We start from the raw sequence: 56,586 nt of genomic DNA, 5'->3' as shown, positions 1-56,586 counted from the left end.
CTGTACTGACGTACAGGGCTTTTTGCTGTCTGCAGTTTATGGAAATTCAGTTCCCTGTCCCCGTGATAATCCACTGCAAAACCCACTGTTTGCCCGCGTAATCCACTGCATCAGGAAGTCGTTCTTAAGTGAAACATTTTCAACTAACTTATGAATACTCGACATTTGACAAGCGTCGAGTTATCTTCAGCTATCTGGATGTCTAAACGTTTAAACGTGTGCTGTGAGGATATAAGGTTATGCCAATTCGGGTCCTGGATGAGTTACCGGCAGTCAATTTCCTGCGTGATGAGAACGTTTTTGTCATGACAACATCGCGCGCAAGTAATCAGGAAATCCGTCCGCTAAAGGTACTCATACTTAATCTGATGCCGAAAAAGATTGAGACGGAGAACCAGTTTTTACGTCTACTTTCTAACTCTCCTCTGCAGGTCGATGTCCAACTGCTACGCATTGATTCACGTGAATCCCGTAATACACCGGCTGAGCACCTCAATAATTTCTACTGTAATTTCGAAGATATTCAGGATGAAAATTTTGATGGGTTAATCGTTACTGGCGCACCATTGGGTCTGGTGGAATTTAACGATGTTGCTTACTGGCCGCAGATTGAGCAAGTGATCCATTGGGCAAAAGATCACGTTACCTCAACGCTATTTGTCTGTTGGGCTGTGCAGGCAGCTCTCAATATTCTCTACGGCATCCCGAAGCAAACACGCAAAGAGAAACTGTCTGGTGTGTACGAGCATAACCTCACTTACCCGCATGCTCTGTTAACTCGGGGTTTTGATGACACCTTCCTGGCCCCACACTCTCGGTATGCGGATTTTCCAGCCTCTTTGATACGTGACTATACCGATCTCGAAATTCTGGCCGAGTCAGAAGAAGGGGATGCGTACTTATTTGGTAGCAAAGATAAGCGCATCGCCTTTGTTACAGGGCACCCGGAATATGACGCGCACACGCTTTCAGGTGAGTATTTCCGTGATGTAGAGGCGGGTCTGAATCCAGATGTTCCATATAATTATTTCCCAAGTAACGATCCGCAGAAGAAGCCACATGCAACCTGGCGTAGTCATGGGAATTTGCTCTTCACCAATTGGCTGAACTACTACGTTTACCAGATCACTCCATTCGATTTACGCCATATGAATCCGACGCTCGATTAAGCGTTTCAGCACCCCGTCTACTTTACGATCAAGGCACCTTAAGGTGCCTTTTTTGTTTTATAAAAACAAATTCCCTCCATGAATAAATTTTAAATTTATATATATCAATGTGATGAATGATTTTTATTATAAAAATGGAAATTGTTTTTGATTTTAATAAATCATGAAGTAGTCTTAAGTCTGCTGAGTGAAAACCACACACTGGACGTACCAGATAAGTTTGGCTTTATCGACGGGATGAGACGAGGGGAGTAATCCAATGACACAACAGACAGTTAGCGCAGAGTTGGCCTTTAGCCAGCCGTTTGGTGAACAAGAGCGGCAGATCCTGACGCCTGATGCAGTAGAGTTTATGAGTGAACTCGTCATCCGCTTTACACCACAACGCAATAAACTGCTGGCGGCACGCACCGTTCAGCAGGCAGAAATAGACGCAGGAAAGCTTCCGGATTTTAATTCGGAAACACATTCCATTCGTGAATCAAAGTGGACTATTCGCGGAATCCCAGCCGATTTACTCGACCGACGTGTTGAAATAACCGGGCCGGTTGAACGCAAGATGGTGATTAACGCGCTCAATGCTAACGTCAAAGTATTCATGGCCGACTTTGAAGATTCCCTGGCACCAAGCTGGAACAAAGTTATCGACGGGCAAATCAACTTACGCGATGCCATTAATGGCACGATCAGCTGGACGAACGAAGCCGGAAAGATTTACCAGCTTAAGCCAGATCCAGCGGTATTGGTTTGCCGTGTGCGCGGCCTGCACTTGCCGGAAAAACACGTCACCTGGCGAAATGAACCGATTCCTGGAAGCCTGTTTGATTTTGCACTCTACTTCTTCCACAACGTAGACACTCTGTTGGCAAAAGGAAGCGGCCCGTATTTCTACCTGCCAAAAACACAATCCTGGCAGGAAGCTGCCTGGTGGAGCGAAGTCTTCAGTTTTACCGAAGATCATTTTTCTCTGCCACGCGGCACGATTAAAGCGACATTGCTGATTGAAACACTGCCAGCAGTATTCCAGATGGATGAGATCCTGCACGCACTGCGCGATCACATTGTCGGACTGAACTGTGGTCGATGGGATTACATTTTCAGCTATATCAAAACCCTGAAAAATCATCCAGATCGCATTTTGCCCGATCGTCAGTCTGTCACCATGGACAAACCGTTCCTGAATGCCTATTCGCGTTTACTGATCAAAACCTGTCACCGCCGCGGGGCGTTTGCGATGGGCGGTATGGCAGCCTTTATCCCGAGTAAAGACAGCCAACGCAATGACTGGGTGCTCAACAAAGTTAAAGCAGACAAACAAATGGAAGCCACCAACGGTCACGACGGTACATGGATTGCGCATCCAGGTCTTGCTGACACGGTGATGGAAGTCTTTAGCAAAGCGTTAGGTGACGATAAAAACCAGCTTCATGTTTTGCGCACAGAAGATGCACCTATTACCGCTGAACAGCTGCTGGAACCTTGCCCTGGCGAACGCACTGAAGCGGGGATGCGCGCCAACATCCGCGTCGCGGTGCAATACATCGAAGCATGGATTTCAGGTAATGGTTGCGTGCCAATCTATGGGTTGATGGAAGATGCCGCGACTGCGGAAATCTCACGAACCTCAATCTGGCAGTGGATTCATCATGAAAAAGCGTTGAGTAACGGTGAAACGGTCACCAAGGCGTTGTTCTGCCAAATGTTGGCCGAAGAGATGTTCATTATTCAGGAAGAGTTAGGCGACAAGCGTTTCAGCCAAGGGCGCTTTGATGAAGCGGCTCGGTTGATGGAGCAAATCACGACTTCCGACACGTTAATCGACTTCCTGACGCTGCCAGGTTACCGCCTGCTCGCTTGAACCTAACTTAAATAAAAATATATGGAGCATCTGCAATGAAAACCTCACGCACCCAACAGATCCAACAATTACAACAGGATTGGACGCAACCACGCTGGGAAGGAATCAAGCGTCCCTACACGGCAGAAGACGTCGTTAAACTGCGAGGTTCGGTGAACCCTGAATGTACGCTGGCACAAAATGGTGCAGCGAGAATGTGGCGTTTGCTGCATGGCGAATCGAAAAAAGGGTACATCAACAGTCTCGGTGCATTAACCGGTGGGCAGGCATTGCAGCAGGCAAAAGCGGGTATCGAAGCCATTTATCTTTCAGGTTGGCAGGTGGCGGCAGATGCAAACCTGGCTTCCAGCATGTATCCGGATCAATCACTGTACCCGGCAAACTCCGTGCCAGCGGTGGTCGATCGGATCAACAACACATTCCGTCGCGCCGATCAGATCCAATGGGCATCGAACATCGAGCCGGGTGATCCGCGTTATGTCGATTACTACCTGCCGATTGTCGCCGATGCAGAAGCCGGTTTTGGCGGTGTGCTAAACGCGTTTGAGTTGATGAAATCGATGATTCAGGCCGGTGCGGCAGCGGTTCACTTTGAGGATCAGCTCGCGTCAGTGAAGAAATGTGGTCACATGGGCGGCAAGGTGTTGGTTCCGACTCAGGAGGCGATTCAAAAATTAGTCGCCGCCCGTCTGGCGGCTGACGTGATGGGCGTTCCGACACTTGTGATTGCCCGTACTGATGCTGATGCGGCGGATTTGATAACGTCCGATTGCGATGAATACGACCGTGAATTTGTTACGGGTGAGCGAACTCAGGAAGGGTTCTATCGTACTCGTGCGGGCATTGAGCAAGCGATCAGCCGTGGGTTGGCTTACGCGCCTTACGCCGATTTGGTGTGGTGTGAAACATCGAAACCAGACCTCGAGCAAGCTCGCCGCTTTGCTGATGCCATTCACGCTCGCTTCCCAGGAAAACTCTTGGCTTATAACTGCTCACCATCGTTTAACTGGAAGAAAAACCTGGATGACAAAACCATTGCTTCGTTCCAGGAAGAGCTGTCAGCAATGGGCTACAAATACCAGTTTATTACTTTGGCAGGCATTCATAGCATGTGGTTCAACATGTTCGACCTGGCTCACGCTTACGCTCAGGGCGAAGGGATGAGGCATTACGTTGAGAAAGTGCAGCAGCCAGAATTTGCCGCCGCACCTGAAGGCTACACGTTCGTTTCCCATCAGCAGGAAGTAGGGACCGGCTATTTTGACCGCGTAACGACGATTATTCAGGGCGGTGCTTCTTCGGTTACCGCGTTAACAGGGTCAACGGAAGAAGAGCAGTTCTGAGTTCAATAGCCCTCACTTCAAGGCGAGGGCGAAATACCGCGGAGAAACCGATGACACACAGGCTGGAACTGTTAATTGCACACACCATCCTGCAAGGTTTTGACGCGCAGTATGGTCGCTTTCTTGAGATAACCGCTGGAGCACAGCAGCGCTTCGAGCAAGCAGACTGGCACGCTGTTCAGCAGGCGATGAAAAGTCGTATTCATCTCTATGATCATCATGTCGGTCTGGTCGTTGAGCAATTGCGCTGCATCACCGGCGGCCACAATACTGACGATGAATTTTTATTGCGAGTCAAAGCGCAGTACACCCAGTTGTTGCCCGATTACCCTCGTTTTGAAATCGCCGAAAGCTTTTTCAATTCCGTTTATTGTCGGCTTTTCGAACACCGCTCGTTATCTCCCGAGCGGCTTTTTATCTTTAGTTCTCAGGAAGAAAAACGCTTTCGAACTATTCCTCGCCCGCTGTCAAAATCGTTCTTTCCGGAACAAAGCTGGCATGCGCTTCTGACATCATTATTCAATGATCTTCCGCTACGCATGGCCTGGCAAAATCTGTCACGTGATGTGAATTACATCATCGCGCATCTGAGTGAAACCTTTGGTTATGAGGCCATGGAACAGAGCTATGTGGAAATCGCCAACGAATTGTTTTATCGCAATAAAGCCGCCTGGCTTGTTGGAAAATTGGTTTTGCCTACCGGTAAAGTACCGTTCTTGCTGCCGATTCATCGCACCGATGACGGAAATCTAGTGATTGATACCTGCTTAACGAGCACTTCCGAAGCGAGCATTGTCTTTGGTTTCGCGCGTTCATACTTCATGGTTTATGCCCCGCAACCCGCAGCGCTGGTTGAATGGCTGCGTGAACTACTGCCTGGCAAAACGACTGCCGAACTGTATATGGCGATTGGCTGCCAGAAACATGGAAAAACAGAAAGTTATCGTGAATACCTGACCTATATCTCGAACACGGACGAGAAGTTTATTGAAGCGCCTGGCATCCGTGGCATGGTGATGTTGGTATTTACGCTCCCCGGTTTTGATCGCGTGTTCAAGGTGATTAAAGACAAGTTTGCACCGCAAAAAGAGGTAACTGCCGAACGTGTGCGCGAATGCTATCAGCTAGTCAAAGAACACGATCGTGTCGGGCGTATGGCCGATACTCAAGAGTTTGAAAACTTTGTGCTCTCGAAGCATCAAATTAGCCAGCCATTGCTGGAACTGTTGCACCAGGAAGTCCCCGGAAAATTGACCGATCTCGGTGACCGCATCGCCATCAGTCATCTTTATATTGAACGCAGAATGGTGCCGCTGAATTTGTGGCTCGAACAAGTGGAAGGCCAGCAATTACGTGATGCAGTAGAAGAATACGGCAACGCTATTCGCCAACTTGCTGCGGCGAATATTTTCCCCGGCGACATGCTATTTAAAAACTTTGGCGTCACACGCCATGGTCGCGTCGTATTCTATGATTACGATGAAATTTGCTATATGACAGAGGTGAATTTCCGCAACGTACCACTGCCGCGTTATCCGGAAGATGAACTCTCTGCCGAACCCTGGTACAGCGTGGCTCCGGGCGATGTATTTCCGGAAGAGTTTCGTCATTACCTCTGCGCTGATCCGCGTATTCGTGAATTGTTTGATGAAATGCACAGCGAGTTGTTTTGTGCTGACTTTTGGCGCGCATTGCAGGAACGTATCCGCAACGGCCATGTAGAAGATGTTTTTGCGTATCGTAGACGCCAGCGCTTTTGCCAGCGTTTCGGAGATTTAAAACAGGCGGGCTAGCGCCCGCCGCCGTACGCCTGAGTAATCTCTTTCGCCGCTTTAATCACTAATGCGCCCAACTCGGTTACGCGGTCGTCCGTGATACGTGAAATTGGACCGGAAATGGAAATGGCAGCAAACGGTTCATGATGTTCATCATAGATACAAGATGCCACGCAGCGCAGTCCCAGCGCATGTTCTTCATCATCAAACGAATAACCCCGTTTGCGGGTTTGCGCTAAATCTTCTTTCAGATGCAACGGCGAAGTGAGCGTTGCAGGCGTGTAGCTATGCAACCCTTTGCGGTGCAGCAAAGATGTCACCTGATCGTCGCTTAGATTTGCAAGAAACACTTTCCCGGCGCCAGATGCGTGCATAGGTAATTTGCCACCAATCGGCGCTGACATGCGCATCAACTGGGCGCATTGTACCTGGTCGATGATAATCGCCTGATGATCGCTATGGTCGAGTACCGCAAGGTTCACGGTTTCACCTGAGTCTTCCATCAGCTTACGCAGTATCGGGTGAACAATTGCCAGCAGATTACGGCTTTGCAAAAAACTACTGCCGACGACAAACGCATGTGCGCCAATCGTCCAATGCCCGAGATCGCCAATCTGGCGTACAAAGCCGAGTTGCTGCATGGTGGAGAGTAGACGATGCGTTGTGGAATTAGGTAAGCCAGCCTGTTGAGCAAGCTCAGTGAGCGCAACGCTACCATGTGATTCTGCAATCCATTCAAGCAGTTTCAGGCCGCGCGTAAGCGACTGAACTTGTCCGGTGGGTTGAGGTGCGGCCACTGTGGTAGCGCGCGGTTTTTTTCCACGTTTGGCGGGAACGGCAGCGACCATAACTGACTCCTGTTTTCGTATCGTGGAAATCATTTTCGTTTTATTTGGCGATAATGCAACCAGCATCGGACTCATCGGATCAGTCAGGTGAACATGTCTCATGTTCCATTGCTTTGCGACTATTACAAGTTATGACAGTATGACTTGTTGGGCTGACAGGCTTGGGTAAACAGGTGGGAGTTAGAGTGAGCAATAAATTAGAAAAACTGCATCAGCAGTTGAAAGAACGCATTTTGGTGCTGGATGGTGGTATGGGAACCATGATCCAAAGCTACCGTCTTGATGAGAGTGATTTCCGAGGTGAGCGCTTTGCAGACTGGCCGTGTGACCTGAAAGGGAACAACGACTTGCTGGTGCTGAGCAAACCGGAAATTATTGCCGCTATTCACTATGACTACTTTGAAGCCGGTGCCGACATCGTCGAAACCAATACCTTCAACTCCACCACCATCGCGATGGCGGATTACCAAATGGAATCCCTATCGGCAGAAATTAACTATGAAGCGGCAAAGCTTGCCCGCGCCTGTGCCGATGAATGGACAGCACGTACGCCAGAAAAACCACGCTACGTGGCGGGTGTGTTAGGCCCAACCAACCGTACTGCGTCAATCTCACCGGACGTTAATGACCCTGCGTTCCGTAACGTCACTTTTGACTTGCTGGTGGAAGCCTATCGCGAATCTACCCGTGCGCTGGTGGAAGGTGGTGCTGATCTCATCATGATCGAAACGGTGTTTGATACATTGAATGCCAAAGCGGCTATTTTCGCCGTTAAAACTGAATTTGAAGCGTTGGGCGTGGATCTGCCAATCATGATCTCCGGCACCATTACTGATGCATCAGGCCGTACTCTTTCCGGGCAAACTACCGAAGCTTTCTACAACTCACTACGCCATGCGGATGCGCTGACCTTTGGTCTGAACTGTGCGCTGGGGCCAGATGAATTGCGCCAGTACGTGGCAGAACTTTCGCGTATTGCCGAATGCTATGTCACTGCGCACCCGAATGCTGGCCTGCCGAATGCCTTTGGTGAATACGATCTCGACGCAGTTGAGATGGCTCGCCAAATTGGCGAATGGGCGCAGGCAGGTTTCCTTAATATCATCGGCGGTTGCTGTGGCACAACGCCTGCTCACATCGCAGCCATGAGCAAAGCGGTTGAAGGTGTTGCGCCGCGTAAACTGCCTGAGTTGCCAGTGGCGTGTCGTTTAGCAGGCCTTGAGCCGCTGAATATCACCGCAGAAAGCCTGTTTGTGAACGTTGGTGAACGTACTAACGTGACCGGTTCAGCCAAATTTAAGCGTCTAATCAAAGAAGATAAATACAACGAAGCGCTGGAAGTGGCGCTTCAGCAGGTAGAAAGCGGCGCGCAAATCATCGACATCAACATGGATGAAGGGATGCTCGACGCCGAAGCGGCAATGGTGCGTTTCCTCAATCTGATTGCGGGTGAACCGGACATCGCCCGCGTGCCAATCATGATTGACTCCTCAAAATGGGACGTCATTGAAAAAGGCCTGAAATGTATTCAGGGCAAAGGCATCGTTAACTCCATCTCCATGAAAGAGGGGGTTGAGCTGTTTATCCACCATGCAAAACTGGTGCGCCGCTACGGTGCCGCGATGGTGGTGATGGCGTTTGACGAAGTCGGGCAGGCAGATACCCGTGAGCGCAAAATTGAAATTTGCCGCCGTGCCTACAAAATTCTGACTGAAGAAGTCGGCTTCCCACCTGAAGATATTATTTTCGACCCGAACATCTTTGCGGTTGCAACCGGTATTGAAGAGCACAACAACTACGCCCAGGACTTTATCGGCGCGTGTGAGGACATCAAGCGCGAACTGCCTCATGCAATGATTTCTGGTGGCGTGTCGAACGTGTCGTTCTCGTTCCGTGGCAACGACCCAGTACGCGAGGCAATTCACGCCGTATTCCTGTATTACGCCATCCGCAAAGGCATGGATATGGGCATCGTCAACGCCGGGCAACTGGCAATTTATGACGATCTTTCTGATGAATTGCGTAATGCCGTCGAAGACGTGATTCTTAACCGTCGTGATGACAGCACCGAACGATTGCTGGACCTGGCAGAAAAATATCGCGGCAGTAAAAGTGATGATGGCGCAAATGCTCAGCAGGCTGAATGGCGTAGCTGGGATGTGGTAAAACGTCTGGAATACTCGCTGGTTAAAGGCATCACCGAATTTATCGAATCTGATACCGAAGAAGCACGCCAACAAGTCGCACGGCCAATCGAAGTGATCGAAGGGCCGTTGATGTCAGGCATGAACGTGGTCGGTGACCTGTTTGGCGAAGGGAAAATGTTCCTGCCTCAGGTGGTGAAATCGGCACGTGTGATGAAACAAGCGGTGGCGTATCTCGAACCGTACATTGAAGCCAGCAAAGAAAAAGGCTCCACCAACGGCAAAATCGTGCTCGCCACGGTGAAAGGCGATGTTCACGACATCGGCAAAAACATCGTTGGTGTGGTGCTGCAATGTAACAACTACGAAATCATCGACCTTGGCGTAATGGTGCCAACTGAGAAAATTTTGAAAACTGCGCGTGAAGTAGGCGCGGATATTATCGGTCTTTCTGGGCTGATCACTCCGTCACTGGATGAAATGGTTAACGTCGCCAAAGAAATGGAGCGCCAGGGCTTTACGCTGCCGCTGCTGATTGGCGGGGCGACAACCTCCAAAGCGCACACCGCGGTGAAAATCGAACAGAACTACAGCGGCCCGACGGTTTATGTGCAGAACGCTTCGCGTACCGTAGGCGTGGTTTCAGCGCTGCTTTCTGCTACTCAGCACGACGAATTTGTGGAACGCACGCGCAAAGAATACGTTACCGTGCGTACCCAGCACGCTCGCAAAAAACCACGCACTCCGCCAGTCACATTGCAGGCCGCGCGTGAGAACGACCTGGCGTTTGACTGGGCGAGCTACACGCCACCGGTTCCACATCGCCCGGGCGTGCAGGAAGTGACCGCCAGCATTGAAACGCTGCGGAATTACATCGACTGGACACCATTCTTTATGACGTGGTCGCTGGCGGGGAAATATCCGCGCATCCTCGAAGACGAAGTGGTGGGTGAAGAAGCGCAGCGCGTGTTTAAAGACGCGAACGAGATGCTCGATAAGCTGCATGCGGAAAAATTACTGACACCGCGTGGTGTGGTGGGGTTGTTCCCGGCGAACCGCGTGGATGACGATATCGAAATCTATCGCGATGAATCTCGTACTCGCGTGCAAACCGTCGCGCACCATCTGCGCCAGCAAACCGAGAAAACCGGTTTTGCCAACTACTGCCTGGCCGATTTTGTGGCACCGAAACACAGCGGTAAAGCTGACTATATCGGGGCATTTGCGGTAACTGGTGGCATGGAAGAAGATGCGTTAGCCGAAGCTTTCGAAGCACAGCACGATGATTACAACAAAATTATGGTGAAAGCGCTTTCCGATCGCCTGGCGGAAGCCTTTGCCGAATATCTGCATGAGCGTGTTCGCAAGGTTTACTGGGGCTACGCGCCAACGGAAAACCTCAGCAACGAGGAGCTCATCCGCGAAAACTATCAAGGGATTCGTCCTGCTCCGGGTTATCCGGCCTGCCCGGAACACACCGAAAAAGCGACCATCTGGGAATTGCTGGACGTAGAAAATGTAGTGGGTATGAAACTCACTGAATCCTACGCGATGTGGCCTGGTGCCTCGGTTTCCGGCTGGTACTTCAGCCATCCTGACAGCAAGTACTACGCCGTGGCGCAAATTCAACGCGACCAGGTGCAAGACTATGCGCGTCGTAAAGGGATGTCGGTCACCGAGGTTGAACGCTGGTTAGCACCGAATTTGGGCTACGACGCGGACTGATTGCCGATCTGCACCCTCTCTCGTATGGGAGAGGGTGGTTTACAACCCAAAACGTTTAAATATCGCCAACCGTTATATACTGGAAAGAGAAGGAATTTCTTCGCTTAAACTAACCAGGAGAAAGAGTGCTGACTTTACTGCATTTACTTTCTGCGGTGGCGCTGCTGGTATGGGGCACACACATTGTGCGTACCGGCATCATGCGAGTCTATGGTGCAAATCTCCGTAGTGTACTCAGCCGCAGTGTTGAAAAAAAACCGTTCGCCTTCTGTGCGGGTATTGGTGTAACCGCACTGGTGCAAAGCAGCAACGCAACCACCATGCTGGTGACATCTTTTGTTGCCCAGGACCTGGTGGCGCTGACTCCCGCGCTAGTGATTGTTCTGGGGGCTGATGTTGGTACCGCGCTGATGGCACGAATACTGACTTTTGATTTATCCTGGCTTTCGCCGTTACTCATCTTCCTTGGCGTCATTTTCTTCCTCAGTCGTAAGCAAACTCGTGCAGGGCAACTCGGGCGTGTAGGTATTGGCCTTGGGCTAATTTTGCTGGCGTTAGAGCTTATCGTTAGTGCGGTCACGCCGATGATGCAAGGTTCGGGTGTGAAGGTTATCTTCGCCTCGTTGACCGGCGATATCATGCTTGATGCATTGATTGGTGCGATGTTTGCCATCATCAGTTATTCCAGCCTTGCCGCCGTACTGCTGACTGCCACGCTGACCTCCACAGGCGTTATCTCGTTTGATGTCGCACTGTGTCTGGTGATTGGTGCCAACCTCGGCTCTGGCTTGCTGGCGATGATCAACAACAGCACTGCAAATGCTGCGGCTCGCCGTGTTGCGCTCGGAAGCTTGCTGTTCAAGCTGGTGGGTGGTGTGATTGTTCTGCCGTTTATTCATATCCTGGCGGATACGATGCACAAACTGCCGCAGCCTGAGTCTGAACTGGTTATCTATTTCCACGTTTTCTACAACCTGATTCGCTGCCTGGCGATGGTGCCTTTTGCTGGCGTAATGGCTCGTTTCTGCCGTAGCGTGATTAGCGAAGCGCCTGAAGTTGATGCGCGTATGAAACCGAAACATCTTGATGTTACCGCGCTCGATACCCCGGCTCTTGGGTTGTCAAACGCGGCGCGTGAAACCTTACGCATGGGCGATGTGCTTGAGCAAATGTTGGATACCTGGAGCAAAGTCATGCACGGCGAACCGCGCCAGGAAAAGGAACTGCGCAAGCTTGCCGATGATGTCGATGTGCTTTATACCGCTATCAAACTGTATATGGCGCAAATGCAGAAAGAGGAATTAGCAGAGGTTGAATCTCGCCGCTGGGCTGAAATCATTGAGATGTCGCTAAACCTTGAACAGGCCGCTGATATTCTTGAGCGAATGGGCAGTGAAGTGGCGGATAAATCGCTGGCTGCACGTCGGGCGTTTTCACCTGATGGCTTAAAAGAGCTGGATATCCTGCTCCAGCAATTAACCAGCAATCTGAAGCTCAGCCTGTCGGTATTTTTCTCCGCAGACGTTAACAGCGCTCGCCGTTTGCGCCGTAACAAACATCGCTTTCGGATTCTGAATCGGCGTTACTCCCACGCACACGTTGATCGCTTGCATCAGCAAAACGTGCAAAGCATCGAAACCAGCTCGCTACATTTAGGCTTACTCGGCGATATGAAGCGCCTGAACTCACTATTTTGTGCGGTCGCGTATAGCGTGCTTGAACAGCCTGACGATGACGATCGGGACGAGTATTAGCCTCAAGGGCACTTTCATCATTGAAGGTGCCATATTCTGAATTGTCTATTTCTTCTTCTGCCTGATATCCATGCCGCTTATAATCTTGTCGCTTAACTTATTAAAACAAAAGGAATTCGACAATGAGATTGAAACAGTGGCTGGCAGGGGGACTTTGTATTGTGGCATTGGCAGGATGTGCTGCGCTCGAAAGGACTGAACCCGTCCGGACGCCGCAGACGATAATTACCCAACATGTGACGACGGAACAGGTTAAAGACGCAATTATTAATGCCGGGCAAGGCCGCGACTGGATAATGTCAGTAGCGGGTCCAGGCGTGATTAACGCGACGCAAAACATACGCAAACACAGTGTTACTGTGCGCATAAACTACAGCGATAGATCCTACTCAATTAACTATGTCAGCAGCGTAAACTTGCTGGCGTCTGATGGCGAAATTCACCGCTCATATAATCATTGGGTGAATAATCTGGATAAAGATATCCAGAAGAAAATAGCTGTGATTGCCGCAACAACTAAGTAACTCATCTACAGGTGGCAAAGAAGTTCGTGTCACCTGGATTTTCCCTGTTCGCATCGACTCTCAGGTAAGGTATATTCCAGGTTTTACGGAGGAACCATGCTGACCAACTCATCTATACGTCTGAACAAATACATTAGCGAGAGCGGTATCTGCTCCCGTCGTGATGCCGATCGTTACATCGAACAGGGAAATGTTTTTATTAACGGCAAACGTGCCGCGATTGGGGATCAGGTATTTGCCGGAGATGTGGTGAAGGTCAACGGTCAGTTAATCGAACCCCGTGACGAAGATGATTTGGTGCTTATCGCATTGAACAAGCCTGTGGGTATCGTGAGTACGACCGAAGACGGCGAGAAAGACAACATTGTCGATTTTGTTAACCACAGCAAACGCGTTTTCCCTATTGGGCGCTTAGACAAAGATTCGCAGGGGCTGATTTTACTCACCAATCATGGCGATCTGGTGAACAAGATCCTTCGCGCCGGGAACGACCACGAAAAAGAGTACGTCGTGACGGTTAATAAACCGGTCACAGATGATTTCATTCGTGGCATGGGTGCAGGTGTCCCGATGCTGGGCACAGTAACCAAAAAATGCAAAGTGAAGAAAGAAGCTCCATTTGTATTTCGAATCACGCTGGTGCAAGGCCTTAACCGCCAGATTCGCCGAATGTGCGAACACTTTGGTTATGAAGTGACGAAGCTTGAACGTACCCGCATTATGAACGTCAGCATGAAAGGTTTGCCGCTGGGCGAATGGCGTGATTTAACCGAGGATGAGTTGGTCGAGTTGTTTAAGCTGATTGAGAATTCTTCTTCCGAAGCGAAGCCCGCGAAAAAACCCAAGGCAAAACCTGCGGCTGTCGCGAAGAAACCGGCCAGTACTGGGCCAAAAAGTTCTGCAAAAACCCCGGCAGAGCTTGCTTCGCGCAAACGCTTTGCCCAGCCAGGGCGCAAGAAGAAAGGGCGCTAAATTAGCGTTTCCCGCGTGAGTGGCTGTTTGCAGACCAGGAATAGGTTGCAGATGTATCCGGTTTTAAGGCTTTTTGTTTTTTAATCTGGCGGACTTTTTTAGCCGCTTGCTCACGTGCTTCCATAAGTTGGTCGATATAGGTTTTTTTAACGTGGTTGATTTCTGAGTTTGTCAGGGGGCGACCATGGGCGATGCGTGCGCGGTCTAGCCGCGTTTTTAATTCGCGCTGCTCGGCTTCGGTCATATCTTGTTGTGTCAGTCTTGATGTGGACATCATTGCGGCCTCTTAAGAAGTGGCCTCCAGTGTAAAGCAAAGCGCACGTCAGCTCAGTAAAAATCAGCATCTGGCAGCAAACTTCCCCATAATAGCCCGGTTTCCCGGGCATTTTGCTGAATCAAAGCAGAGTCAGGCGCGGCGTTTTTTCAATCGCGGATCCTTTTTCTCATCAACAGGTTTACCCGACCAGTAACCTGCCAGGATTGAACCGGAAAGGTTGTGCCATACCGAGAACAGTGCGCCAGGTAGGGCAGCCAGCGGCGAGAAGTAAATTTTGCCGAGAGTGGCAGCCAAACCTGAGTTCTGCATACCGACCTCTATCGCCAGTGTGCGGCAGGTGGATTCGTCGAAACCGAAAAGACGTCCTCCCCAGTAACCGCTCAGTAAGCCAATTCCGTTATGCAAAATCACTGCGACAATCACCATCAAACCCACAGATGCGATATGGCTCGCACTGCCTGCTACCACGGCACTGATAATCGCCAGAATGCACAGCATCGAAAACGCAGGTAGATAAGTCTCTGCGCGCTTTACAAGGCGTGGGAATAAGTGATGAACAATCAGCCCCAGACCAATCGGAATGACCACGATTTTCAGGATGCTGACCAGCATACCCATTACGTCTACTTTGATATCCGCATCAACGTACAGTCGCGTCAGCAGCGGTGTGGCGAAAACTCCAACCAGTGTGGAAACCGATGAAATGGTGACAGAAAGCGCCACATCTCCTTTTGCCAGGTAAATCATCACGTTTGACGCAGTACCGCTAGCAACGCTGCCGACCAGAACCATTCCGGCAGAAAGGTCTGGCGGCATATGGAACAGCTTTGCTAAAACCCAGGCCGCCAGCGGCATAATCAAATAGTGCAGAAAAGTACCAGCAGCTACAGGCGCGGGGCGTGACAGCACGCGTTTAAAATCGTCGATGCGCAGATGCACACCCATGCCAAACATAATCAGCATTAAAAGCGTGCTGACCCATGGGCCAATAGGAGTGAACGTGCCGGGCGTGTAATAGGCGAGTACAGACAGCAGCACCGCCCAAAGCGGAAACAGCCGGGTGAATAAAGCGAGCATATTGAGATCCTTGCAAGTGTTGTGTTGTTTTATGGTTATAAAAATGCCGGGATCGAGCCCGGCATTTGGTATTAATTACTTAAGTAGAAATTTTATTCAAATAGATTGTGATGAAGTTTTTGCACTACTTGTTCAGCGTCGTCGCCAGGCACCAGGAAGCACAGGTTATAGCTGGATGCACCGTAGCAAATCATACGGATATTGAACGGCTCAAGTACGCCAAACACCTCTTTGCCCACGCCACAGGCCTTGGACAGTTTGTTGCCAATGATGGCAACCAGCGCGAGGTTTTCTTCCACTTCCACACGGCACAGCGAAGAGAGCTCTGTCAGTAACGATGTGGTCAACAGGCTGTCATCGGTAGACGTTGAGCCGGTTGTGTCTAACGTCAGTGCAATGCTCACTTCTGATGTGGTTATTAAATCTACCGAGATATTGTGGTGCGCCAAAATGTTAAAGACTTCCGCCAGGAACCCGTGCGAATGAAGCATATTCAGGCTGTGCAGCGTCACCAGGGTTTGTTTGCGACGTACGGCCAGGGCGCGGAACAGCGGAGGATTATCCGTTTCGTTGCAAACCAGTGTACCGCCTGCTTTGGGGTCTTTGCTGGAGCCGACAAACACCGGAATGTCGCTACGAACCGCAGGCAGTAGTGTCGCTGGGTGTAGCACTTTTGCCCCGAATGTCGCCATTTCGGCGGCTTCTTCAAAGGCAATTTTGTCGATGCGTTTTGCCGACGGCACCATGCGTGGATCGGTTGTGTAAATGCCCGGCACATCAGTCCAGATATCAACACGGCTGGCGTGGAGAGCTTCGCCCAACAATGCTGCGGTATAGTCGCTGCCACCACGGCCTAGTGTAGTCGTGCGGCCTTTCGCTTCACTGCCGATAAAGCCTTGCGTGATGACCAGGGATTGTAAAATGCGTGGCTGAAGCTGTTGGCTTGCCAACTCTGCTAATGCGGTTATATCAGGTTCTGCACGGCCAAAACGGTCGTTAGTGCGCATGATTTTGCGGATATCAAACCATTGGGCATCGACTTTGCGTTCACGCAGAATTTCGACAAACAGCAGCGTAGACATGAGTTCGCCGTGGCTCACCAGTTCGTCAGTTAGCGCGGTGGATGTGGCGAGAGATGCTGCTTCAGCAAGGGTGGTGATGTTTTCAAGCAGGCGCTCAACCTCTTCGCGGATAATCTGCGGATTTGCCAAGCGTTCGACGATGTCATATTGAATTTTGCGAATCGCATCGAGCTTAGTAAAGCGCTCTGTTGCTTCCAGGCCTTGCGCCAGCGCAACCAGCAAATTGGTTACACCCGCAGACGCGGAAAGCACGACTACACGGACGTTTTCATCGGCAAGCACGACATCGGCGCTGCGGTTCATCGCGTCGTAATTTGCAACGCTGGTCCCGCCAAATTTGGCGATAACGGTTTGTGGGGAAGACATAACAACCTCGTGTCAGGGAGCCATTCTTAATGGCGTAAAATTTTCAGCCTTGGCACAAGGGAAGAGCGAGAAAAGGGGCAGACGTAGAAAAGTAGACCTGAACTACGGATACACCCAGAAGCGCCCCACCTTGCAAAACGTCCGACTGCCGAACGTTTCTGGTGACAACCCAAGGGATTCAGCCCCTGTAGCCGACAATGTGCACTGCCATATGCACATTACCTCGGCGTCGCTCCCCCTCTTGTGTTATCTGCGGATTGGCTCCTCAAACACAATACCTGGGCGACGCGCCTCTTCTGGCTTGCTCACAAGTGAGCAAGTAGCCGTATACAAATAAAATGTTACGCGCCCGATGTCAACGTCTGGAAGATGCGGATTTATCATTCTGTACCAGTGCAATCAACGTGCAGGGCAGTGCCGGAGTAGTTTTTCCATTTATCGCGATAGTTTTTCCTTCTTCAAGACGGGCAAATAGTGGCACAACTCCGCGATTTTTCTCCAGATATTCGAGCCAGCCAAAATTTTCATTCAGACGCGTCGCCTTAATGGTTGCCCCTTTGGCTAAGTGGCTGCTCAGACTGCTCCAGGTAACTTCTTCAGGGAAAAGTTTTTCATGGCGACGAAAACGGGCGCTTTCGTTGCTCGCCCGACCTTTCAATGCGGAACCTGAACGGATGGCAAAAACTTTGTCGCTGCCAAAAAGATGACTGAAGTGATAGACCGCCAGGGCGTTTTGATGGCGGTTTGGTGAAAGCGCCAAAACTTGCGCGGTATTACTTAAATCGAGATAGTTTTCCGCATGTTCGGACCAGGCGTTACCGTAATAGGCGGGTAATCCTTCCATACGCGCCAGGCGATAATATTCCCAACTATTGTCGGTGAGTAGCACAGGAATATTTTGCTTCACCAGTGCGTGGGCAAGCGTTCGCGCGACGGTATTGGCGCCAATAATCAGCACCCCTTGTGGCTTACGCTGCTGTACACCCAGCCATCTTGCCAGCGGGCCGCTGGTCAGGCTTTGCAGGACGACGGTACCAATGATGATGGCAAACACCACGCTAACCAGTTTGTCTGCGCCTTCGTAACCATTTTTTTGCAACGTCAGGGCAAATAAAGAGCTCACCGCTGCGGCGACTATCCCGCGTGGAGAAATCCAGCTCAGTAGCAGTTTGTCGCGCCATGTCAGCGTCGAGCCGATGGTTGAAATCGCAATGCACAACGGGCGGGCGATAAACTGAATTACCAGCAACAAGGCAACCAGCGGCCAACCCATCGCCAGCACGCCGTGAATATCGAGGCGTGCGGCGAGAATAATAAACAGCGCTGAGATAAGAATGGCTGATAGTTCTTCTTTGAAGGCGACGATATCGCTGACATCCACATCTCGCATATTTGCCAGCCAAATGCCTAGTATGGTCACAGCCAATAACCCTGACTCATCGGCAAGTGTGTTTGACAGGCCAAACGTCAGCAATACCACAGCCAGCACCGCAAAGTTTTGCAGATAGCTCGGGAACCAGACGCGTTTTAACGCAGTGCCGAGCAACCAACCAAACAGCCCACCACTGGCTAAACCGATGACCACGGTCTGCGCGAAGATAATCAGCAAATGCAGATTCGAACCCGCTTCCTGGCGCGCAGTAATAAACTCGAAGACCAGTAATGTGAAAATCGCACCAACAGGGTCGATAACAATCCCTTCCCAACGCAGCACCTGGTTAATCGCGGTATTAGGGCGCACCACGCGCATCAGCGGGGCGATAACCGTCGGACCGGTAACTACGGTGACCGCACCTATCAGTGCCGCAAGCGCAGGATCTAAACCCAATAGCCCCCAACAGGTGAGGCTAATCACCGCAAAAGTAGCCAACATCCCGATACTCACCAGATTACGCACCACGCCGCCTAACCCGCGAATTTCATCAAAACGCAGCGTCAGCGCGCCCTCGAACAAAATGATGGCAACCGACAGAGAAACAATGGGAAACAGCAGTTCGCCAAACAGTTGGTCTGGGTTCAGAACATGGGTGAAGGGGCCGAGAATCAAACCAAATAACAGTAAAGGTAAAATGGCTGGCAACCGAATAGCCCACGCCAACCATTGTGCGGCCAGTGAACTAATAGAGATGATGACCAATAAAAGGGGTACGGATAGTTCCATAAAATTTTTACCTTACCGGTCTTACAAGGCCATACTGTTTTCTCAGTGTAGACGGGGTCTGTATGGGCGGGAGTCGCCCCACCAATTTTTTAACTGGAGCATAATCTGAAACGGTATTCCCTGTACAAGGGTAGAAAAATCATCACAAATCCCGTTTTGTGGATATACAATTGACCGCAGTCACAGTTCTCAAATCAAAAGGGTAACGCTATGAAAAATATCAACCCAACGCAGACCGCTGCATGGCAGGCTTTACAGGCGCACTTTGACGAAATGAAAGACGTCACTATCGCTGAGCTATTCGCCCAGGATGGCGACCGTTTTGGTAAGTTCTCCGCTACTTTCGACGATTTAATGCTGGTGGATTACTCCAAAAACCGCATCACGGAAGAGACACTCGCTAAGCTGCAAGCGTTGGCTAAAGAGACGGATTTGCAGGGTGCCATCAAATCCATGTTCTCTGGTGAGAAGATTAACCGCACTGAAGACCGTGCTGTGCTGCACGTTGCACTGCGTAACCGCAGCAACACGCCAATTATGGTAGATGGCAAAGATGTGATGCCGGAAGTGAACGCAGTGCTTGAGAAGATGAAAACCTTCTCTGAAAGCATCATCAGCGGCAGCTGGAAAGGCTACACCGGTAAAGCGATTACTGATGTTGTGAACATCGGTATCGGTGGTTCAGACCTTGGTCCATTCATGGTGACCGAAGCGCTGCGTCCATACAAAAACCACCTCAATATGCACTTTGTCTCCAACGTTGATGGTACTCATATTGCTGAAGTGCTGAAGAATGTTGACCCAGAAACCACGCTGTTCCTGGTTGCGTCTAAAACCTTCACCACTCAAGAAACCATGACTAACGCCCACAGCGCGCGCGACTGGTTCCTGGCAACTGCTGGTGATAGCAAGCATGTAGCGAAACACTTCGCAGCACTTTCTACCAATGCGAAAGCGGTTGGTGAGTTCGGTATTGATACTGCCAATATGTTTGAATTCTGGGATTGGGTCGGTGGCCGTTATTCCCTGTGGTCTGCAATTGGCCTGTCCATCATCTTGTCTGTAGGCTACGAAAACTTCGTGGAACTGCTGAGCGGTGCCCATGCGATGGACAAGCATTTTGCAAACACTCCAACTGAACAAAACCTGCCAGTGCTGTTGGCGCTGATCGGTATTTGGTACAACAATTTCTTCGGTGCTGAAACCGAAGCAATTCTGCCATACGACCAGTATATGCACCGTTTTGCAGCGTACTTCCAGCAAGGTAATATGGAATCTAACGGCAAATACGTTGACCGTAATGGCAACGCTGTTGATTACCAGACTGGCCCAATCATCTGGGGCGAGCCGGGCACTAACGGCCAGCACGCGTTCTACCAGCTGATTCACCAGGGCACCAAAATGGTTCCTTGTGATTTCATCGCGCCAGCAACTAGCCACAACCCGCTTTCTGATCACCATCCTAAACTGCTGTCTAACTTCTTTGCACAGACAGAAGCACTGGCGTTCGGTAAATCGCGCGATGTGGTTGAGCAGGAATATGCAGCCCAGGGTCTTGATCCAAAAACGCTGGACCATGTTGTGCCGTTCAAAGTATTCGAAGGCAACCGTCCAACTAACTCCATCTTGCTGCGTGAAATCACTCCGTTCAGCCTCGGCGCACTGATTGCGCTGTATGAGCACAAGATTTTCACTCAGGGCGCAATCCTGAATATCTTCACCTTCGATCAGTGGGGTGTTGAATTAGGTAAGCAGTTGGCGAACCGTATTCTTCCAGAGCTGGGTGACGAAGCAGAAATCAGCACCCATGACAGCTCCACTAACGGTTTAATAAACCGTTATAAGTCATGGCGCGCGTAATAGACTATTCCTGCTAAATATAAGCCGACGTTATGTCGGCTTATTCATTTTAATAACTATAAGACAAATCCCCTTGTTGGATAATATCCCTGAATTGGTCTCCTGAGGTTAATCCTAAAAATAGCTATGTCCTGATAATTCATCAGGGTTACTTTCAGATTAATTAGATTCACAACACATCTAATAATATTTTAATTCATTGTTTTGTATGGATTTGATTAAATAAATCCATTCAAGATATTATTATTTTCCATTTATCTTAAAGCGCCATTCATATTTCCCGTTTCGCCCAAGCCTTATTACTTGTTGTGTATACTCGAAACCGCCTGAAATTCTTTTGGGCAAATCTCCATTCATTCAATGAAGGGAAATTGTTATGAAGAAAGTTCTTTATGGCGCTTTAGCCATATTCACGCTGGCTGCGGCTGGTGTGGCGAGTGCTGACCCGATATCTGTGGGTGAAGCAGCCGGCGCTCAAGCAACGAATGTGTCCGCAGGCAGTTCTACTGCGACCAGCGCCAGCACTGTCGGGTCGGCAGTGGGTGTAGCTCTTGCTGCAACCGGTGGTGGCGATGGTTCCAATACCGGGACCACAACCACCACGACGACCAGCACCCGCTAATTTCACGGGTGATTTAACTCTAACCACACTTCGGTGTGGTTATTTCTCCGGGGAAACCTCGTGCAGCGACTCGCAATCCTTCTTGTCTGCCTGTTACTTCAGGCGTGCTCCGACACCACCAAAGGCCTTGGCTCATCGCTTTGGCACAGCGTGGCAGGCGACGACGGTATACAGCTAACGAATGACGACATTCAGAATATGCGCTACGCCAGCCAGTACATGCGCATTAATAACGGCCCGCAGATATTCGTGGTTCTGGCATATGACGAAAATGGTCAACAAAAATGGGTAACGCAAGACCGGGCGATGATTGTCACTGAACATGGCCGAATTGTAAAAACGATGGGGCTTGGCGACAACATTGAGCAAGTCACAAACCTGGCAAATGACCCACTGGCAAAGGTGAGTCAGATCATTGATGGCGTTAGCTGGACAAGGCAAATAGCCTGGACTGAACACCAGCAGGTGCGAATGACAACAGCGCACTCGACCTTCGCCTGGGATGGGAACGACACACTAAAGATTGCTGGTAGCACCACGCCCGTTCGAGTGCTGGAAGAAGAAGTTACCGCATCAGGTAAAACCTGGCATAACCGTTTCTGGATAGATAGCGAAGGCCAGGTTCGTCAGTCAAAACAATATATTGGCCCAGAGTATTGGCCGGTCACCACGATACTGTTGAAGGCGGCGAAATAATGAAAATAAAAAACCTCGCGTTGCTGCTCTTGCTGGGTAGCCCTTTTTTACACGCAGCAGGGAACGTGACCATTTATCCCGATAATCAAAAAGTGACTGATGTAGAACGACTGGCTGATTTAGTCACTCAGCCCTCACTTACTCACGTCTGGTGGCCAGGTGCTGTGATAAGCGAACGGCAGGCGTCTGCGGTTGCTGAACAACAGCATCAAAAATTGCTGGCATCACTTAGCCGATTTGCCGCCGAGGAAGATGGTGACGATGCTGCTGCAATCAACGGCGTGCGCCAGCAAATGCAGGCCATTAAGGTCACTGGACGGCAGTTTGTCGACCTCTCTCCCGATTGGGTACGCGTTCATCCACGTGCCAATGTTCCACTACAAGGCGAGTACAGTCTGTGGGTTGGGCCGCAACCAACCACCATCACGCTGCTGGGATTGGTTAGCTCCCCAGGTGCGAAGCCATTTGTTGCAGGGCGCAGTGCAGATGAATATCTGGATGGCATCGACAAACTCAGCGGTGCTGACCGCAGCTATGCGTGGGTAATTTACCCGGACGGAAAAACGCAAAAAGCGCCCGTCGCGTACTGGAACCACCGTCACGTTGAGCTAACTCCCGGAAGCATCCTTTTTGTCGGCTTTAAAGAGCGGCTTTTTAACTCTGAATTCAACGAACTGAATCAGCAAATCCTCAATTCTCTGACTCATCGGAGACCGGATTGATGAAGAAAAAAACTCTCTATAGCTTGCTTGCGCTGGCTATATCTTCAGCCTGCCAGGCTGAAACCTTCCCAGATCCCGTCGGCCCGTCTCAATCGGATTTCGGCGGTGTGGGCTTATTGCAAACCCCGACTGCACGAATGGCGCGTGAAGGTGAATTTAGCCTCAACTATCGCGATAACGATCAATACCGTTTTTACTCGGCTTCGGTGCAGCTCTTCCCGTGGCTTGAAACAACTTTGCGCTATACCGATGTGCGCACCCGGCAATACAGCAGCGTAGAATCTTTCTCGGGCGACCAGACTTACAAAGATAAAGCCTTCGACATGAAAGTGCGTCTTTGGGAAGAAGGGTACTACTTACCGCAGGTGTCGGTGGGCGTGCGTGATTTAGGCGGTACTGGCCTGTTCGACAGTGAATATGTGGTGGCGACTAAAGCCTGGGGGCCGTTTGATTTCTCGCTCGGTTTAGGTTGGGGCTATATGGGCACTAGCGGCAATGTGAAAAACCCATTCTGCGAAGTCAGTAATGGTTTCTGCTACCGCGATAACAGCTACAACCAGGCGGGTTCTTTCAACTTTAGCGGCATGTTTCACGGCCCGGCGTCTCTTTTTGGTGGTGTCGAATACCAGACTCCATGGCAACCGTTGCGTCTGAAAGCGGAATACGAAGGCAATAACTACACTCAGGACTTTGCCGGAAAACTCGACCAGCGTAGCAGCTTTAACGTCGGCGCTATCTATCGCGTTACCGATTGGGCCGACGTTAACGTCAGCTATGAGCGCGGTAACACTTTCATGTTTGGTGTGACGTTACGGACTAACTTCAACGATTTGCATCCAGGCTACAACGATAACCGACGCCCGCAATATCAACCGCAGCCGCAGGATGAAATTTTGCAGCCGACTGTGGTGGCAAATCAGCTGACGCTACTCAAATACAATGCCGGGCTTACGAATCCGAATATCCAGGTGAAGGGCGATACTCTGTATGTGACGGGCGAGCAGGTGAAATACCGTGACTCCCGCGAAGGTATCGAGCGTGCGAATCGCATCATCATGAATGATCTGCCGGATAATATCCGCACCATCCGTATCACAGAAACGCGCCTGAATATGCCGCAGGTGACGACGGAAACGGATGTCTCCAGTCTGCGTCATCATCTGGAAGGGGAACCGTTGGGGTACGAAACACAACTGGTGCAAAAACGCGTTGAGCCAGTGGTACCAGAAAAAACGGAGCAGGGGTATTTCATCGATAAATCGAAGGTTAATTTCTCGATTAATCCGGTGCTGAATCAGTCGGTGGGTGGGCCAGAAAGCTTCTACATGTACCAGGTTGGTGTCATGGGAACCGCTGACTGGTGGGTGACAGATCATTTGCTGACGACCGGCAGTCTGTTCGCCAACATTGCCAATAACTACGACAAATTTAATTACACGAATCCGCCGAACGACTCAACGTTGCCACGCGTGCGTACGCATGTTCGCGACTACGTAGAGAACGATATTTACGTTAATAACCTGCAAGCCAACTACTTCCAGTATTTGGGTAACAGTTGGTACGGGCAGGTGTATGGCGGGTATCTCGAAACCATGTATGGCGGTGTCGGTGCGGAAGTGTTGTATCGCCCGGTCGACAGCAACTGGGCAATTGGCGTTAATGCCAACTATGTCAAACAACGTGACTGGACCAGCTCGCTGGACATGATGAAATTCACCGATTACAGCGCACCAACCGGCCATATCACCGGTTATTGGACGCCACCGTTTGCCGACGATGTACTGGTGAAACTCAGCATTGGCCAGTATCTGGCGAAAGATAAGGGTGGCACGTTGGAAATCTCGAAACGCTTCGACAGCGGCGTGGTCGTGGGGACATACGCCACCATCACCAATGTTTCCAAAGAAGAGTACGGGGAAGGGGATTTCACCAAAGGTTTCTACGTGAATGTGCCGTTAGATATCTTCTCGTCGTCACCAACCCGCAGCCGCGCGCAGATTGGCTGGACACCGCTGACGCGTGACGGTGGGCAGATGTTGGGTCGTAAGTTTGAGCTGTATGGGATGACAAGCGATCGGGATATTAATTTCCGCTGATCATTTTACTCTCACGCTGTGTGAGATCTGCATAAAAGGTGCAATTTCCGTTCACCGGTTCGGTGTCTTAATGAAAAGCCGATCGTCTGGTGAACGGAACCTTCTCAAAGCTGGCAGTTCTCATGTCACATCCATGAGGGTGAAAATATAAGCAAATAATCTAGACCTGGATCACACTTTCAACGTATAACAGCGATTTGGGACCTCCATTCCCTAAGGTGATTTATGCCCGCTACTCCTCGCGTTGAGTTGATTTCCACCGTCATGCAAATGGTCCTGAATCTGGCTCTGCTGACACTGGGTATTATCCTCATTATCTTTCTCGGCAAAGAAACCCTGCATCTTGCGAAAGTGCTATTCACTCCCAGCGAACAGGTCAGCAAATATCTGCTTATCGAAGGGCTGGTGGTTTACTTCCTCTACTTCGAATTTATCGCGTTGATCGTTAAGTACTTTCAGTCGGGTTATCACTTTCCCCTGCGTTACTTTGTCTATATCGGAATCACCGCGATTGTGCGACTCATCATCATCGACCATAAAGAGCCACTGGACGTGCTGATTTACTCCGGAGCCATTTTGTTGCTGGTGATAACGCTGTGGCTATGTAACAGCGGCCGCTTAAAACGTGAATAAAAAATGGCGGCCCAAGGGCCGCCGGAAATAATAATAAGGTCAAATTGAGGGTTTGCAGTGGCATTACATAATGTGAAGCAATAACTTACAGGAGATCTTAACCTTTCACTCCGCCAGCCGTCAGGCCACTCACCAGCCAGCGTTGCGCCAGTAAGAACACCACAGTAATCGGGATAGCAGAAAGGACAGCTGCAGCGGCAAAGTCACCCCACAGGTAGTTTTGTGGGTTCAGGTATTGCTGCATACCCACCGCCAGGGTGTAGCTGTTTACATCACGCAGTAACAACGACGCGACAGGCACTTCGGTAATTGCGGCGATAAACGACAGGATAAACACCACCGCCAGAATCGGTACCGAGAGCGGCAGTAACACCAGGCGGAAAGCTTGCCATGGGGTTGCGCCATCCAGTGCTGCCGCTTCTTCCAGAGAGTTATCAATCGTTTCGAAATAACCCTTAATCGTCCAAACATGCAGTGCAATGCCGCCAAGATAGGCGAAGATCACCCCACCATGCGTATTCAAGCCGATAAACGGAATGTACTGTCCGAGGCGGTCGAACAAGGCATACAACGCCACCAGTGACAGCACCGCCGGGAACATCTGGAAAATCAGCATCCCTTTTAGCAGTGTCGCTTTGCCAGGAAAACGCATACGAGCAAAGGCGTAAGCACAGGTTGTTGATAGCGTCACAATCCCCAATGCCGTAATTGCCGCAATTTTGATTGAGTTCCAAAGCCATAACAGCACCGGGAACGGTGGTGGCGTTACGCTGCCATCGGCATGCTGCACGCTAAAGCCCAGCGCCAGTTTCCAGTGTTCCCAGGATATTTGATCCGGGATAAGGCTGCCCGTTGCAAAGTTACCCGGACGCAGCGAAATCGCAATAACCATCAGCAGCGGGAACATGATCGCTGCGATAAACAGCAGTAACAGTAAGTGCGTCGTTAATAGTCGCAGTTTCTGAGATTTGGGTTGAACCATAGCCATAATATTTATTACTCCTTAAACACCGCTCCAGGCTATTTTGCTTGCCATTTTGAACCTGGGCTGTGCTCAAAATCCTCACGTACTACGTGTACGCTCCGGTTTTTCCGCGCAGTCCGTGTTCAAACTGACTGCGCCTATTGCGCCTGGTCTTTTCAGGCTTAATCAAACTTCATGCGGGTGGCTTTCAAGTTAACAATCGCCAGTGCGCCAACCAGAATGAAGATAAGCGTTGCGATAGCCGCCGCGAGGCCAAAGTCCTGGCCACCGCCGCCTTCGAAGGCGATACGGTAGGTGTAGCTCACCAGCAAGTCCGTATATCCGGCAGGCGTTGTAGTTCCGAGGCGGTCTGGCCCCCCGTTGGTTAACAGTTGAATCAGAACGAAGTTGTTAAAGTTAAAGGCAAAGCTTGCGATCATCAGCGGTGTTAGCGGCTTAATCAGCAGTGGCAGCGTAATCTTAAAGAAGTTCTGGAACGGGCCTGCACCGTCCATTGCCGAAGCTTCGTACAGATCATCTGGAATTGCTTTCAACAAGCCCATGCACAGAATCATCATGTACGGATAACCCAGCCAGGTATTCACGATAATTATCATCGAACGCGCGGTGGTAGGGTCGCTAAACCAGGCGGGCTTAATGCCAAACAGCGAACTCAACATCATGTTGATTTCACCGAAGCTCTGGTTGAACAGCCCTTTGAAAATCAGGATAGAAATGAACGAGGGTACTGCATAAGGCAGTATGAGCATCACGCGGTAAATCGCTTTACCTTTCAGCGACTCCCACTGTACGACGCATGCCAGAATCATGCCGACCGCTACGGTCAGAATCACCGTCAAGATAGAGAAAATCACAGTCCAGACGAAGATGGCCATAAACGGTTTCTGGATACCGTCGTCATGGAAGACGCGCAGGAAGTTCTTCCAGCCGATAGTCACGGTGTAGCCCGGGCTTAATTGCTCATTGCCCCAGTTGCCGTCGGCGTTTACAGATTGGTAGAAACCAGTTTCGTTATTTGGACGATATTTCACGCCGTTTTGGTTGTTGGTCAGCTCACCCTTTTCACCCTGAGTGTAGAGCGGGCGAGTACCGGAGAACTGGCGCAGGGAACTCATGGTCAGCGTGCTTTCATCAGGCATTTCAGCGGTTATTTGCGTCAGTGCCGCACGGTTTTGCGTAATCACACGCAGATTGGCTTTCTCACCGCCTGGCAGCGCATCCGCTTCTTTCAATTTCAGATGTTGTTCGCCGCCAAATTTAAAGGTGTCGGAGGTGAAGTTCTTGCCGGTTTCACCGTCGGTAAGGGCCAGTTGCCACTCGTCACCTGCCGGATAAAGGCCGAAGTTAAACGTTTTGCCCGCCTGGTACTGGCGGTCCATCAATACCTCCTGTGCGCGTTCTTGCGTCAACTGGTTGGTACTGCTGTAGTTGGTAAAAGCAATGGCAATGGTACAAACCAGTGGGAACAGGACAAACAGCCCCATACCGGCAAGACCTGGATAAACATAACGCCAGGCATACGCCTTGCGATTTGCATAAATGTATAAACCAAGTGAGCTTAAAATCAGCGTCATAATGGCGAACAGGTACTCCCCCTGGGCGTACATTAAAACCACAAGATAACCAACCAGCAGTCCCATCAGGCCGATGACTGACCACTTCAGTACATCGTTATGCCACCAGTGGCTCTTTTTAACTACATCCATGGGGTCTTCCTCTAACTCTACAACGACTAAAAACGGCGGGTAAGCATTACGCTACCCGCCAATTTTTTACTTAGTAATACGTCCCTGAGCGTCTTTCATCGCTTCATCAACAGTCTGACGACCGCTAACTGCGTTGATTACTGCGGTACGAACGGCATACCAGAACGCAGACATTTGTGGCACGTTCGGCATAATTTCGCCCTTCTGGGCGTTTTCCATAGTCGCGGCGATGCGTGGATCTTTAGCCAGTTGATCCTGGTAGGATTTCAGTGCAACAGCGCCCAAAGGCTTATCTTTGTTGACTTCAGCCAGACCCTGGTCGGTCAACAGGTAGTTTTCCAGGAACTCTTTCGCCAGTTCTTTGTTCGGGCTGGCGGCATTGATACCGGCACTCAGAACACCAACAAACGGTTTAGATGCTTTGCCTTTGAAGGTTGGCAGCAGCGTAACGCCGTAATTGATTTTGCTCTTATCAATGTTGGACCATGCCCACGGGCCGTTAATGGTCATCGCCGTTTCGCCTTTGTTGAAGGCTGCTTCAGCGATGGAGTAATCGGTATCGGCATTCATATTCTTGTTTTTAATCATGTCGACGAGGAAGGTCAGGCCTGCTTTAGCACCAGCACTATCAACGCCCACATCTTTCACGTCATATTTGCCGTTTTCGAGTTTGAACGCATAACCGCCATCAGCAGCAATCAGTGGCCAGGTGAAATACGGTTCTTGCAGATTGAACATCAACGCGCTCTTACCTTTCGCTTTCAGCTGTTTATCCAGCGCCGGGATTTCTTCCCAGGTTTTAGGCGGGTTCGGTACCAGGTCTTTGTTGTAAATCAGGGAAAGCGCTTCAACCGCGACTGGGTAAGCAATGATTTTGCCGTTGTAACGAACTGCGTCCCAGGTGAACGGATAGAGTTTGTCCTGGAAAGCTTTATCTGGAGTAATTTCGGCCAGCAGGCCAGATTGTGCGTAACCACCGAAACGGTCGTGAGCCCAGAAGATGATGTCCGGGCCATCGCCAGTTGCCGCAACTTGTGGGAATTTCTCTTCCAGTTTGTCAGGGTGTTCGATGGTGACTTTAATGCCAGTGTCTTTCTCAAACTTCTTACCCACTTCAGCCAGGCCGTTATAGCCCTTGTCACCGTTAATCCAGATGACCAGTTTGCCTTCTTCTATTTTTGCCAGTGCAGAGGCGGAAAACATCATCGTTGTCAGGGCAGACAGAGCGAGGATGCGTGCGCCAGTTTTAATTTTCATATGTCCCATCCTTTGAATGGTGGTTTGCGCGTGGATACAACAAGGTCAAGGTTGTGGCGTTACGGTTGCCAGTTTGCGCAGATGGCAAGTGCTTCTCATCCTCCTTAGCCCTACGCCCCACCCTGGTTATCTGTGATCTACGTTACATAACTGACAGTTATGTGTCCTGGCGCACATAAAACTACCCGGATTTTTGAAACCACGATCACGAAAATCTATTGTGCCGATTGTAACCGGTTGCAGAACACACCCTCTCATCCTCCCATCTCCTCCCCCATTAAAAACAGCGGGGTGGAGGATTCACAGAATGTATAGATCCGTCATAGTCCGAAACATCTTGAATCACCTGCCTCTTAGCAGAGTGACGGAATGAAGGGAGAAGTACATGGCAAGCGTACAGCTACGGAACGTAACAAAAGCCTGGGGTGATGTGGTGGTATCAAAAGATATCAACCTGGATATCCATGAAGGTGAGTTCGTGGTTTTTGTTGGACCGTCAGGCTGCGGTAAATCCACGCTGTTACGCATGATAGCGGGACTGGAAACCATCACTAGCGGTGATTTATTCATTGGTGAAACACGTATGAACGACATTCCACCCGCTGAGCGTGGTGTCGGCATGGTATTCCAGTCTTACGCGCTTTATCCCCATCTTTCCGTTGCTGAAAACATGTCCTTCGGGCTGAAGCTCGCTGGTGCTAAGAAAAGTGAAATCAATCAGCGTGTCACTCAGGTTTCTGAAACGCTGCAACTGGCACATTTATTAGAACGTCGCCCGAAAGCACTTTCCGGCGGGCAACGCCAGCGCGTGGCGATTGGCCGTACGCTGGTGGCTGAACCGCGCGTATTCCTGCTTGATGAGCCTCTTTCAAACCTTGATGCGGCACTGCGTGTGCAGATGCGCATTGAGATCTCCCGGCTGCATAGGCGCCTCGGGCGCACCATGATTTATGTCACGCACGACCAGGTAGAAGCCATGACGCTCGCCGACAAAATTGTTGTGCTGGATGCCGGGCGTGTCGCGCAAGTCGGTAAACCTCTCGAGCTGTATCACTACCCGGCGGATCGTTTTGTTGCGGGCTTTATTGGCTCGCCAAAAATGAACTTCCTGCCAGTGAAAGTCACGGCCACGGCTATCGATCAAGTCCAGGTTGAATTACCGAATCGTCAGCAAGTCTGGCTGCCAGTGGAAAGCAAAGAAGTTCAGGTCGGCGCCAATATGTCTCTGGGTATTCGTCCTGAGCATCTGCTGCCAAGCGACATTGCCGACGTCACCCTCGAAGGTGAAGTACAGGTTGTTGAACAGCTCGGCAATGAAACTCAGATTCACATCCAAATCCCCGCCATCCGTCAGAACCTGGTGTACCGCCAGAATGACGTGGTGTTGGTAAAAGAGGGTGCCACATTCGCTATTGGCTTGCCGCCAGAGCGCTGCCATCTGTTCCGTGAGGATGGCACTGCTTGTCGACGGTTGCATCAAGAGCCAGGTGTTTAAGCATTCCCATAAAAAAGAAAAGCAATGATTCAGGAGATAGAACGATGATTACTCTGCGCAAACTCCCAGTGGCAGTTGCCGTAGCAGCAGGCATTATGTCTGTTCAGGCACTGGCAGTGGATTTCCACGGTTATGCCCGTTCTGGTATCGGCTGGACCGGTAGCGGCGGCGAACAACAGTGTTTCCAGGCAACTGGCGCACAGTCTAAATACCGTCTTGGTAACGAATGTGAAACCTATGCGGAATTAAAACTGGGTCAGGAAGTGTGGAAAGAAGGCGACAAGAGCTTCTACTTCGATACCAACGTGGCGTACTCCGTAGCACAGGATAATGACTGGGAAGCGACCAGCCCGGCATTCCGTGAAGCCAACGTACAAGGTAAAAACCTGATTGATGCGCTGCCAGGTGCCAACATGTGGGCAGGTAAGCGTTTCTATCAACGTCATGACGTCCATATGATCGACTTCTACTACTGGGATATTTCTGGTCCTGGTGCAGGTCTGGAAAACATTGATGTTGGCTTAGGTAAACTCTCTTTTGCTGCAACTCGTTCTTCTGAATCAGGCGGCTCGGCTGCATTCAACGATTTCAATGCTGACGGCACTCGTAACTACAGCAACAAAGTTCCAAATGACGTATTCGACGTGCGCTGGGCGGGTATTGAAACCAACCCAGGCGGTACCCTGGAGCTGGGTATCGACTACGGCCATACCAATATTCCTGACGACTATTATCTGCAACCCGGCGCTTCTAAAGACGGCTGGATGGGTACTCTTGAACACACCCAGAGCATGATGAAAGGTTACAACAAGTTTGTTCTGCAGTACGCAACAGACTCCATGACCTCGCAAGGTAAAGGTCAGGCGCAGGGTGGTAGCATCGACAACGACGGTTATCTGTTCCGTGTTATTGACCACGGTGCGATTACTCTGGCAGACCGTTGGGACCTGATGTACGTAGGTATGTACCAGAACCTGAGCTTGGATGATAACCAAGGGACTGAATGGTACACCATCGGTGTTCGTCCAATGTTCAAATGGACGCCAATCATGAGTACCTTGCTGGAAGTTGGCTACGACAACGTGAAATCCCAGGAAACTGGTGATCGTAACGGCCAATACAAAATTACCCTGGCACAACAATGGCAGGCTGGCGACAGCATCTGGTCCCGTCCGGCGCTGCGCGTCTTCGCAACCTACGCCAAGTGGGATGAGAAATGGGGCTATGCCAAAAATGGCAACGGCGACGCTACCCGCTTTGCAATTAACGACTCTACCGGTAACGGCACTTTCTCTACCAGCCGTGGTAATGATGATGAGTTCAGCTTCGGCGCCCAGATGGAAATCTGGTGGTAATGCAGCAGTAGCTTGAAGTAAGAAGTGATAAGGGGTTCACCACTGAACCCCTTGTTATTACCCTTGTATGCCAATGCTTGTTTCAGGTGGAAAGGGCTATTGCCTGGCTAACTTTCCACCGACTCTCCATTCGAGGTTTATAACAATGAAAATGAAAAAAAGTCTCCTCGCACTCTGCCTTTCCGCAGGGCTGCTGGCCAGTGTTCCCACCGTGAGCCTGGCTGATGTAAATATCGTTCCACAAGATATTTCCACGGCGCCAACTGTGCCGACTTCTGCTTTACAACAGCTGCAATGGACGCCAGTCGATCAATCAAAGACATTGACGACAACGCTTGCAACTAGCGGCCAGAGCCTGAAAGCAGGGGACATCACTGGCCCGGTAGCCGCCTATAGCGTACCTGCCAATATTGGTGAGCTGACGATTACACTGACCAGTGAAGTTAATAAAAACACGGTATTTGCACCGAACGTGTTAGTTCTTGATCAAAATATGACGCCTGCTGCTTATTTCCCAGCAAGTTACTTTACCTATCAGGAACCCGGCGTAATGTCTGCTGACCGCCTGGAAGGCACGCTGAAGTTAACGCCAGCTCTGGGGCAACAAAAACTGTATTTGCTGGTATTTACCACCAATAAAGACACTCAACAAACTACGACTATGATTGACCCGGCCAAAGCATATGCGAAAGGCACGGGTAATGCTGTTCCAGATATTCCAGATCCAATTGCACGCCACGGCACTGATGGGACTTTGAAGATTAAAGTTAAAACTTCTTCTGGTTCTAGCGTGCTGGTTGGCCCACTGTTTGGTTCATCAGGCCCAGGTCCGGTTACTGTTGGGAATACCGCCGCGCCAGCCACAGCTTATGCTGCACCAACGGCTGTTGCAGCCGCTACCGCAGCTCCAGCCCCTGCGCCAGTCGTGAAATCGGAACCAATGCTTAACGATACTGAAGGCTACTTCAACCAGGCTATCAAAGATGCAGTAGCGAAAGGTGATGTTGATAAAGCCCTGAAACTGTTGGATGAAGCTGAACGCCTTGGATCAACTTCTGCCCGCAAAACCTTTATCAGCAGTGTAAAAGGCAAGGGGTGATAGTCTCCCCGCAGTGCTGATGCTTGAAGTATTGGTGCGCTTAGGCGCACCTTTTTTTCCTTTGTCATCCATCAAGATGACTCGGCGTTGGCTGCTCTCACTCACCGAATCACTGACCTAAGTAAGCTCATCGGGATTCGTTCTTTTGCCGCCTTGATTCAACTCGAATGATTTAGAAGGTTGTTAGTCCGTTAAACCATCCACGCTATACCTATTCTGCGTTACAATGATCGCCGGTTTTGTTTCGGAGAAATTCACATGTCTGACGCGCTATTGCCACTGCGCGCCTTACGCTTTGAGGCTACGATTCCAGAGGGGCTGAGTGCATCGCTTCTTGACTGGTTGTTGCTTGAAGACTCAATGACTAAGCGCTTTGAACAGTATTGCTCACGGGTCACCGTGCGTATTGTGCGCGAAGGTTTTTTCGATGCCAGTGGTGACCTTCCTGAAGCAGACATGTTGCCTGAAGCCAAACGTTACTGGTTGCGTGAAATCATCCTCTGCGGTGATGACGAACCGTGGCTTTTAGGGCGTACTGTCGTTCCTGAATCAACCCTTGAAGGGCCTGAGCTTGCTTTGCAGCAGCTCGGAACCACGCCGCTTGGGCGCTACCTGTTTAGTGCATCTTCCCTGACTCGGGATTTTATTGAGATTGGCCGCAGTGCGGAGCTGTGGGGGCGTCGTTCCCGCCTGAGATTAGCCGGAAAACCATTGGTATTGACCGAGCTGTTCCTTCCCGCTTCTCCGCTGTATGTAGAGGAAAAATAATGGAGTGGAGTCTGAAACAGGGTAAATGGCAGGCGTACCAACGCCTGATGCGACTTGATAAGCCAATTGGCTCGCTTTTATTGTTATGGCCTACGTTGTGGGCGTTGTGGCTTGCCACACCAGGTGTGCCACCGCTGACCATTTTAGGTGTGTTTATCGCTGGGGTCTGGATGATGCGCGCCGCAGGCTGCGTGGTGAATGACTACGCCGATCGCAAATTCGATGGCCACGTTAAGCGTACAGCGCACAGGCCATTACCGAGCGGGGCGGTAAGTGAGAAAGAAGCACGCATATTATTTGCTGTGCTGGTGCTGCTCTCGTTCTTGCTGGTGCTGACGCTTAACACTATGACGATTTTGCTGTCAGTGGCGGGATTAGCATTAGCCTGGGTTTATCCATTTATGAAGCGCTACACCCACCTGCCTCAGGTTGTGTTGGGTGCGGCATTCGGTTGGTCAATCCCGATGGCATTTGCCGCGGTGAGTGAATCTGTCCCGCTAAGCTGTTGGCTGATGTTCTTAACAAACATCTGCTGGGCAGTGGCTTATGACACACAGTACGCAATGGTTGACCGCGATGATGACCTGAAAATTGGCATTAAATCCACGGCGATATTATTTGGACGCTTCGACAACCTGATTATCGGCATCTTGCAGGTTGTGGTGATGGTGTTGCTGGCGTTGATTGGTTGGCTGAACGGATTGGGTGGGGCTTTCTACTGGTCAATTGCTTTGGCGGGTGCATTATTCATCCATCAGCAACGGCTAACCGCTAATCGCGACCGCGATGCTTGTTTCCGGGCCTTCCTGAATAATAACTATGTTGGTTTGGTGCTGTTTATTGGACTGGTATTGAGTTACATGAATTTCTAAAAAAACAGGCGGGTTTCCCCGCCTGTTTCGTTTTACTCGGTCGCAGGCTGCGACGTCGCACTTTCAATCGTCAAACGCACATCCGGCATAATCAGCTCTGCCAGCATCTGGTAGACCTTTATGGTTTCGGTAGGTTCTGCATCCCCGGTATCGCTGATATAGCCTTCATCGCGCAAAGTGAGTACCAGCGAGGTGAACACGGCTTTATCAAAGAACTCCGGTGCGTTAATACCATGCAACACTGACAAACGTTGAGCGACGGTGCGGCTTTCGCGCTCCAGCGTCCCACGATTAATGGATGGATTAGCGCTAAGCAGCCAGAAGGTAATGGCGTAACGTTGCAGTGTTTCACGCACACCTGCTGCAAGAAGCTGCATGGTGCGTGAACGAGCCGGATTAATCAGTATTTCATCGTCAGCCAGCGTAATCAGTTCCTGACGTACCAGCTCGTTGAGCAGGAGATCAATTTCACTGGCAAGCCCCGCGGTTTCCCAGCGCAAGAACAACTCAGATTTGAGCATCGGATAGAGCAGTTCGACCTGACGCTGAAGTTCGCTGCGGGAAATGCGACGATGTTGCGTGATAATCGCGGCCAGCAGAGAAGGTAACACCAGCATATGCAGGATGTTGTTACGGTAATAAGTCATCAGCACTGCCTGCTCGCGCGGCAGAATGATGATGTCACCGATGGTGTCTTTCTCTACTTCAAACTTGTTCATCTGCAAAGCGTGTTCAATCAGCGCTTCTGCTGGCTGGTCTGGTGCGGTCGCATCCGGTGAATACGGCACATTGCGCAACAAGCTCAGGTAACAGTTGAGCTGCTCGGTCAGTTGCTCACGAGTCAGTGAACGCTGACGCGATGCCAATAGCGCCGTACAGCACAGGTTCATAGCATTTGCCGCCCCTGCGTTGTTAATACGCACCATCAGTTCGGCGGCAATTTCATTGACCGTTGGCGTCAGCCACGCAGGGCGGATAGCTTCGATTGGGTCGATAGAATCGCGCCATTCGGGAACACGATGGTTGAGGAATGTCATCAGTGGCATTGGTTCGCCGAAGTTAACATAACCCTGGCCGAGGTTACGGAGCTTACTCAAACCGCGCACCATCTGCATGAAGCTCTCTTTCTCTTTGGTCGCTCCACGCAGTTCTTTAGCGTAGGTGCCCACTTCCATTACATGTTCGTAGCCAATGTAAATTGGTACTAAGGTAATTGGACGTGTACCGCCGCGCAGCATGGCCTGAATGGTCATGGACAGCGTGCCGGTTTTGGGATCCAGCAAACGCCCGGTACGTGAACGGCCACCCTCCACAAAGTATTCAACAGAATAGCCACGGCTGAACAGCTCACCAAGATATTCGCGGAAAACGGTGGAGTAGAGTTTGCTGCCTTTAAAGGTTCGGCGAATAAAGAAGGCACCCAGGCGGCGGAAGATCGGGCCTGCAGGCCAGAAGTTCAGATTGATACCCGCCGCGATGTGCGGAGGAACCAATCCCTGGTGATAAAGCACGTAAGACAGAAGCATGTAGTCCATGTGGCTGCGGTGACAGGGAACATAGACAATCTCATGGCCGTCATGAGCCAGTTGGCGCACACGTTCCGCGTTGTGAACGTTAATGCCCTGGTACAAACGGTTCCATGTCAGACCTAACACGCGGTCTGTCAAACGAACGGCTTCATACGAGAAGTTAGCCGCAATTTCTTCCATCAGCGCGACAGCATTTTGCTGAGCTTTCTCATGGGAGATTTTCTTGCTGCGCGCTTCATCTTCTACTGCTCGCGCAATAGCTTTAGATGCCAGAAGTTTATTAAACAGATCCTGACGCACCGGTAGACGTGGCCCGACTGTCGCTAAGCGCTGACGTGCAAAGTGCATACGCGCTACACGAGCCAGTTTTTGAGCGATTTTCTTGTCTGTACCGTGATCGGTTGCCATCTGACGCAGAGAGACTGGTGCGGAGAAACGCACGAAACTGTCACGACCAAGCCAGGAGACTGCGAAGAATTTCTGGACCCCGTTGAGGATCTTTAATGGCGGATTTAATTCGCCTTTTTCGCGGCCCGGAGAACGACCAAACATTACCGATACAGGCACCATCTGCACATCCAGATTTGGATTGCTGCGGTGTAAGTCAAGGTAATCATGGAACAGCTTGATCGACTCTTCTTTTGGCGTGTAATAAGTGAATACACGCGGGCCGCCATGGATAAAGACATAGCGTGGTAGTACCGCTCCGTCGATTTCTAACGGCTCGAGAGGGTCGGGCAAGTTATGCGCGAGACATTGCGCGCGCAGAGTTAATAAGTCCGCCTTTGAGTTATAGGGCAGAACGTACATTATTGGACGAGTGGGATCCAAGCCCAGTTCGGCTTGCGGATCTGCCGGAATGGACTTGCTCTTTACCAGAACGTCTAATGGTAAATTAAGTAATTTGTAGTAAATTCTTGGCCAGCCTGACATAAACGATGTAAAGCCTCAGGTTAATGATGCAAATTCGCCGCAAGAATATCAGAATCTCATCCAGATTTCTGTGGTGTTCAACTTTATACCCGTCATCCTTCAAGTTGCGGGGTGTTGGCTGCAACTCGAATGCCAAAGGGTATAGATAAGTATTGACGCAAATAATTTGAAAAGGTTTCCTAAAATGGCGAGTAGTACCACTGGAATTACCCGTATTATTAAAGCCGCAGGCTATTCATGGAAAGGGCTAAAAGCGGCCTGGATCAACGAAGCTGCTTTCCGCCAGGAAGGCGTTTCCGCGGTTATCGCTATTGCCATCGCTTGCTGGTTAGATGTCGACCCTATCACTCGTATTTTACTGATTGGCTCTGTCGTACTGGTCATGATTGTTGAGATACTCAATAGCGCTATTGAGGCTCTTGTTGACCGCGTCGGCACCGATTATCACGAACTTTCAGGACGCGCCAAAGACATGGGCTCAGCCGCAGTACTGATAGCCATTATCCTCGCAGTTGTTACCTGGGGCACGCTGCTTTGGCCGCATTTGCGATGATCTTTCCAGAATAGTTAAGTGACTGGTTTTTTGCTTAATTTGTGGTTCCAAATTCACCTTTAACTGTATATACTCACAGCATAACTGTATAAACATCCAGGGGGCGGAATGAAAGCGTTAACTACCAGGCAGCAAGAGGTGTTTGATCTTATTCGGGATCATATCAGCCAGACCGGCATGCCACCAACTCGTGCCGAGATTGCTCAACGTCTGGGGTTCCGTTCTCCAAACGCCGCTGAAGAGCATTTAAAAGCGCTTGCCCGTAAAGGTGTGCTTGAGATTGTCTCTGGCGCGTCACGTGGTATCCGTTTGCTGGTGGAAGAAGTTACGGGTATTCCGCTGATTGGGCGTGTTGCTGCGGGCGAACCACTTCTTGCACAGCAGCATATTGAAGGCCATTACCAGGTTGATCCATCACTGTTTAAACCTAATGCTGACTTCCTGCTGCGGGTCAGCGGTATGTCGATGAAAGACATCGGTATTATGGATGGCGATTTGCTTGCAGTTCATAAAACGCAGGATGTGCGTAACGGTCAGGTTGTGGTGGCGCGTATTGACGACGAAGTGACCGTTAAACGCTTAAAACAGCAAGGTAATACCGTTCATTTGCTGCCAGAAAATAGCGAGTTTGAACCGATTGTGGTTGATCTGCGCGAGCATAACTTCTCTATTGAAGGGTTGGCTGTTGGAGTTATTCGCAACGGTGACTGGCTGTAAATCTTCTTTAGGCGATGCGCTTTCAGGCGCATCGCTGCCCTCACTTTTCCTGGATTAGCCATGCGATTTTTCTCGACGGCTGATAGCGCGCTCTGGCGCCTCGCCTTGCCCATGATATTTTCCAACATCACCGTTCCTCTGCTTGGGCTTGTGGATACGGCGGTTATTGGGCATCTGGACAGTCCTGTCTATCTCGGGGGGGTCGCCATTGGCGCTACAGCAACCAGCTTCTTATTTATGCTGCTGCTGTTTTTGCGTATGAGCACTACGGGCTTAACCGCACAAGCTTTTGGTGCTAGTAATCCTTCTGCGTTAGCTCGTGCACTGGTGCAGCCTTTATTGCTGGCATTAGGGGCAGGTGCTGCGATTGTCTTGCTGCGAGATCCACTCATTTCACTTGCCTTACATATTGTCGGCGGTAACCAGGAAGTGCTTATACAGGCACAACGTTTTCTTGAGATTCGTTGGCTCAGCGCACCTGCTTCACTGGCTAATCTGGTATTGCTAGGCTGGTTGCTGGGCGTTCAGTATGCCCGCGCACCAGTTATCTTACTGGTTGTCGGTAATGTGCTAAATATTGTGCTCGATGTGTGGCTGGTGATGGGGCTGCATATGAATGTCCAGGGTGCCGCACTGGCGACCGTTACTGCGGAATATGCGACATTTATCATCGGTTTGCTGATGGTGAAGAAAGTTATGGGCATACGCGGCATCAGCATTGAGATGCTCAAGCAAGCCTGGCGCGGCAACGTTCGTCGTTTGTTGGCTCTTAATCGGGACATCATGTTGCGCTCGCTGCTGCTACAGATTTGTTTCGCTTCAGTGACCATCTTTGGTGCTCGTTTAGGTAGTGAAATCGTCGCCGTCAATGCGGTACTTATGACATTACTCACTTTCACCGCCTATGCACTGGATGGTTTTGCTTATGCCGTTGAAGCCCACTCCGGACAGGCATATGGCGCGAAAAATCGCGGACAATTACTCGAAGTCTGGGGGGCTGCCTGCCGTCAAGCGGGTTTGGTCGCGCTGATGTTTGCCGTGGTGTACGCCCTGTTTGGTGAGCGAATCATTTCACTTCTGACATCCATCCCCGAGTTACAGCAACAGGCCGATCGTTACTTGCACTGGCAGATAGTTTTACCGGTAGTAGGAGTGTGGTGCTATTTGCTTGATGGCATGTTTATTGGCGCAACGCGCGGTGCGCAGATGCGGAACAGCATGGCTGTTGCGGCATTGGGCTTTGGGCTTACGTTGTTCACCGTACCGTATTTGGGTAATCACGGTCTGTGGTTATCTGTGGCGGTGTTTCTCGCTCTGCGGGGGTTGTCTTTAGGATGGATCTGGCGGCGCCACTGGCAACATAACACTTGGTTCCATAGTAACCAAGATGGTTAAAGATTCTGAGTTTTTATCTCGATGCAATATCCTTGACTACAATTAATTCCACGTCCAGCAGATAGTGAGTGTCAGACAAAGGCACCACTCGGACGATGTTAACTTTTAGCAGTTCTTCACCGAACGATGAGGATATTATTATGAATAAAGACGAAATCGGCGGTAACTGGAAACAGTTCAAAGGCACAGTAAAAGAGAAATGGGGCAAACTAACTGATGATGATATGACTGTCATCGAAGGGAAACGCGATCAGTTAGTCGGTAAAATCCAGGAACGTTACGGGTACGCAAAGGATCAGGCAGAGAAAGAAGTCGTAGATTGGGAAAAACGTAACGATTACCGTTGGTAATCTACATCCCTCAGATGTGTTAAATCTCACAGGCTACCCTGCCCTGGTACATGGAGGTACCGTTCCTTCCCAATACTGTTTAACGTGATTTTTTCTTAGACTGAATTGTGTGGTCATGCCCACATTCTTCCGGATGACTACAGGCTTCAACCTCCGCACAAGTGCTGCATAAGCCATGAGCTTCTATAACATTATGGTGCAACGCAAATCCTAGCTGAGCCGCCAGCTGATGCATGATTTCCTCCACGCCTTCCGCTCCTTGTTCCTTCACCGCCCCACACCTGTCGCAAATAAACATCGCTGATGAGTGAGTGGGTTGGTCAATCAGGTGGCACAAAACGTAGCTATTGGTCGACTCTACCCGGTGCACAAATCCTTGTTCGAGAAGAAAATCGAGCGCACGATACACCGTTGGGGGTTTGGCTTGCGGTTCACTAGCACGTAATAAATCCAGCAAATCATAAGCGCTGATTGCTCCCGCTTGCTGAGTCAGCAAACGCAGCACTTCAAGACGTTGTGGTGTCAGGCGCACATTACGCTGCTCGCATAGTTTTTCAGCCTGCGCTAACACGTTTTGTGAAGTCGTGATGTCCATCAGCATTCCCCTGTAGATTAGCCCTACACTCTATCACAACGCGTAAAGAACGCCGAGTGGTGCGCCATTCTGGCCACATCCTTTTGAGATGACTATCCCGGAGTTTGTTATGAATAAACCTGATTGCATTCGTCACTGGCAGGAGCTGGAAGGTGAAGATGACTCTACTTATCCTGACAGCGCTGAACTGTTTTCTATTGGCGCGCCGCTGGCCCGTAAACTTGGTTTAATGCGTTTGGGGATTCACCATGAGCGTTTGCTACCTGGCCGCCGAACGTCTTATCCCCACGCGGAAAGCAGCGAAGAAGAGTTTGCTTATGTTCTGGAAGGGCATCCTCAGGTGTGGATTAACGGGCATCTTTACCCGCTAGAGCCTGGCGATAGTGTCGGTTTTCCGGCAGGTACTGGCATTTGCCATACTTTTATTAATAATACCGAGCACGAAGTCCGGTTGTTGATAGTCGGTGAGGCCAACAAAGCCGATAACCGCATTTATTACCCGTTAAATCCAGGCTATGCCGCGCAACGTCAGGATCGCTGGATTGACCATCCCCCACAGTTTTTTGGCCCACATAACGGGCTTCCTTCACGAAAACCGAACGGTAAACTATAAATAAGTGTTCAGGAAATAAAGAAATATTACCCGAATGGAATGATACGGGATGCCTTTTGGGTGAAACCACCCGCTTTTGAGTCTTTTCTTCACAGCATTATGTTCAGCACTGACAGGGGCTGATTCTTAAATTTGAAGCTAGACAGGCGGGTTGTAAATGATAAAAACCAGAACTCTGGTGGCGGTAAATGCTGCCTTTTTATTTGTGGCGAACAATGCCAATTCGGCAGGAACCTGGACTGAAGCACGTAATGATGCAATGGGTGGTACAGGTGTAGCATCAGCACGATGGAGTAGTGCGGTACTGATTAACCCAGCGTTACTCACGAAGAGTCGGGAAGGCGATACAGCGGCTGTTCTCATCCCTTCTGTGGGAGCGCAAATAACAGACCCTGATAACCTCCAGAACAACATTGATGACATCAGCAACTCTGCTGAAGATTATCTGAAATACCAGAATATTCCATTACAGCAATTTATCCGAAATCCATCTCTGTATCGCCAATTGCAAAGCGATGCGGCGGATCTTGCAGGGCAGTTACGGGGAATCAAAGGTGATGAAGCTCGCGGGAAGGCCGGAGGCGCGGTGGCCGTGAGCATCCCGAACGACATTTTACCTTTTGCGTTTGTCGCAAAAGTTTATGGAACAGCCAAAGTCACGTCTGATATTACCCAGCATGACCTCGATTATCTTGATGGCATCGCTAATGGCACAGTTATTCCGAATCGTAATGACCTGGAGAATTTAACCTCAAAAGGTTTTGGGCGTGCGGCAATTGTTTCTGACTACGGCGTGGCGGTTGCTCACAAGTTTGATGTAGGTGGGGTTCCTGTTTCTGTAGGCGTTACGCCAAAGCTGCAACATACCTGGCTGTATAACTACAGCACATCAGTTTATCAGTACAAAAAAGATGATTTCAGTGACGACCGTTACCGTAACTCCGATACCGGTTTTAACGTTGATGCAGGATTGTCGGCAGATTTTGGTGAAGCCTGGACTGTGGGGCTAAGTGGGCAGAACCTGGTATCACGTGATATTGATACCAAGGTGATTGATGGTTTCAAAGACACCTACCAGATTCGCCCCCTCGTCACCACGGGTGTTGCCTGGCACAGCGACTTCCTTGTGCTGAGCACGGACGTTGATCTTACTGAAACCAAGAATTTTAAGAGTGAGGACAATTCCCAGTTTGCGGGAGTAGGGGCAGAAATCACTCCGTTACCCTGGCTTGCAGTACGCGCAGGTTATCGCGCTGATTTGCTTTCCCATGAAAGCAATGTCTTTACCGGTGGTGTCGGCTTCGCACCACTCGACCTTGTTCATGTCGATTTAATGGGGCTATATGGCGAAGATGAAACGTGGGGGGCCGGTGTGCAAGTTGGCATGACGTTCTGATTGATACCCACGGTCGTACAACAAGTACTCGACCGTGGGTTTATGCTATAGTAGCGACCCTTTTTTAACCGTGCCCATAACATCCAGTGCCTATGTCCTCACAAACCAGCCAGACTCCTTTCCAGCCACATCGTTTCTCCATTGCACCGATGCTTGACTGGACTGACCGCCACTGCCGTTACTTTTTACGTCAGCTATCAAGCCAGACACTGCTGTACACCGAAATGGTGACAACGGGTGCGATTATTCATGGCAAAGGGGATTATCTGGCGTACAGCGAGAACGAACATCCTATCGCGTTGCAATTAGGTGGCAGCGATCCGGTGGCCCTTGCTACGTGTGCGAAACTGGCTGAAGAACGCGGTTACGACGAAATTAACCTGAACGTCGGCTGCCCGTCAGACCGCGTGCAAAACGGCATGTTCGGTGCGTGCCTGATGGCTGATGCGCAGCGCGTTGCCGATTGCATCAAAGCGATGCGTGACGTGGTTTCCATTCCAGTAACCGTCAAAACGCGTATCGGCATTGATAACCAGGATAGTTATGAATTCCTGTGTGATTTTATTGGCACGGTGGCTGGGAAGGGCGAATGTGAAATGTTCATCATTCATGCCCGTAAAGCCTGGCTTTCTGGTTTAAGCCCAAAAGAAAACCGCGAAATCCCACCACTGGATTACCCGCGTGTTTACCAGTTGAAGCGTGATTTCCCGCACTTGACGATGGCAATTAACGGTGGTGTGAAAACCCTGGAAGAGGCGAAAGCGCATCTGGAACATATGGATGGCGTGATGGTTGGGCGTGAAGCCTACCAGAACCCTGGCCTGTTGACGGCGGTCGACCGTGAGATTTTTGGCATGAACACGCCAGAAATTGATACCGTTGCGGCAGTTCGTGCCATGTATCCATATATCGAACGCGAACTGGCAAACGGCACTTATTTGGGCCATGTCACTCGTCATATGCTCGGTTTGTTCCAGGGGATCCCAGGGGCTCGTCAGTGGCGACGTTACTTGAGTGAAAATGCTCATAAAGCCGGAGCTGGAATTTCTGTCGTTGAACATGCTTTGTCATTAGTCGCGGATAAGCGCTAAGTTTTGCCAGCAATAACCGTGTAAATTGCTAAGGTATTGCGGAGTTGATCACAACCTCGCATCTTTCCGGATAAGTTTGCGGGCTGCGGGATATCAATTATTTACCAAATCTGACAATATTATCGGGTTGCGAAAAAACGAATTCATCGCGCTGTACCCTACAGACAGAGCGAACAAAAAAAGAATGGGCTTCCTAAGGGAAGCCCAAATTCTTTTATGGAATCAGCAAACTAGAACCTTGTGTACTGCGGCTCTCTAGCGTTTTATGAGCAAGGGCTGCATCGCTCAGAGCAAATTTCTGGTTTTCAGCGACATCGACTTTTATCACACCACTGGCAATCAATGAGAACAACTCGTTGCACGCTTCTTTCAGTTCTTCGCGCGTGGTCACGTAACCATTTAGTGACGGACGAGTAACATACAGCGAGCCTTTCTGATTGAGGATCCCCAGATTCACACCCGTTACCGGGCCCGAAGAGTTACCAAAGCTCACCATCAAACCTTGTCGTTGAAGGCAATCAAGCGACGATTCCCAGGTATCTTTACCCACCGAGTCATAAACTACCGCGACTTTTTTACCGCCAGTAATCTCCTTTACACGCTCGACGAGATTTTCTTCGCGATAGTTAATAGTTTGCCAGGCTCCGGCACTTTTGGCGCGTTCCGCTTTTTGCGCAGAACCCACGGTTCCAATCAGTTTGGCTCCCAGCGCTTTGGCCCACTGGCACGCGATTAATCCCACGCCACCTGCAGCTGCATGGAACAAGAAAACTTCATTGGCTTTGATATCGTAGGTTTTGCGTAGCAGATAATAGACCGTCAAGCCTTTGAGGAATGACGCAGCGGCTTGCTCAAAAGTGATGGCATCGGGGAGTTTCGCGGCTTTATCTGCCAGCACGTTATGAACACTACTGTATGCACCTAAGCCAGATTGCGCGTAGACCACGCGATCACCAACTTTAAGATGCGTTACCGCGCTACCGACTTTACTCACCATGCCTGCTGCTTCGGTACCGAGCCCACTTGGTAGCATCGGCGGTGGGTATAAACCGCTGCGGATATAGGTATCTATATAATTGATACCAATCGCTTTGTTTTCAACTTGTACTTCGTGTTCTGCGGGGGGAGTTGGGGTAAATTCGACGGCTTTTAAGACTTCTGGCCCGCCGTGCTGACTAAATTCAATGCGTGTTGCCATGAGAACTCCTTCTGTTTCCTCGGAGGGAGATAGAGTAAACTCTCGTCTCTCTTATCTGATTTTGGTAACTCCCTCACTATGGCAGGAAATAAACCCTTCAACAAACCGAAAGAACCCCGCGATCGTCAGATGGAAGGGCTGAAAATGCCGCCACATTCTCTGGAAGCGGAGCAGTCGGTATTGGGCGGTTTAATGCTGGACAACGAACGCTGGGACAACGTTTCCGAGCGCGTCGTGGCCAACGATTTTTTCAGCCGTCCGCACCGCTTAATTTTCACCGAAATGCAGCGTTTGCTGGAGATGAGCAAGCCTATCGACCTGATCACGCTCTCGGAATCTCTTGAATTACAGGGGAATCTGGAAAGCGTAGGCGGGTTCGCCTATCTGGCCGAGTTGTCTAAAAACACGCCAAGTGCGGCGAACATCAACGCTTACGCCGATATCGTGCGTGAACGTGCCGTTGTTCGTGAAATGATTGCCGTGGCGAATGAAATCGCCGATGCCGGTTACGATCCGCAAGGGCGTAGCAGCGAAGATTTGCTCGACCTCGCCGAATCACGTGTTTTCCAGATTGCTGAAAGCCGCGCGAATAAAGACGAAGGACCAAAAAGCATCGACCAAATCCTGGAAGCGACAGTTTCGCGCATTGAAACGCTCTACCAGACGCCACACGATGGTGTAACGGGCGTAGACACGGGCTACCAGGATTTGAACAAGAAAACCGCTGGCCTACAGAAATCAGATCTGATCATCGTGGCCGCGCGTCCGTCGATGGGTAAAACCACCTTCGCCATGAACTTGTGCGAAAACGCAGCGATGACCCAGGATAAACCGGTACTTATTTTTAGCCTCGAAATGCCCGGGGAGCAGATCATGATGCGTATGCTGGCGTCGTTTTCCCGCGTCGATCAAACCAAAATCCGTACCGGCCAGTTGGACGACGAAGACTGGGCGCGTATTTCGAGCACGATGGGTATGCTGCTTGAGAAGCGCAATATGTACATTGATGACTCCTCCGGCCTGACGCCAACTGAAGTTCGCTCCCGCGCACGCCGTATCTATCGTGAACATGGCGGCCTGAGCCTGATCATGATCGACTACCTTCAGTTGATGCGCGTACCGTCGCTTTCTGACAACCGAACGCTGGAAATCGCGGAGATCTCACGCTCGCTAAAAGCGCTGGCAAAAGAGCTACAGGTGCCGGTCGTGGCGCTCTCGCAGCTTAACCGCTCCCTGGAACAACGTGCCGATAAACGCCCGGTAAACTCCGACTTGCGTGAATCTGGCTCCATCGAGCAGGATGCCGACTTAATCATGTTTATCTATCGTGATGAAGTTTATAACGACAACAGTGACGAGAAAGGCATCGCACAAATTATCCTCGGTAAACAGCGTAACGGTCCAATCGGTACGGTACGTTTGACGTTCAACGGTCAATGGTCGCGCTTCGATAACTATGCAGGCCCGCAATACGACGAAGACTAAAACCCTCGTCATCCTTCAAGTCACACCTGCGTTGGCTGCACTCACTCACCCGAATCACTTACTTTAGTAAGCTCATCGGGATGAGCTCCCTGGCCGCCTCGTTGTGTCTTGAATGATTTAGAGGATTTGCACTGTTTAATTTACATATTGAGCAAGGAATAAACATGCAAGCGGCAACCGTAAAAATTAACCGCCGCGCTCTGCGACACAACCTGCAACACCTACGCGAACTGGCTCCGAACAGTCGTATGGTGGCGGTTGTGAAAGCAAACGCATATGGGCATGGTCTGCTGGAGACGGCCCAAACACTGACCGACGCCGATGCTTTCGGCGTTGCTCGTCTTGAAGAAGGCGTTCGGTTGCGCGCGGGTGGGATTACCCAACCGATTCTGCTGCTGGAAGGCTTTTTTAACGCAAGCGACCTTCCGACAATCGCCGAACAGAATTTCCAGACGGCCGTCCACTGCCTCGAACAGCTCGAAGCACTTGAACAGGCTGAGTTAAGCCATCCGATTACCGTATGGATGAAGCTGGATACCGGAATGCACCGTTTGGGCATCTTGCCCCATGAAGCTGAAGCCTTCTATCAGCGGCTTTCGCGCTGTAAAAATGTCAGCCAGCCGGTGAATATCGTCAGCCATTTTGCTCGTGCAGATGAACCTGAATCTGATGCAACACCGCGTCAGCTCGATATTTTCAACTCGTTTACCGCAGGCAAACCGGGTCAGCGTTCCATTAGCGCATCTGGCGGAATTTTATTATGGCCCGACTCGCACATGGATTGGGTTCGACCTGGCATCATTCTTTACGGTGTCTCTCCGCTGGAGCAAAAACCGTGGGGTGCAGACTTCGGCTTCCAACCTGTGATGTCGCTAACCTCCAGCTTGATTGCGGTTCGCGAACACAAAGCTGGTGAAGCTGTGGGTTACGGCGGCACCTGGATTGCCGAGCGCGATACTCGTCTGGGCGTGGTTGCCATCGGTTATGGTGATGGCTATCCACGTGCGGCACCCTCTGGCACGCCAGTGCTGGTGAATGGCCGCGAAGTGCCAATTGTTGGACGTGTTGCGATGGACATGATTTGTGTCGACCTTGGCCCGCAATCAGAAGAGAAAGTGGGTGATAGTGTGGTGATGTGGGGAGACAATCTTCCCGTTGAGAGAATCGCTGAAATAACAAAAGTGAGTGCTTACGAACTTATCACGCGCCTGACTTCAAGGGTTGCAATGGAGTATATGGATTAAACTCCGTCTAATCGAGGGGGTTGCATAGGTCGGATTAGCGCAGCGACATCCGACATTGCCCTGCAAAGAATAAACCCCTCGATCTCTTCCCAGTTTCCGGTTTACATTGGTTGTTCGCAACACTGTAAACCAGGAGAACCCACCGTGTTTCAAAAAGTTGACGCTTATGCTGGCGACCCAATCCTTTCCCTTATGGAGCGTTTCAAAGTCGATCCGCGTAGTGACAAGGTAAATCTCAGCATTGGCCTCTATTACAACGAAGATGGGGTAATCCCGCAGTTACAGGCTGTTGCACTGGCGGAAGAACGTCTGAATGCCCAACCGCATGGCGCCTCGATTTATCTGCCGATGGAAGGCCTGAACAGCTACCGTAGCGCAATTGCGCCACTGCTGTTTGGTGCAAATCACCCGGCACTGCTTGAAGGGCGTATCGCCACAATTCAAACATTGGGCGGCTCAGGCGCGTTGAAAGTCGGAGCGGACTTCCTGAAAACCTATTTCCCTAAATCTCAAGTGTGGGTCAGCGATCCGACCTGGGATAACCACGTCGCTATCTTTAACGGTGCCGGTTTTGAAGTAAATACCTACCCGTGGTTTGATAGCGAAACCAATGGTGTGCGCTTCGAAACACTGCTGAAAACCCTGCAAACCCTGCCTGCACAAAGTATCGTGCTGCTGCATCCTTGCTGTCATAACCCTACGGGTTCTGACCTGGCTGATGTGCAATGGGATGCGGTTGTTGAAATTCTCAAAGCGCGTGAGCTAATTCCATTCCTGGATATTGCATACCAGGGCTTCGGTGCAGGCATGGAAGAAGATGCGTACGCGATTCGAGCCATTGCAAGCGCTGGCCTGCCTGCGTTAGTCAGCAACTCTTTCTCTAAGATTTTCTCGCTGTATGGCGAACGTGTCGGTGGGTTGTCGGTTGTTTGTGAAAATACTGATACCGCAAGCCGCGTGCTGGGGCAGCTTAAAGCGACTGTCCGCCGTAACTACTCCAGCCCGCCAAACTTTGGTGCGCAAGTTGTGGCGGCGGTGTTGAACGATGAACAGCTAAAAGCCAACTGGCTGGCAGAAGTTGAAACCATGCGCCGCCGCATTCTCGATATGCGCCAGGCGTTGGTCTCCGTGCTGAAGGCCGAAATGCCAGAGCGGAACTTCGACTACTTGCTACAACAACGAGGGATGTTCAGTTACACCGGCCTGAGCGCAACACAGGTTGATCGTCTGCGCGATGAGTTTGGCGTGTACCTTATTGCCAGCGGCCGCATGTGTGTCGCCGGGCTTAACAGCAATAATGTTCAGCGTGTAGCACAGGCTTTCTCTGCAGTAATGTAAGTGCTTACCAACTAAATTAAGGCGATGCTCGCATTCTGTGATCATCGCCTTTTTATATGATAAAACTCGAAAAAATCCTTTCTCTACTCCTCTCACCTCGGTATGGTCGAACTGATTTTTGACCATTTGTTCTGCTTTACCACCCTCACAAATCATAATTAAAGGGAAAATGATGCGTAAGCTAACACTGGCATTGAGTGCCGCTTGTTTGTTATTGGGATTGAATCAGTCTGCCCTGGCGAAGGAATCTGCCCCCGCCCCCCTGAACCCTGGTGTAACCGTTGCGCAATTGGCACAACAGGTTCCCGTTCACTGGGTTTCAGTCGCGCAAATTGAAAACAGCTTGTTGGGCCGCGCGCCGATGGCTGTTGGTTTTGATATTGACGACACGGTTCTTTTTTCAAGCCCCGGTTTTTATCGCGGGCAAAAAGAGTATTCCCCTGGTAAACAGGACTACCTGAAAAATCCGGCTTTCTGGGAAAAAATGAACAATGGTTGGGATGATTTCAGCATGCCGAAAGAGGTGGCGAAGAATCTCATTTCCATGCACCTCAAACGCGGTGACAGCATCTATTTTGTGACGGGTCGTAGCCCAACCAAAACAGAAACCGTGACCCAAACGCTACAGAAAGATTTCCTGATCCCACAAGCTAACGTTAATCCGGTTATTTTTGCAGGCGATAAACCAGGCCAAAATACCAAAACACAGTGGTTGAAAGATAAGAAAATCAAAGTGTTCTATGGCGATTCAGACGGTGACATTACCGCAGCGCAAGATGTGGGTGCACGAGGGATTCGCCTGCTACGTGCTTCAAACTCCAGTTATCAGCCATTGCCAAAAGCGGGTGCTTTTGGTGAAGAAGTGATTGTTAACTCTGAATATTAATTTTATTCAGTGGTTAAAGGCGGCGGTATGCGAAAGCAGATCGCCGTTTTTTTCATCAAAAATTCCTTGTTGGGTTTTACCTTTTGGCGAGTAGCTCGCACACTTAGAGATGGCTGCCTCTTAAACTGGTCAGCACATCGTATTCATGGGAGTCCTTCAAGGGGAATAACAATGACCAATTCGGAGCTATTGCAGTACTGCATGAACAAACCCGGAGCGGAGCAAACTGTTCATAGCAACTGGAAGGCTACACAAATCAAAGTAGCGGATGTGATGTATGCAATGGTGCATGACGTGGAACAGCGTCCAGCGGTCTCGCTGAAGGGAAGCCCCGATCTGGCTGATTTGCTTCGTGAACAGCATAAGGACGTTTTTCCGAGTGCACACCTTAATAAGGCACACTGGAGCACGTTGTATCTGGATGGGTCTTTGCCGGATTCGCAAATTTACTATCTGGTTGATGCCTCTTATCAGCAGGCGTTATCACTGCTGCCTGAACAAGTCAGACAGCAGTATGTGAGATAGCTATTTAAGTAGTGGCTTAAGGAAACGAGCGGTATGTGATGTTTCGCATTCTGCGACTGTCTCTGGCGTACCGGAAACGAGAATTTCGCCGCCGCCGCTACCGCCTTCTGGGCCGAGGTCGACAATCCAGTCAGCGGTTTTAATCACATCCAGATTGTGTTCGATAACCACGATGGTATTGCCCTGGTCACGCAGCTGATGTAGCACTTCCAGCAATTGCTGGATGTCCGCAAAGTGCAGGCCGGTAGTGGGCTCATCGAGGATATACAACGTTTGGCCCGTACCACGCTTAGAAAGCTCACGCGCCAGTTTCACACGCTGTGCTTCACCACCGGATAGTGTCGTTGCAGACTGGCCAAGGCGAATATAAGACAAACCTACGTCGATTAGCGTTTGCAGCTTACGCGCTAGCGCAGGTACGGCATCAAAGAACTCGCGCGCATCCTCGATGGTCATATCCAACACTTCGTGGATGCTCTTGCCCTTGTACTTTATTTCCAGCGTTTCGCGGTTATAGCGTTTGCCTTTGCACTGGTCGCACGGAACGTAAATATCCGGCAGGAAGTGCATTTCAACTTTGATTACGCCATCACCCTGGCAGGCTTCGCAGCGCCCGCCACGCACGTTAAAGCTGAAACGGCCTGGCGTATAGCCACGCGCACGCGATTCTGGCACACCCGCAAACAGCTCACGCACTGGCGTAAACACGCCGGTATAAGTGGCTGGGTTTGAACGTGGTGTACGGCCAATCGGGCTTTGGTCGATATCGATAACTTTGTCGAAATGCTCCAGACCTTGAACGTCGCGATATGGCGCAGGTTCTGCAATCGTCGCGCCGTTAAGCTGGCGTTGGGCGATTGGGAACAAGGTATCGTTTATCAGCGTCGATTTCCCTGAACCAGAAACCCCTGTCACGCAGGTGAACAAGCCAACAGGCAGCGTCAACGTGACATCTTTCAGGTTGTTACCCTTCGCTCCAACCAGCTTCAACACTTTTTCGGGATCGGCAGGTACACGGTTTTTTGGGATTGATATTTCACGCTTGCCGCTGAGGAACTGCCCGGTGAGCGATTCCGGCGCATCTAAAATGTTCTGCAAGGTGCCTTCGGCAACGACCTGGCCGCCGTGAACACCCGCACCAGGGCCGATATCAATAATATGGTCTGCGGCACGGATTGCATCTTCGTCGTGTTCCACCACAATCACGGTGTTACCGAGATCGCGCAGGTGAATCAGGGTTTCCAGCAGGCGTTCGTTATCGCGCTGATGCAAACCAATCGACGGCTCATCCAGTACATACATCACGCCCACAAGACCCGCACCAATCTGGCTTGCCAGACGAATACGCTGCGCTTCGCCACCGGAAAGGGTTTCAGCAGAACGAGAAAGAGACAAGTAATTCAAGCCGACGTTAACGAGGAACTTCAGGCGATCGCCGATTTCTTTCAGCACTTTTTCAGCGATTTGCGCACGTTGGCCGCTGAGCTTCATGTTCTGGAAAAATTCCATTGCATGGCCGATGCTCATGTCCGAGATGGTCGGCAAAGGTGTGTTTTCGACAAACACATGACGTGCTTCGCGACGCAGACGTGTACCTTCGCAGCTTGAGCAAGAACGGTTGCTGATAAATTTCGCCAGTTCTTCGCGCACTGCGGAAGATTCCGTTTCTTTATAGCGACGTTCCATATTGTGCAGAACGCCTTCGAACGGATGGCGGCGTACTGAAGTATCACCACGATCATTTATATATTTGAATTCAATACTTTCTTTGCCTGAACCATTGAGCACCACAGTTTTCACGCTGTCACTCAGTTCGTTCCACGGAGTTTCGATATCAAATTTATAATGCTCGGCAAGCGAACGCATCATGGTGAAGTAATAGAAGTTACGACGATCCCAACCACGAATCGCACCGCCAGCAAGCGATAGCTCACCATTTTGCACGACACGGTCAGGATCGAAATATTGCTGCACACCAAGCCCATCACAGGTCGGGCAGGCACCGGCTGGGTTGTTGAACGAGAACAGACGCGGTTCCAGTTCGCGCATACTGTAGCCACAAATCGGGCAGGCGAAGTTAGCCGAGAACAGCAGTTCTTCTGCTTTTTCATCGTCCATATCCGCGACAACCGCGGAGCCGCCGGATAAATCTAGCGCAGTTTCAAATGATTCGGCCAGGCGCTGCGCGATATCTTCACGCACTTTGAAACGATCAACCACTACTTCAATGGTGTGTTTCTTTTGCAGCTCAAGTTTTGGTGGATCGGACAGATCGCACACTTCGCCGTCGATCCTTGCGCGGATATAGCCCTGGCTTGCCAGGTTTTCCAGCGTTTTACTGTGCTCACCTTTTCTGTCTTTAATGATTGGAGCGAGCAGCATCAGGCGCTTGCCTTCCGGCTGTGCTAAAACGTTATCGACCATCTGGCTGACAGTTTGTGCCGCCAAAGTCACATCGTGATCCGGACAGCGTGGCTCACCAACACGTGCATACAGCAGGCGCAGGTAATCGTGAATTTCAGTGATGGTGCCGACGGTTGAACGCGGGTTATGCGATGTGGATTTCTGCTCGATAGAAATCGCAGGTGATAAGCCTTCAATGTGGTCGACATCCGGCTTTTCCATCAATGACAGAAACTGACGCGCATAGGCGGAGAGGGACTCTACGTAACGACGTTGCCCCTCGGCGTATAAGGTGTCGAAAGCCAGTGAGGATTTGCCAGAACCCGAAAGCCCAGTCACGACAATCAGCTTGTCGCGTGGAATAACGAGGTTAATATTTTTGAGATTGTGGGTGCGGGCGCCCCGAACTTCGATCTTATCCATTCACCTTTCCCGGTTTAAACGCTTTTTGCCAAGCCGCACTGGAGGCCGCCGACGATCACAAACGGCTAATTATGACACAATAAAACCTGAATGAATATCCAGTGTTTTATTGCAATAATGTATACAGCCACGACATTCTGGAATGCATCCCGCAGCTATAAACATTAGGGGTAGCGTGGTAGAATCGAGGGTTTACACTATTCATATAACGTTTCAGGAGACACGACCATGGCCAGCAGAGGCGTAAACAAGGTGATTCTCGTCGGGAATCTGGGTAATGACCCGGAAGTGCGCTACATGCCAAATGGTGGCGCAGTTGCCAACATTACACTGGCCACGTCAGAATCCTGGCGCGACAAGCAAACCGGCGAAACTAAAGAAAAGACTGAATGGCACCGTGTTGTGCTGTTTGGCAAACTGGCGGAAGTTGCAGGCGAATACCTGCGTAAAGGCTCCCAGGTTTATATCGAAGGTGCATTGCAAACTCGTAAATGGACTGACCAGGCTGGTGTTGAAAAATACACGACCGAAGTCGTAGTTAACGTAGGCGGCACCATGCAGATGCTGGGTGGTCGTGCAGGCGGTACAGGTGCAGCAGCTGGTGGCGGCAACGCGGGTCAGCAGCAGGGCGGTTGGGGCCAACCTCAGCAGCCACAGGGCGGCAACCAGTTCAGCGGCGGTGGCGCACCACAACAGGCGCGCCCTCAGCAGAGCGCACCGGCTCCGTCGAACAATGAACCACCGATGGATTTTGACGACGATATTCCTTTCTAAAGTTGACCATTGATGTTTTTGTAAATAATTTAAAATAAAGCCCTGCTTTTTGCAGGGTTTTTTATTGGTATAGGAATAGTAAAAAATAATTTGGCGATTATCAGGATATTTAATACTTTGTAATAATGTAAAAAAAGTGGGGGTTAAAACGATTCCAATTTAATTCAGGAAAAAGTTACTCCATTCTTTTGGGGGGATTTGTTACCCATGGTGTTTCCAAATTTATTCGTTACCCTTAACCATCGAAACGTTCTGATGCGGCTAATATATATTACAAACAGTTTGAGCATAAAAATTGCTTTATGTAATACTCAAAACGTTGGGGGGTGGTATTGATGATCGCAGTAAACGGGGGGCATATTCTGGAAAGACACGAAATAGAAAGCATCGTACTCCGAACCAGATATCGAAATGCAGTAGTGAAGGGAAATTATTTGATATCCCCTTCTGCAGTCGAACGAAACTGAACTCTTCCTAAAAGTAAATATCCCGTCAGGCTTTCACACACTCTTAATAAGCGTGGTTGGATCTCATCAAAAACATGTTACAACCGACTGACAACTTTTCTAATTATATTGAGCGGCTTGAGTGTTTTTTTCCTATAAAGAACACCAATAATCACACTCTCTTTAAAGCCATCAGACCGGAATACAGAGAAAAATTAAGCAATACTGATGAAAATTCAGTCAGAATAATCGATTTATTAAACCATAATAATAGTGATGATTCAGTGCAAGTTAGTGAGTACAACGATCATTATCGGACACTCACAAAAAAGTAACTAAATCATTACTTAATGCTGTTTGTCCGGATAATAATAACTTAAGGTAATCGTTTTAGGGCTCATAAAACAATTATCTTCAAAGTTAATTGATGATGTATTTTGAAATACATGTTTCTTGTTGCAGGTGGCTTGAAACCTAATACCATGGTGACCTTCTTTTAATATCCTGCTCCCGCTGATTTGGCGGTATCAACTCTTGCTCTTATCTGTAGCACCTTCCTTCAACAGGTTGGTCATCGGGATGGTCCTTAGTTGTTTCTCTTCCTGAAAGGGCACTCAGCGAGATATCTAATGCCCTATGTTGGCCCCCAAATCATCCTGATTAGGGTAAATTGCAGACTAAAAAACCTGATTCAGGTTTTTATTTCATTCAAAGGCACGAATTTACTTCAGTCTGCTGGGGAAAACGTTGTGGCATTACAAGGTCTGTTGCAGACACAAAGAGAAAAATAAAAACATTAACTAACAGTGAATTATCTTTCATGTTGACTCTCCGTTTGCTCTCGGGCTGCGGGTAAGGTACTGAACCCTGGTATGGCAAGAATTAGCTTAGTTAAAATCAAATCCTGATTACACTCCTTTAACTTTCAGCCAAAAATAAAAGGCCTTATTCTGTATTCCACAACGCGGCATGACTGAGAGTTACCCTGTATTTTAGAATGCCATCATTATTGTTTATACCTTATTTTGCGATTAAATAGCCTTTATATGCTTTGTTTATTGCATTAAGTGGATGAATGATCCGATGGTGTCTGGTGTTGCATGCTTTATGGCTTTTACGTTTAAATGCGCACCATAAAGAGGTGACTCTGAATCCCCGATAGTTAACCGCCTACATACTGGAAGACATGAAGAGAGAGTGGGATGTCAGCAGAGACACTTTTGAGTCAAGAAAAGGAGCTTTTTGGCTATATCATCGGTGATGTACAGATAGATATAGATAGCAGGAGGCTTATCAGGCTGAACGCACCGCGACAGCGGGAAAAATCGGTACAGGTGATGACATTAAGGATAACGATGATGCGGCTACTTGAGTATTTACTGACGCACGGGCAAAACCGAATAATACTTAACGATGAAATACTGTCCCATGTCTGGGATAAAAATAAACTG

General features: G+C 50.1%; 44 protein-coding genes, 1 pseudogene and 1 riboswitch. Of the genes and pseudogenes, 33 read left to right on the top strand and 12 right to left on the bottom strand.

Going from position 1 to position 56,586, the window contains the following annotated elements:
- The first annotated feature begins 239 nt into the window (after positions 1-239).
- The 4 genes from metA to aceK all read left to right on the top strand — a co-directional run bounded on the left by metA (position 240) and on the right by aceK (position 6,163).
- On the top strand, positions 240-1,169 hold the full coding sequence (metA, locus tag FH968_RS19720) for a homoserine O-succinyltransferase (protein ID WP_139882469.1): 930 nt from the start codon (positions 240-242) through the stop codon (positions 1,167-1,169).
- Between the two features lie 259 nt (positions 1,170-1,428).
- On the top strand, positions 1,429-3,027 hold the full coding sequence (gene aceB, locus FH968_RS19715) for a malate synthase A (protein ID WP_139882466.1): 1,599 nt from the start codon (positions 1,429-1,431) through the stop codon (positions 3,025-3,027).
- Positions 3,028-3,062: 35 nt separating this feature from the next.
- Positions 3,063-4,370, top strand: coding sequence for an isocitrate lyase (gene aceA / locus FH968_RS19710; protein WP_139882464.1), 1,308 nt, complete (start codon positions 3,063-3,065; stop codon positions 4,368-4,370).
- Between the two features lie 50 nt (positions 4,371-4,420).
- Positions 4,421-6,163, top strand: a complete 1,743-nt coding sequence (gene aceK / locus FH968_RS19705) for a bifunctional isocitrate dehydrogenase kinase/phosphatase (protein ID WP_139882462.1) — start codon at positions 4,421-4,423, stop codon at positions 6,161-6,163.
- Here the strand turns inward: aceK and iclR are convergent.
- Positions 6,160-6,993 carry a glyoxylate bypass operon transcriptional repressor IclR gene (gene iclR / locus FH968_RS19700; RefSeq protein ID WP_139882460.1) on the bottom strand — a complete coding sequence of 278 codons (834 nt, stop codon included), beginning with the start codon at positions 6,991-6,993 and terminating at the stop codon, positions 6,160-6,162. The two genes, aceK and iclR, sit on opposite strands and share 4 nt — an antisense overlap.
- A 185-nt stretch (positions 6,994-7,178) precedes the next feature.
- On the opposite strand from iclR, the gene metH reads away from it, so the two are divergent.
- The 4 genes from metH to rluF all read left to right on the top strand — a co-directional run bounded on the left by metH (position 7,179) and on the right by rluF (position 14,112).
- Positions 7,179-10,862 carry a methionine synthase gene (gene metH, locus FH968_RS19695; protein WP_139882458.1) on the top strand — a complete coding sequence of 1,228 codons (3,684 nt, stop codon included), beginning with the start codon at positions 7,179-7,181 and terminating at the stop codon, positions 10,860-10,862.
- A 125-nt stretch (positions 10,863-10,987) separates the two neighbouring features.
- The gene (locus FH968_RS19690; protein WP_139882455.1) at positions 10,988-12,616 is read left to right on the top strand and encodes a Na/Pi cotransporter family protein; all 1,629 of its coding nucleotides are present in this window, start codon (positions 10,988-10,990) and stop codon (positions 12,614-12,616) included.
- A 122-nt stretch (positions 12,617-12,738) separates the two neighbouring features.
- The gene (locus FH968_RS19685) at positions 12,739-13,140 is read left to right on the top strand and encodes a hypothetical protein (RefSeq protein ID WP_139882453.1); all 402 of its coding nucleotides are present in this window, start codon (positions 12,739-12,741) and stop codon (positions 13,138-13,140) included.
- 96 nt (positions 13,141-13,236) lie between these two features.
- A complete protein-coding gene (gene rluF / locus FH968_RS19680) occupies positions 13,237-14,112 on the top strand; it encodes a 23S rRNA pseudouridine(2604) synthase RluF (RefSeq protein ID WP_139882451.1) in 876 nt (291 codons plus the stop codon).
- 1 nt (position 14,113) lies between these two features.
- Here the strand turns inward: rluF and FH968_RS19675 are convergent, their stop codons facing one another.
- The 4 genes from FH968_RS19675 to FH968_RS19660 all read right to left on the bottom strand — a co-directional run bounded on the left by FH968_RS19675 (position 14,114) and on the right by FH968_RS19660 (position 19,075).
- Positions 14,114-14,386, bottom strand: a complete 273-nt coding sequence (locus tag FH968_RS19675; RefSeq protein ID WP_139882477.1) for a DUF3811 domain-containing protein — start codon at positions 14,384-14,386, stop codon at positions 14,114-14,116.
- A gap of 132 nt (positions 14,387-14,518) precedes the next feature.
- Positions 14,519-15,466: a ketopantoate/pantoate/pantothenate transporter PanS gene (panS, locus tag FH968_RS19670; protein WP_139882448.1), complete on the bottom strand. Its 948-nt coding sequence runs from the start codon at positions 15,464-15,466 to the stop codon at positions 14,519-14,521.
- 92 nt (positions 15,467-15,558) lie between these two features.
- The gene (gene lysC, locus FH968_RS19665; RefSeq protein WP_139882446.1) at positions 15,559-16,914 is read right to left on the bottom strand and encodes a lysine-sensitive aspartokinase 3; all 1,356 of its coding nucleotides are present in this window, start codon (positions 16,912-16,914) and stop codon (positions 15,559-15,561) included.
- 110 nt (positions 16,915-17,024) lie between these two features.
- Positions 17,025-17,218: riboswitch (Lysine riboswitch) on the bottom strand.
- Between the two features lie 51 nt (positions 17,219-17,269).
- A complete protein-coding gene (locus FH968_RS19660; RefSeq protein ID WP_139882444.1) occupies positions 17,270-19,075 on the bottom strand; it encodes a sodium:proton antiporter in 1,806 nt (601 codons plus the stop codon).
- 210 nt (positions 19,076-19,285) lie between these two features.
- Here FH968_RS19660 and pgi point away from each other — a divergent pair, with 210 nt between their 5' ends.
- The 6 genes from pgi to psiE all read left to right on the top strand — a co-directional run bounded on the left by pgi (position 19,286) and on the right by psiE (position 25,704).
- Positions 19,286-20,935, top strand: a complete 1,650-nt coding sequence (pgi, locus tag FH968_RS19655) for a glucose-6-phosphate isomerase (protein WP_139882441.1) — start codon at positions 19,286-19,288, stop codon at positions 20,933-20,935.
- Between the two features lie 376 nt (positions 20,936-21,311).
- Positions 21,312-21,557 carry an exopolysaccharide production protein YjbE gene (yjbE, locus tag FH968_RS19650; RefSeq protein ID WP_139882440.1) on the top strand — a complete coding sequence of 82 codons (246 nt, stop codon included), beginning with the start codon at positions 21,312-21,314 and terminating at the stop codon, positions 21,555-21,557.
- 60 nt (positions 21,558-21,617) lie between these two features.
- Entirely contained in the window at positions 21,618-22,253 is a 636-nt protein-coding gene (locus FH968_RS19645; protein ID WP_139882439.1) for a YjbF family lipoprotein, read from the top strand.
- A complete protein-coding gene (locus tag FH968_RS19640; protein ID WP_370451538.1) occupies positions 22,250-22,975 on the top strand; it encodes a capsule biosynthesis GfcC D2 domain-containing protein in 726 nt (241 codons plus the stop codon). Before FH968_RS19645 ends, FH968_RS19640 begins: the two co-directional genes overlap by 4 nt.
- Complete coding sequence (locus FH968_RS19635) at positions 22,975-25,071, top strand: YjbH domain-containing protein (RefSeq protein ID WP_139882437.1); 2,097 nt, start codon at positions 22,975-22,977, stop codon at positions 25,069-25,071. Before FH968_RS19640 ends, FH968_RS19635 begins: the two co-directional genes overlap by 1 nt.
- Before the next feature lie 225 nt (positions 25,072-25,296).
- Entirely contained in the window at positions 25,297-25,704 is a 408-nt protein-coding gene (gene psiE / locus FH968_RS19630; RefSeq protein ID WP_139882436.1) for a phosphate-starvation-inducible protein PsiE, read from the top strand.
- 97 nt (positions 25,705-25,801) lie between these two features.
- Here the strand turns inward: psiE and malG are convergent, their stop codons facing one another.
- The 3 genes from malG to malE form a co-directional block, all read right to left on the bottom strand.
- Entirely contained in the window at positions 25,802-26,692 is an 891-nt protein-coding gene (gene malG / locus FH968_RS19625) for a maltose ABC transporter permease MalG (protein ID WP_139882435.1), read from the bottom strand.
- A 158-nt stretch (positions 26,693-26,850) separates the two neighbouring features.
- Positions 26,851-28,395: a maltose ABC transporter permease MalF gene (malF, locus tag FH968_RS19620; protein WP_139882434.1), complete on the bottom strand. Its 1,545-nt coding sequence runs from the start codon at positions 28,393-28,395 to the stop codon at positions 26,851-26,853.
- A gap of 66 nt (positions 28,396-28,461) precedes the next feature.
- Entirely contained in the window at positions 28,462-29,652 is a 1,191-nt protein-coding gene (malE, locus tag FH968_RS19615) for a maltose/maltodextrin ABC transporter substrate-binding protein MalE (protein ID WP_139882433.1), read from the bottom strand.
- 385 nt (positions 29,653-30,037) lie between these two features.
- Here malE and malK point away from each other — a divergent pair, with 385 nt between their 5' ends.
- From malK to ubiA, 5 genes are all read left to right on the top strand, one after another.
- On the top strand, positions 30,038-31,147 hold the full coding sequence (malK, locus tag FH968_RS19610; protein WP_139882432.1) for a maltose/maltodextrin ABC transporter ATP-binding protein MalK: 1,110 nt from the start codon (positions 30,038-30,040) through the stop codon (positions 31,145-31,147).
- A gap of 44 nt (positions 31,148-31,191) precedes the next feature.
- The gene (locus FH968_RS19605) at positions 31,192-32,502 is read left to right on the top strand and encodes a maltoporin (protein ID WP_139882431.1); all 1,311 of its coding nucleotides are present in this window, start codon (positions 31,192-31,194) and stop codon (positions 32,500-32,502) included.
- A 145-nt stretch (positions 32,503-32,647) separates the two neighbouring features.
- Complete coding sequence (malM, locus tag FH968_RS19600; RefSeq protein WP_139882430.1) at positions 32,648-33,601, top strand: maltose operon protein MalM; 954 nt, start codon at positions 32,648-32,650, stop codon at positions 33,599-33,601.
- Positions 33,602-33,859: 258 nt separating this feature from the next.
- Positions 33,860-34,369, top strand: coding sequence for a chorismate lyase (gene ubiC, locus FH968_RS19595; protein ID WP_139882429.1), 510 nt, complete (start codon positions 33,860-33,862; stop codon positions 34,367-34,369).
- Entirely contained in the window at positions 34,369-35,241 is an 873-nt protein-coding gene (gene ubiA, locus FH968_RS19590) for a 4-hydroxybenzoate octaprenyltransferase (protein ID WP_139882428.1), read from the top strand. The genes ubiC and ubiA overlap by 1 nt, the downstream gene beginning before the upstream one ends.
- A gap of 32 nt (positions 35,242-35,273) precedes the next feature.
- On the opposite strand, the gene plsB is transcribed toward ubiA, so the two are convergent.
- A complete protein-coding gene (plsB, locus tag FH968_RS19585) occupies positions 35,274-37,703 on the bottom strand; it encodes a glycerol-3-phosphate 1-O-acyltransferase PlsB (protein WP_139882427.1) in 2,430 nt (809 codons plus the stop codon).
- A 184-nt stretch (positions 37,704-37,887) separates the two neighbouring features.
- Between plsB and FH968_RS19580 the strand changes: the two genes are divergently transcribed.
- The 4 genes from FH968_RS19580 (at position 37,888) to FH968_RS19565 (ending at position 40,718) form a co-directional block, all read left to right on the top strand.
- Positions 37,888-38,256: a diacylglycerol kinase gene (locus FH968_RS19580; protein ID WP_139882426.1), complete on the top strand. Its 369-nt coding sequence runs from the start codon at positions 37,888-37,890 to the stop codon at positions 38,254-38,256.
- A 108-nt stretch (positions 38,257-38,364) separates the two neighbouring features.
- A complete protein-coding gene (gene lexA / locus FH968_RS19575; protein WP_139882425.1) occupies positions 38,365-38,973 on the top strand; it encodes a transcriptional repressor LexA in 609 nt (202 codons plus the stop codon).
- 60 nt (positions 38,974-39,033) lie between these two features.
- On the top strand, positions 39,034-40,368 hold the full coding sequence (dinF, locus tag FH968_RS19570; protein ID WP_139882424.1) for an MATE family efflux transporter DinF: 1,335 nt from the start codon (positions 39,034-39,036) through the stop codon (positions 40,366-40,368).
- 140 nt (positions 40,369-40,508) lie between these two features.
- A complete protein-coding gene (locus tag FH968_RS19565; RefSeq protein WP_139882423.1) occupies positions 40,509-40,718 on the top strand; it encodes a CsbD family protein in 210 nt (69 codons plus the stop codon).
- A 79-nt stretch (positions 40,719-40,797) separates the two neighbouring features.
- Here the strand turns inward: FH968_RS19565 and zur are convergent, their stop codons facing one another.
- Complete coding sequence (gene zur / locus FH968_RS19560; protein WP_139882422.1) at positions 40,798-41,313, bottom strand: zinc uptake transcriptional repressor Zur; 516 nt, start codon at positions 41,311-41,313, stop codon at positions 40,798-40,800.
- A 109-nt stretch (positions 41,314-41,422) separates the two neighbouring features.
- Between zur and FH968_RS19555 the strand changes: the two genes are divergently transcribed.
- The 3 genes from FH968_RS19555 (at position 41,423) to dusA (ending at position 44,413) form a co-directional block, all read left to right on the top strand.
- The gene (locus FH968_RS19555) at positions 41,423-41,926 is read left to right on the top strand and encodes a cupin domain-containing protein (protein ID WP_139882421.1); all 504 of its coding nucleotides are present in this window, start codon (positions 41,423-41,425) and stop codon (positions 41,924-41,926) included.
- A 157-nt stretch (positions 41,927-42,083) separates the two neighbouring features.
- Positions 42,084-43,322 (top strand): conjugal transfer protein TraF, encoded by a 1,239-nt coding sequence (locus tag FH968_RS19550; protein WP_139882420.1) that lies wholly within the window; start codon positions 42,084-42,086, stop codon positions 43,320-43,322.
- Between the two features lie 92 nt (positions 43,323-43,414).
- Positions 43,415-44,413 carry a tRNA dihydrouridine(20/20a) synthase DusA gene (gene dusA / locus FH968_RS19545; protein WP_139882419.1) on the top strand — a complete coding sequence of 333 codons (999 nt, stop codon included), beginning with the start codon at positions 43,415-43,417 and terminating at the stop codon, positions 44,411-44,413.
- A 214-nt stretch (positions 44,414-44,627) separates the two neighbouring features.
- Here the strand turns inward: dusA and FH968_RS19540 are convergent, their stop codons facing one another.
- On the bottom strand, positions 44,628-45,611 hold the full coding sequence (locus tag FH968_RS19540; protein WP_139882418.1) for a quinone oxidoreductase: 984 nt from the start codon (positions 45,609-45,611) through the stop codon (positions 44,628-44,630).
- A gap of 78 nt (positions 45,612-45,689) precedes the next feature.
- Here FH968_RS19540 and dnaB point away from each other — a divergent pair, with 78 nt between their 5' ends.
- The 5 genes from dnaB to FH968_RS19515 all read left to right on the top strand — a co-directional run bounded on the left by dnaB (position 45,690) and on the right by FH968_RS19515 (position 51,089).
- The gene (gene dnaB / locus FH968_RS19535; protein WP_139882417.1) at positions 45,690-47,096 is read left to right on the top strand and encodes a replicative DNA helicase; all 1,407 of its coding nucleotides are present in this window, start codon (positions 45,690-45,692) and stop codon (positions 47,094-47,096) included.
- Positions 47,097-47,260: 164 nt separating this feature from the next.
- Positions 47,261-48,340 (top strand): alanine racemase, encoded by a 1,080-nt coding sequence (alr, locus tag FH968_RS19530; protein ID WP_139882416.1) that lies wholly within the window; start codon positions 47,261-47,263, stop codon positions 48,338-48,340.
- Positions 48,341-48,484: 144 nt separating this feature from the next.
- Entirely contained in the window at positions 48,485-49,678 is a 1,194-nt protein-coding gene (tyrB, locus tag FH968_RS19525; protein ID WP_139882415.1) for an aromatic amino acid transaminase, read from the top strand.
- Positions 49,679-49,850: 172 nt separating this feature from the next.
- Positions 49,851-50,564, top strand: coding sequence for an acid phosphatase AphA (aphA, locus tag FH968_RS19520; RefSeq protein ID WP_139882414.1), 714 nt, complete (start codon positions 49,851-49,853; stop codon positions 50,562-50,564).
- A gap of 171 nt (positions 50,565-50,735) precedes the next feature.
- Complete coding sequence (locus FH968_RS19515) at positions 50,736-51,089, top strand: MmcQ/YjbR family DNA-binding protein (RefSeq protein WP_139882413.1); 354 nt, start codon at positions 50,736-50,738, stop codon at positions 51,087-51,089.
- Here FH968_RS19515 and uvrA read toward each other — a convergent pair whose 3' ends face one another.
- A complete protein-coding gene (uvrA, locus tag FH968_RS19510; RefSeq protein WP_139882412.1) occupies positions 51,090-53,915 on the bottom strand; it encodes an excinuclease ABC subunit UvrA in 2,826 nt (941 codons plus the stop codon).
- 228 nt (positions 53,916-54,143) lie between these two features.
- Here uvrA and ssb1 point away from each other — a divergent pair, with 228 nt between their 5' ends.
- Together ssb1 and FH968_RS23940 are read left to right on the top strand one after the other, a co-directional pair.
- Positions 54,144-54,689 (top strand): single-stranded DNA-binding protein SSB1, encoded by a 546-nt coding sequence (ssb1, locus tag FH968_RS19505; protein ID WP_139882411.1) that lies wholly within the window; start codon positions 54,144-54,146, stop codon positions 54,687-54,689.
- 1,648 nt (positions 54,690-56,337) lie between these two features.
- A pseudogene (locus FH968_RS23940) lies at positions 56,338-56,586 on the top strand (hypothetical protein); the annotation flags it as partial.

This window comes from Buttiauxella sp. B2, from assembly GCF_006376615.1.
Taxonomy (GTDB): Bacteria; Pseudomonadota; Gammaproteobacteria; order Enterobacterales; family Enterobacteriaceae; genus Buttiauxella.
Note: the sequence above shows the minus strand (reverse complement) of the source record. Positions and strands in the feature narration are given on the sequence as shown.

What these genes read in the sequence shown, in the direction of transcription:
- metA (WP_139882469.1), top strand. Translation starts at nt 240, where the DNA reads ATGCCAATTCGGGTCCTGGATGAGTTACCGGCAGTCAATTTCCTGCGT.
- aceB (WP_139882466.1), top strand. Translation starts at nt 1,429, where the DNA reads ATGACACAACAGACAGTTAGCGCAGAGTTGGCCTTTAGCCAGCCGTTT.
- aceA (WP_139882464.1), top strand. Translation starts at nt 3,063, where the DNA reads ATGAAAACCTCACGCACCCAACAGATCCAACAATTACAACAGGATTGG.
- aceK (WP_139882462.1), top strand. Translation starts at nt 4,421, where the DNA reads ATGACACACAGGCTGGAACTGTTAATTGCACACACCATCCTGCAAGGT.
- iclR (WP_139882460.1), bottom strand. Translation starts at nt 6,993, where the DNA reads ATGGTCGCTGCCGTTCCCGCCAAACGTGGAAAAAAACCGCGCGCTACC.
- FH968_RS19685 (WP_139882453.1), top strand. Translation starts at nt 12,739, where the DNA reads ATGAGATTGAAACAGTGGCTGGCAGGGGGACTTTGTATTGTGGCATTG.
- rluF (WP_139882451.1), top strand. Translation starts at nt 13,237, where the DNA reads ATGCTGACCAACTCATCTATACGTCTGAACAAATACATTAGCGAGAGC.
- FH968_RS19675 (WP_139882477.1), bottom strand. Translation starts at nt 14,386, where the DNA reads ATGTCCACATCAAGACTGACACAACAAGATATGACCGAAGCCGAGCAG.
- panS (WP_139882448.1), bottom strand. Translation starts at nt 15,466, where the DNA reads ATGCTCGCTTTATTCACCCGGCTGTTTCCGCTTTGGGCGGTGCTGCTG.
- lysC (WP_139882446.1), bottom strand. Translation starts at nt 16,914, where the DNA reads ATGTCTTCCCCACAAACCGTTATCGCCAAATTTGGCGGGACCAGCGTT.
- FH968_RS19660 (WP_139882444.1), bottom strand. Translation starts at nt 19,075, where the DNA reads ATGGAACTATCCGTACCCCTTTTATTGGTCATCATCTCTATTAGTTCA.
- pgi (WP_139882441.1), top strand. Translation starts at nt 19,286, where the DNA reads ATGAAAAATATCAACCCAACGCAGACCGCTGCATGGCAGGCTTTACAG.
- yjbE (WP_139882440.1), top strand. Translation starts at nt 21,312, where the DNA reads ATGAAGAAAGTTCTTTATGGCGCTTTAGCCATATTCACGCTGGCTGCG.
- FH968_RS19635 (WP_139882437.1), top strand. Translation starts at nt 22,975, where the DNA reads ATGAAGAAAAAAACTCTCTATAGCTTGCTTGCGCTGGCTATATCTTCA.
- psiE (WP_139882436.1), top strand. Translation starts at nt 25,297, where the DNA reads ATGCCCGCTACTCCTCGCGTTGAGTTGATTTCCACCGTCATGCAAATG.
- malG (WP_139882435.1), bottom strand. Translation starts at nt 26,692, where the DNA reads ATGGCTATGGTTCAACCCAAATCTCAGAAACTGCGACTATTAACGACG.
- malF (WP_139882434.1), bottom strand. Translation starts at nt 28,395, where the DNA reads ATGGATGTAGTTAAAAAGAGCCACTGGTGGCATAACGATGTACTGAAG.
- malE (WP_139882433.1), bottom strand. Translation starts at nt 29,652, where the DNA reads ATGAAAATTAAAACTGGCGCACGCATCCTCGCTCTGTCTGCCCTGACA.
- malK (WP_139882432.1), top strand. Translation starts at nt 30,038, where the DNA reads ATGGCAAGCGTACAGCTACGGAACGTAACAAAAGCCTGGGGTGATGTG.
- FH968_RS19605 (WP_139882431.1), top strand. Translation starts at nt 31,192, where the DNA reads ATGATTACTCTGCGCAAACTCCCAGTGGCAGTTGCCGTAGCAGCAGGC.
- malM (WP_139882430.1), top strand. Translation starts at nt 32,648, where the DNA reads ATGAAAATGAAAAAAAGTCTCCTCGCACTCTGCCTTTCCGCAGGGCTG.
- ubiC (WP_139882429.1), top strand. Translation starts at nt 33,860, where the DNA reads ATGTCTGACGCGCTATTGCCACTGCGCGCCTTACGCTTTGAGGCTACG.
- ubiA (WP_139882428.1), top strand. Translation starts at nt 34,369, where the DNA reads ATGGAGTGGAGTCTGAAACAGGGTAAATGGCAGGCGTACCAACGCCTG.
- plsB (WP_139882427.1), bottom strand. Translation starts at nt 37,703, where the DNA reads ATGTCAGGCTGGCCAAGAATTTACTACAAATTACTTAATTTACCATTA.
- FH968_RS19580 (WP_139882426.1), top strand. Translation starts at nt 37,888, where the DNA reads ATGGCGAGTAGTACCACTGGAATTACCCGTATTATTAAAGCCGCAGGC.
- lexA (WP_139882425.1), top strand. Translation starts at nt 38,365, where the DNA reads ATGAAAGCGTTAACTACCAGGCAGCAAGAGGTGTTTGATCTTATTCGG.
- dinF (WP_139882424.1), top strand. Translation starts at nt 39,034, where the DNA reads ATGCGATTTTTCTCGACGGCTGATAGCGCGCTCTGGCGCCTCGCCTTG.
- FH968_RS19565 (WP_139882423.1), top strand. Translation starts at nt 40,509, where the DNA reads ATGAATAAAGACGAAATCGGCGGTAACTGGAAACAGTTCAAAGGCACA.
- zur (WP_139882422.1), bottom strand. Translation starts at nt 41,313, where the DNA reads ATGGACATCACGACTTCACAAAACGTGTTAGCGCAGGCTGAAAAACTA.
- FH968_RS19555 (WP_139882421.1), top strand. Translation starts at nt 41,423, where the DNA reads ATGAATAAACCTGATTGCATTCGTCACTGGCAGGAGCTGGAAGGTGAA.
- FH968_RS19550 (WP_139882420.1), top strand. Translation starts at nt 42,084, where the DNA reads ATGATAAAAACCAGAACTCTGGTGGCGGTAAATGCTGCCTTTTTATTT.
- dusA (WP_139882419.1), top strand. Translation starts at nt 43,415, where the DNA reads ATGTCCTCACAAACCAGCCAGACTCCTTTCCAGCCACATCGTTTCTCC.
- FH968_RS19540 (WP_139882418.1), bottom strand. Translation starts at nt 45,611, where the DNA reads ATGGCAACACGCATTGAATTTAGTCAGCACGGCGGGCCAGAAGTCTTA.
- dnaB (WP_139882417.1), top strand. Translation starts at nt 45,690, where the DNA reads ATGGCAGGAAATAAACCCTTCAACAAACCGAAAGAACCCCGCGATCGT.
- alr (WP_139882416.1), top strand. Translation starts at nt 47,261, where the DNA reads ATGCAAGCGGCAACCGTAAAAATTAACCGCCGCGCTCTGCGACACAAC.
- aphA (WP_139882414.1), top strand. Translation starts at nt 49,851, where the DNA reads ATGCGTAAGCTAACACTGGCATTGAGTGCCGCTTGTTTGTTATTGGGA.
- FH968_RS19515 (WP_139882413.1), top strand. Translation starts at nt 50,736, where the DNA reads ATGACCAATTCGGAGCTATTGCAGTACTGCATGAACAAACCCGGAGCG.
- uvrA (WP_139882412.1), bottom strand. Translation starts at nt 53,915, where the DNA reads ATGGATAAGATCGAAGTTCGGGGCGCCCGCACCCACAATCTCAAAAAT.
- ssb1 (WP_139882411.1), top strand. Translation starts at nt 54,144, where the DNA reads ATGGCCAGCAGAGGCGTAAACAAGGTGATTCTCGTCGGGAATCTGGGT.